General features: G+C 38.0%; 52 protein-coding genes, 1 tRNA gene and 2 pseudogenes (1 of these 55 running past the window's edge). 37 read left to right on the top strand and 18 right to left on the bottom strand.

The window, feature by feature from the left end:
- Positions 1–394: 394 nt before the first annotated feature.
- A complete protein-coding gene (locus PVK62_RS02800; RefSeq protein WP_274444928.1) occupies positions 395–1,102 on the bottom strand; it encodes a DUF3581 domain-containing protein in 708 nt (235 codons plus the stop codon).
- 222 nt (positions 1,103–1,324) lie between these two features.
- On the opposite strand from PVK62_RS02800, the gene PVK62_RS02795 reads away from it, so the two are divergent.
- From PVK62_RS02795 to rplT, 9 genes are all read left to right on the top strand, one after another.
- Positions 1,325–1,873 carry a phosphatase PAP2 family protein gene (locus PVK62_RS02795; RefSeq protein WP_274444929.1) on the top strand — a complete coding sequence of 183 codons (549 nt, stop codon included), beginning with the start codon at positions 1,325–1,327 and terminating at the stop codon, positions 1,871–1,873.
- 61 nt (positions 1,874–1,934) lie between these two features.
- Positions 1,935–3,287, top strand: coding sequence for a molecular chaperone (gene yegD / locus PVK62_RS02790; protein ID WP_274444930.1), 1,353 nt, complete (start codon positions 1,935–1,937; stop codon positions 3,285–3,287).
- A 72-nt stretch (positions 3,288–3,359) separates the two neighbouring features.
- The gene (gene yqfB, locus PVK62_RS02785) at positions 3,360–3,677 is read left to right on the top strand and encodes a N(4)-acetylcytidine aminohydrolase (protein ID WP_274444931.1); all 318 of its coding nucleotides are present in this window, start codon (positions 3,360–3,362) and stop codon (positions 3,675–3,677) included.
- A 17-nt stretch (positions 3,678–3,694) separates the two neighbouring features.
- Positions 3,695–4,777, top strand: a complete 1,083-nt coding sequence (locus tag PVK62_RS02780; protein WP_274444933.1) for a site-2 protease family protein — start codon at positions 3,695–3,697, stop codon at positions 4,775–4,777.
- Between the two features lie 25 nt (positions 4,778–4,802).
- A complete protein-coding gene (locus tag PVK62_RS02775) occupies positions 4,803–5,549 on the top strand; it encodes a sporulation protein (RefSeq protein WP_274444936.1) in 747 nt (248 codons plus the stop codon).
- Between the two features lie 224 nt (positions 5,550–5,773).
- Positions 5,774–7,702, top strand: a complete 1,929-nt coding sequence (gene thrS / locus PVK62_RS02770; RefSeq protein ID WP_274444937.1) for a threonine--tRNA ligase — start codon at positions 5,774–5,776, stop codon at positions 7,700–7,702.
- A 3-nt stretch (positions 7,703–7,705) separates the two neighbouring features.
- Positions 7,706–8,257, top strand: a complete 552-nt coding sequence (gene infC / locus PVK62_RS02765) for a translation initiation factor IF-3 (RefSeq protein ID WP_274444962.1) — start codon at positions 7,706–7,708, stop codon at positions 8,255–8,257.
- Positions 8,258–8,364: 107 nt separating this feature from the next.
- Positions 8,365–8,559: a 50S ribosomal protein L35 gene (gene rpmI / locus PVK62_RS02760; protein ID WP_005419080.1), complete on the top strand. Its 195-nt coding sequence runs from the start codon at positions 8,365–8,367 to the stop codon at positions 8,557–8,559.
- A 39-nt stretch (positions 8,560–8,598) separates the two neighbouring features.
- A complete protein-coding gene (gene rplT / locus PVK62_RS02755; RefSeq protein WP_122034940.1) occupies positions 8,599–8,952 on the top strand; it encodes a 50S ribosomal protein L20 in 354 nt (117 codons plus the stop codon).
- Between the two features lie 86 nt (positions 8,953–9,038).
- Here the strand turns inward: rplT and PVK62_RS02750 are convergent, their stop codons facing one another.
- From PVK62_RS02750 to PVK62_RS02725, 6 genes are read right to left on the bottom strand one after another with little or no spacing between them, the layout of a single operon-like run.
- Positions 9,039–9,818 (bottom strand): heme ABC transporter ATP-binding protein, encoded by a 780-nt coding sequence (locus PVK62_RS02750; protein ID WP_274444940.1) that lies wholly within the window; start codon positions 9,816–9,818, stop codon positions 9,039–9,041.
- Positions 9,818–10,855, bottom strand: coding sequence for a FecCD family ABC transporter permease (locus PVK62_RS02745; protein ID WP_274444942.1), 1,038 nt, complete (start codon positions 10,853–10,855; stop codon positions 9,818–9,820). Before PVK62_RS02745 ends, PVK62_RS02750 begins: the two co-directional genes overlap by 1 nt.
- A 9-nt stretch (positions 10,856–10,864) precedes the next feature.
- Entirely contained in the window at positions 10,865–11,713 is an 849-nt protein-coding gene (locus PVK62_RS02740) for a heme/hemin ABC transporter substrate-binding protein (protein ID WP_274444943.1), read from the bottom strand.
- Positions 11,710–12,129 carry an ExbD/TolR family protein gene (locus PVK62_RS02735; RefSeq protein WP_274444944.1) on the bottom strand — a complete coding sequence of 140 codons (420 nt, stop codon included), beginning with the start codon at positions 12,127–12,129 and terminating at the stop codon, positions 11,710–11,712. Before PVK62_RS02735 ends, PVK62_RS02740 begins: the two co-directional genes overlap by 4 nt.
- Entirely contained in the window at positions 12,126–12,809 is a 684-nt protein-coding gene (locus PVK62_RS02730; RefSeq protein ID WP_274444945.1) for a MotA/TolQ/ExbB proton channel family protein, read from the bottom strand. The genes PVK62_RS02735 and PVK62_RS02730 overlap by 4 nt, the downstream gene beginning before the upstream one ends.
- A 21-nt stretch (positions 12,810–12,830) precedes the next feature.
- The gene (locus PVK62_RS02725) at positions 12,831–13,544 is read right to left on the bottom strand and encodes an energy transducer TonB (protein WP_274444946.1); all 714 of its coding nucleotides are present in this window, start codon (positions 13,542–13,544) and stop codon (positions 12,831–12,833) included.
- 155 nt (positions 13,545–13,699) lie between these two features.
- Between PVK62_RS02725 and hutW the strand changes: the two genes are divergently transcribed.
- From hutW to hutZ, 3 genes are read left to right on the top strand one after another with little or no spacing between them, the layout of a single operon-like run.
- The gene (hutW, locus tag PVK62_RS02720; protein WP_274444947.1) at positions 13,700–15,058 is read left to right on the top strand and encodes a heme anaerobic degradation radical SAM methyltransferase ChuW/HutW; all 1,359 of its coding nucleotides are present in this window, start codon (positions 13,700–13,702) and stop codon (positions 15,056–15,058) included.
- A 34-nt stretch (positions 15,059–15,092) separates the two neighbouring features.
- Positions 15,093–15,584 carry a heme utilization cystosolic carrier protein HutX gene (hutX, locus tag PVK62_RS02715; RefSeq protein WP_274444949.1) on the top strand — a complete coding sequence of 164 codons (492 nt, stop codon included), beginning with the start codon at positions 15,093–15,095 and terminating at the stop codon, positions 15,582–15,584.
- 33 nt (positions 15,585–15,617) lie between these two features.
- Positions 15,618–16,145, top strand: coding sequence for a heme utilization protein HutZ (gene hutZ / locus PVK62_RS02710; RefSeq protein ID WP_274444950.1), 528 nt, complete (start codon positions 15,618–15,620; stop codon positions 16,143–16,145).
- Between the two features lie 183 nt (positions 16,146–16,328).
- On the opposite strand, the gene PVK62_RS02705 is transcribed toward hutZ, so the two are convergent.
- Positions 16,329–18,491, bottom strand: coding sequence for a TonB-dependent hemoglobin/transferrin/lactoferrin family receptor (locus PVK62_RS02705; RefSeq protein ID WP_274444951.1), 2,163 nt, complete (start codon positions 18,489–18,491; stop codon positions 16,329–16,331).
- 317 nt (positions 18,492–18,808) lie between these two features.
- Here PVK62_RS02705 and pheS point away from each other — a divergent pair, with 317 nt between their 5' ends.
- The 5 genes from pheS (at position 18,809) to PVK62_RS02680 (ending at position 26,094) form a co-directional block, all read left to right on the top strand.
- On the top strand, positions 18,809–19,792 hold the full coding sequence (pheS, locus tag PVK62_RS02700; protein WP_045102137.1) for a phenylalanine--tRNA ligase subunit alpha: 984 nt from the start codon (positions 18,809–18,811) through the stop codon (positions 19,790–19,792).
- A 17-nt stretch (positions 19,793–19,809) separates the two neighbouring features.
- A complete protein-coding gene (gene pheT / locus PVK62_RS02695) occupies positions 19,810–22,197 on the top strand; it encodes a phenylalanine--tRNA ligase subunit beta (RefSeq protein ID WP_274444952.1) in 2,388 nt (795 codons plus the stop codon).
- A gap of 524 nt (positions 22,198–22,721) precedes the next feature.
- Positions 22,722–23,018, top strand: a complete 297-nt coding sequence (locus tag PVK62_RS02690) for an integration host factor subunit alpha (RefSeq protein WP_060990903.1) — start codon at positions 22,722–22,724, stop codon at positions 23,016–23,018.
- A 194-nt stretch (positions 23,019–23,212) separates the two neighbouring features.
- On the top strand, positions 23,213–24,226 hold the full coding sequence (locus PVK62_RS02685; RefSeq protein WP_274444953.1) for a succinylglutamate desuccinylase: 1,014 nt from the start codon (positions 23,213–23,215) through the stop codon (positions 24,224–24,226).
- 86 nt (positions 24,227–24,312) lie between these two features.
- The gene (locus PVK62_RS02680; RefSeq protein WP_274444954.1) at positions 24,313–26,094 is read left to right on the top strand and encodes a M3 family oligoendopeptidase; all 1,782 of its coding nucleotides are present in this window, start codon (positions 24,313–24,315) and stop codon (positions 26,092–26,094) included.
- Positions 26,095–26,219: 125 nt separating this feature from the next.
- Here PVK62_RS02680 and PVK62_RS02675 read toward each other — a convergent pair whose 3' ends face one another.
- Both PVK62_RS02675 and PVK62_RS02670 read right to left on the bottom strand, forming a co-directional pair.
- Positions 26,220–26,702, bottom strand: a complete 483-nt coding sequence (locus tag PVK62_RS02675) for a YajQ family cyclic di-GMP-binding protein (protein WP_045102132.1) — start codon at positions 26,700–26,702, stop codon at positions 26,220–26,222.
- A gap of 16 nt (positions 26,703–26,718) precedes the next feature.
- Entirely contained in the window at positions 26,719–27,771 is a 1,053-nt protein-coding gene (locus PVK62_RS02670) for a 3-deoxy-7-phosphoheptulonate synthase (RefSeq protein WP_274444956.1), read from the bottom strand.
- Between the two features lie 209 nt (positions 27,772–27,980).
- Between PVK62_RS02670 and PVK62_RS02665 the strand changes: the two genes are divergently transcribed.
- The gene (locus PVK62_RS02665; RefSeq protein ID WP_274444957.1) at positions 27,981–28,865 is read left to right on the top strand and encodes a putative PEP-binding protein; all 885 of its coding nucleotides are present in this window, start codon (positions 27,981–27,983) and stop codon (positions 28,863–28,865) included.
- 68 nt (positions 28,866–28,933) lie between these two features.
- On the opposite strand, the gene PVK62_RS02660 is transcribed toward PVK62_RS02665, so the two are convergent.
- Positions 28,934–30,286, bottom strand: coding sequence for a hypothetical protein (locus PVK62_RS02660; protein ID WP_274444958.1), 1,353 nt, complete (start codon positions 30,284–30,286; stop codon positions 28,934–28,936).
- 89 nt (positions 30,287–30,375) lie between these two features.
- On the opposite strand from PVK62_RS02660, the gene PVK62_RS02655 reads away from it, so the two are divergent.
- Positions 30,376–31,224: a CvfB family protein gene (locus PVK62_RS02655; protein WP_274444959.1), complete on the top strand. Its 849-nt coding sequence runs from the start codon at positions 30,376–30,378 to the stop codon at positions 31,222–31,224.
- A gap of 161 nt (positions 31,225–31,385) precedes the next feature.
- Here the strand turns inward: PVK62_RS02655 and PVK62_RS02650 are convergent, their stop codons facing one another.
- Positions 31,386–32,939 (bottom strand): diguanylate cyclase, encoded by a 1,554-nt coding sequence (locus tag PVK62_RS02650; RefSeq protein WP_274449332.1) that lies wholly within the window; start codon positions 32,937–32,939, stop codon positions 31,386–31,388.
- A gap of 197 nt (positions 32,940–33,136) precedes the next feature.
- Here PVK62_RS02650 and PVK62_RS02645 point away from each other — a divergent pair.
- From PVK62_RS02645 to PVK62_RS02615, 7 genes are all read left to right on the top strand, one after another.
- Positions 33,137–33,213 (top strand) — tRNA-Val (locus tag PVK62_RS02645).
- A gap of 298 nt (positions 33,214–33,511) precedes the next feature.
- Positions 33,512–34,840: a sensor domain-containing diguanylate cyclase gene (locus tag PVK62_RS02640; protein WP_274443090.1), complete on the top strand. Its 1,329-nt coding sequence runs from the start codon at positions 33,512–33,514 to the stop codon at positions 34,838–34,840.
- A 336-nt stretch (positions 34,841–35,176) separates the two neighbouring features.
- A complete protein-coding gene (locus PVK62_RS02635) occupies positions 35,177–35,608 on the top strand; it encodes a LysM peptidoglycan-binding domain-containing protein (RefSeq protein WP_274443091.1) in 432 nt (143 codons plus the stop codon).
- A 249-nt stretch (positions 35,609–35,857) separates the two neighbouring features.
- Complete coding sequence (locus PVK62_RS02630) at positions 35,858–36,709, top strand: MurR/RpiR family transcriptional regulator (protein WP_274443262.1); 852 nt, start codon at positions 35,858–35,860, stop codon at positions 36,707–36,709.
- A 130-nt stretch (positions 36,710–36,839) separates the two neighbouring features.
- Positions 36,840–38,201 carry a C4-dicarboxylate transporter DcuC gene (gene dcuC, locus PVK62_RS02625; protein WP_274443092.1) on the top strand — a complete coding sequence of 454 codons (1,362 nt, stop codon included), beginning with the start codon at positions 36,840–36,842 and terminating at the stop codon, positions 38,199–38,201.
- 63 nt (positions 38,202–38,264) lie between these two features.
- Positions 38,265–39,518, top strand: coding sequence for a peptidase T (gene pepT / locus PVK62_RS02620; protein WP_274443093.1), 1,254 nt, complete (start codon positions 38,265–38,267; stop codon positions 39,516–39,518).
- A 183-nt stretch (positions 39,519–39,701) separates the two neighbouring features.
- On the top strand, positions 39,702–40,574 hold the full coding sequence (locus PVK62_RS02615) for a DMT family transporter (protein WP_274443094.1): 873 nt from the start codon (positions 39,702–39,704) through the stop codon (positions 40,572–40,574).
- 81 nt (positions 40,575–40,655) lie between these two features.
- On the opposite strand, the gene PVK62_RS02610 is transcribed toward PVK62_RS02615, so the two are convergent.
- A complete protein-coding gene (locus PVK62_RS02610) occupies positions 40,656–40,919 on the bottom strand; it encodes a substrate-binding domain-containing protein (RefSeq protein WP_274443095.1) in 264 nt (87 codons plus the stop codon).
- A gap of 18 nt (positions 40,920–40,937) precedes the next feature.
- Between PVK62_RS02610 and PVK62_RS02605 the strand changes: the two are divergent.
- Positions 40,938–41,135 (top strand): annotated as a pseudogene (locus PVK62_RS02605) (helix-turn-helix domain-containing protein); the annotation flags it as partial.
- An 81-nt stretch (positions 41,136–41,216) separates the two neighbouring features.
- Here PVK62_RS02605 and PVK62_RS02600 read toward each other — a convergent pair.
- Positions 41,217–41,486, bottom strand: a pseudogene (locus PVK62_RS02600) (hypothetical protein); the annotation flags it as partial.
- 104 nt (positions 41,487–41,590) lie between these two features.
- Here PVK62_RS02600 and PVK62_RS02595 point away from each other — a divergent pair.
- Positions 41,591–42,583, top strand: coding sequence for an MBL fold metallo-hydrolase (locus PVK62_RS02595; protein WP_274443097.1), 993 nt, complete (start codon positions 41,591–41,593; stop codon positions 42,581–42,583).
- Between the two features lie 66 nt (positions 42,584–42,649).
- Here the strand turns inward: PVK62_RS02595 and PVK62_RS02590 are convergent, their stop codons facing one another.
- Positions 42,650–44,572: a hypothetical protein gene (locus PVK62_RS02590; protein ID WP_274443098.1), complete on the bottom strand. Its 1,923-nt coding sequence runs from the start codon at positions 44,570–44,572 to the stop codon at positions 42,650–42,652.
- A gap of 346 nt (positions 44,573–44,918) precedes the next feature.
- On the opposite strand from PVK62_RS02590, the gene yciA reads away from it, so the two are divergent.
- Complete coding sequence (gene yciA, locus PVK62_RS02585) at positions 44,919–45,329, top strand: acyl-CoA thioester hydrolase YciA (RefSeq protein WP_274443099.1); 411 nt, start codon at positions 44,919–44,921, stop codon at positions 45,327–45,329.
- Between the two features lie 116 nt (positions 45,330–45,445).
- Here yciA and PVK62_RS02580 read toward each other — a convergent pair whose 3' ends face one another.
- A complete protein-coding gene (locus PVK62_RS02580) occupies positions 45,446–45,898 on the bottom strand; it encodes a DUF417 family protein (RefSeq protein WP_274443100.1) in 453 nt (150 codons plus the stop codon).
- A 125-nt stretch (positions 45,899–46,023) separates the two neighbouring features.
- On the opposite strand from PVK62_RS02580, the gene PVK62_RS02575 reads away from it, so the two are divergent.
- The 8 genes from PVK62_RS02575 (at position 46,024) to efpL (ending at position 52,444) form a co-directional block, all read left to right on the top strand.
- On the top strand, positions 46,024–46,584 hold the full coding sequence (locus PVK62_RS02575) for a TetR/AcrR family transcriptional regulator (RefSeq protein ID WP_274443101.1): 561 nt from the start codon (positions 46,024–46,026) through the stop codon (positions 46,582–46,584).
- Positions 46,585–46,616: 32 nt separating this feature from the next.
- Positions 46,617–46,997 (top strand): VOC family protein, encoded by a 381-nt coding sequence (locus PVK62_RS02570; RefSeq protein WP_274443102.1) that lies wholly within the window; start codon positions 46,617–46,619, stop codon positions 46,995–46,997.
- A gap of 170 nt (positions 46,998–47,167) precedes the next feature.
- On the top strand, positions 47,168–47,752 hold the full coding sequence (locus PVK62_RS02565) for a glutaredoxin domain-containing protein (protein ID WP_274443103.1): 585 nt from the start codon (positions 47,168–47,170) through the stop codon (positions 47,750–47,752).
- A complete protein-coding gene (locus tag PVK62_RS02560; protein ID WP_274443104.1) occupies positions 47,745–48,434 on the top strand; it encodes a TVP38/TMEM64 family protein in 690 nt (229 codons plus the stop codon). The genes PVK62_RS02565 and PVK62_RS02560 overlap by 8 nt, the downstream gene beginning before the upstream one ends.
- Before the next feature lie 145 nt (positions 48,435–48,579).
- Positions 48,580–50,016: an amidohydrolase gene (locus PVK62_RS02555; protein ID WP_274443105.1), complete on the top strand. Its 1,437-nt coding sequence runs from the start codon at positions 48,580–48,582 to the stop codon at positions 50,014–50,016.
- Between the two features lie 138 nt (positions 50,017–50,154).
- Positions 50,155–50,475 (top strand): SPOR domain-containing protein, encoded by a 321-nt coding sequence (locus PVK62_RS02550; RefSeq protein WP_274443106.1) that lies wholly within the window; start codon positions 50,155–50,157, stop codon positions 50,473–50,475.
- Between the two features lie 435 nt (positions 50,476–50,910).
- A complete protein-coding gene (locus tag PVK62_RS02545) occupies positions 50,911–51,792 on the top strand; it encodes a sulfite exporter TauE/SafE family protein (protein ID WP_274443107.1) in 882 nt (293 codons plus the stop codon).
- A gap of 85 nt (positions 51,793–51,877) precedes the next feature.
- Positions 51,878–52,444: an elongation factor P-like protein EfpL gene (gene efpL / locus PVK62_RS02540; protein ID WP_274443108.1), complete on the top strand. Its 567-nt coding sequence runs from the start codon at positions 51,878–51,880 to the stop codon at positions 52,442–52,444.
- 87 nt (positions 52,445–52,531) lie between these two features.
- On the opposite strand, the gene PVK62_RS02535 is transcribed toward efpL, so the two are convergent.
- Entirely contained in the window at positions 52,532–53,710 is a 1,179-nt protein-coding gene (locus PVK62_RS02535; protein WP_274443109.1) for a threonine/serine exporter family protein, read from the bottom strand.
- A 123-nt stretch (positions 53,711–53,833) separates the two neighbouring features.
- On the bottom strand, positions 53,834–53,990 hold the end of the coding sequence (rsmF, locus tag PVK62_RS02530; protein WP_274443110.1) for a 16S rRNA (cytosine(1407)-C(5))-methyltransferase RsmF. Its footprint extends 1,265 nt past the window's final position; the window shows 157 of its 1,422 coding nt (coding positions 1,266–1,422); its start codon lies off the right edge, out of view; the stop codon is at positions 53,834–53,836.

Below are 53,990 nucleotides of genomic sequence, written 5' to 3'. Positions count from 1 at the left end.
AAGCTTGCCGTGACTACAAACTTTTGTTTTCCACATGAAATACAACGAGCAGATCCATACCAAGCGGCAAAACACTCACAGCATGTATAGTGGTTATCTTGATGATGGGATGTACCTTCTGTTTTTGAAAAAGAGTTTTCCACTGGGGGGAGGTAACTGGATGTTATTTGATTAGTAGAAATTTTCATTATAGCCAACTTAGTTGTGTTATTAAGGTCATAGCCTTAATAATCGTGATGTTTACAAAATAGTATCCAATAAGCTGGTCTTAATTACAAGCTATCATGCAGTAAAATTGTGATGTGGTGAGTAATAAAATATAAATTTTTTATATAAAAAAGCACCAAATTAAAAATAATTTAGTGCTAAGTATCAAAGAATTTAATTATATAGCTTAGGCGGAATAGTTTTCTTTCAATGCAGTAAAACGGTCAACAAGATCATCAATGGCTGCTTGTTCGTAAGCCTTCAAACCTGTAGCGATCATACGTTTAGTGCCGTGACCCACTTCTTCACCATTTTCAGTGAATTTAAAGTTTAATTTAACAAGGCCACGCTTTCCTTCGATGTCCATCGTCGCGCCAGTGAATTCAACCTTAGGTGCGATAATATCTAAGCGAGTGAATTCAAGAACCATGCTTTGATAAATAACTAAAGGACGTTGGCAGTTGATCATTAACTGCTTTTCTTCCATCAATGGCACCATAATGTGAGGAAAGTTCATCGCTGAGAACTGAACATATTGCTTCACTACCTGTTCAATAAATCCAGGTTCTAAATTCTTTTCGCCACTACGTTTAACATGAAGATATTGTTTATCATTATCGTCAGATAAAGAATACTCCCCTTCGGCTGTATGGTTTATGTGCAAAGCGGTATCGCCAGCAACCATACCAGCAAAATCAAAATGCATTTTGTTACTAATGCCTGTTTTAGACAGTAAAACAGCAAACAATAAATCACCTGGAACACAAAAACGTTTTGAATCTACATCATGTATAGGGTTGAAATCACCAGCCACTTTTTTTGCAAAGTCACTTGCTTGTTGACGGGTAAATTCAAATGAATTATCTGTTTGTGAAAAATAGTGATTTAACTGCATAATATATTTGGTAAAAACCTAGATAATGAAATAACAGGCTCAGTATAACCAATCTCTCATCGTTAAATGGTCTATCCAGTCATAATAAACGTAAAAACAGCGATTTAAACGGTTTGAAATGGTGAAAAATTGACAATAACTTCACGATTTCCTCGATATAATTACATGTAAAATATTTATATACATTGAGATTACATCTGTGATTAATAATTAAGGTAAAGAATGAGAACGTTAATATCTGTAGGGGTTACTTGTTCATTGTTAGCATCAAGTTATTGTGTGCAAGCAGAGGAGAGGCAATCTGGTGATCTTGCAGCAGACATTGGTGCGTTTGGGATCCCAATTGTTGCAGGGTCAATAGCACTATATAAAGAAGACTATGATGGTTTTTGGATGTTTGCTAAAGGGGCAACTTATACGCTCGCTGCAACACAAGTATTAAAGTATACAGTAAGAGAAGAGCGACCAAATGGGGAGAATGATTTAAGTTTTCCCTCAGGGCATTCGTCTTCTGCGTTTCAAGGGGCTTCTTATTTGCAATTCCGCTACGGTTGGGAATATGGTCTTCCTGCTTATATTGGCGCAGGGTTAGTTGGTTATTCACGAGTAGAGAATGAACATCACTATTGGCGAGATGTTATTGCTGGAGCTGTATTGGCAACCACGATTCAATATTTAGTGACTGACAAGTATATAGACTCAAATCAAGTAATGATTGCCCCTGTAATCAATCAAGATCAGGTAGGAATTGCAGCATCTTTCTCATTTTGATTGGCAAAGGCGTAACAAGCGAGTAGAATCAGCTCCCTTTTATCGAAGCTAGGTGTACAACATGTTTATTGGATTTGACTACGGAACCGCTAACTGCTCAGTGGCGACTATTCTGGATAATCAAGCGAAGCTATTAAAGCTAGAAGGGGATAGTACCTTTATTCCTTCTGCATTATGTGCGCCTACAAGAGAAGCCGTTTCTGAATATCTTTACCGCATTTGGGGTGTTCAACCAAGTACAGATATCAATGAGCGTTTGTTGCATACTGCAATTTCTTTTAACCGCGAAGAAGATATCGATGTCGATGCTGAATCAATGACATTTGGTCAAGCTGCATTAAATACCTATATTGAAGATCCTGAAGATGTTTATTATGTAAAGTCACCAAAGTCTTTCTTAGGCGTTTCAGGTCTACGTGATGTTCAGGTAAGCTTATTTGAAGATCTTGTTACTGCAATGATGAAAAACATCAAAAATAATGCAGAGCAAGAGCTACAACAAGATATTACATCGACCGTGATTGGCCGTCCTGTTAACTTTCAAGGTGCAGCAAGTGATGACGCCAATACACAGGCGATTTCAATCTTAACTCGCGCAGCTATCCGTGTCGGTTTTAAAAATATTGAGTTTCAATTTGAACCTGTTGCGGCAGGTCTAGATTACGAACAAACACTGAACGAAGATAAAACGGTATTAATCGTTGATATCGGTGGTGGTACAACAGACTGTTCAATGATCCAAATGGGACCATCATGGCGTGATTATCATGACCGCACCAAAGGGATCTTATCTCACAGTGGTTCACGAATTGGTGGTAATGACTTAGATATTCATTTAGCGCATCGTCAATTAATGCCATTATTAGGATCTCAAAGCCGCACGCATAAAGGCCTTGAGTTACCAATGACACAATTTTGGAATCCAATAGCAGTTAATAACATTGTAGCTCAATTGGAGTTCTTTGGTTTTGGTAACCGTAAGCATCTTTTACAAATGATGAACGACACTCAAGAGCCTGAAAAGCTAGCTCGTTTAATTAAATTGTACGATGAGAAGTTAAGTTATAAATTACTGCGTGATGCTGAACAAACAAAAATCGCACTGTCAGAGCATTTAGAGCATGCGGTAGACTTAAGTTATTTAGATGAAGGTTTATCGCTATCAATCACTCAGTCAGATTTGGTAGAGGCGATAGCCAAACCACAAGAAAACATTAACAAGCTAGTAAAAGAAGCCATTCAGCAAGCAGGTAAAACACCAGATATTATTTATGTTACTGGTGGTTCTGCTCGTTCACCAATTTTACAAGCTGCATTGAAACAACAATTACCAGACATTGAAATTGTAGGTGGTAATTACTTTGGATCAGTAACTGCCGGTTTAGCTCATTGGGCTAATTACTGCTTTGGTTAATGAACCGTATTATTATCAATAATTAATTTTCGAGCTGCATTGTCGCAGCTCGAATTACATTAGGAAAACACAATGAAAGCAGCACCAACAACGATGACATTCTTTGAACGTTTTGAATCAGATATTTTATCAAGCAAAAAAGTCATTACTATCCGTGACGAATCTGAAAAAGATTACGTGGTAGGAACAGAAGTTGAAGTGAGCACTTATGAAGATAACCGTCGTTTTTGTCGCTTAGCAATTGATGCTGTTGATCCAATTAGTTTTGATGATCTTAACCAATATCATGCTGAGCAAGAAAACATGACGCTAGAAGAGCTTAAAAATATCATAGAAGAGATCTACCCAAATAAAGGCCAACTGTACGTTATTTCGTACCATTTAGTATAAGAGAGTAAAGGTAAGTAATGGAATTATTATCTATCGACTTTTTAGGGCAACCATTGCGTTTAGAAGGCTCAATGGCTGGTTGGCAACAAGTATACTGGAGTAATACCTTAGTTGCTCAACAAGCGGCTTCTGCTGATCATCAAGATAACTACTTGCATGAGTTTCAGCTTAATCAAGGCGAAACAGTACTAACTTGCCGCTTAGAAGCAAAAGTGACATGGCAGCCATTCTTAATCGAATATCGCGCGACTGTTGATGGTGAATTAATTACTGAAGGCTCTCGTAATACTAAAGATATTGAACAGCAAGTCCCGCATACCCCAATTAAAGCAGAGCGAAAATTTAGTTTAATTGGTCTTGTCTCGTTAGGCATGAAAGCGCTAAAAAGTGCAAAGTTAATTAAAGTCGCCTTAGCTTCCGCCAGTATTGCTGCCTATTCATGGCTTTTTTCTATTGAGTTTGCATTATCACTTATTGCTTGTCTTGTCTTTCATGAGTACGGGCATATTCGCGCAATGAAGTACTTTGGCATGAAAACTAAAGGTATTTACTTAATTCCGTTCCTTGGTGGTTTAGCGCTTAGTGATGAGAAAATAAATACCCGTTGGCAAGATGTTGTTATCTCGATCATGGGCCCATTCTTTGGCTTAATCCTCTCATTAATATTAATGGTTGTTTATTGGGTTACCGGCGAGATGTTCTTTGCAGGTCTTGCGGTATTTAATGCTTTCTTAAACCTATTTAACTTACTGCCAATACTCCCTTTAGATGGCGGTCATGTTTTGAAGAGTATTAGCTTTTCAATGAACAGTAAGTTAGGTATTACTTTGTGTGCGTTGGCTGCCATCGCTGGTGTCATATTGAGTTACCAATTAGGACTCGCACTTTTTGGTTTCTTACTTATTATGGGAAGTCTTGAAATCGTATTTGAGTGGCGCGCTCGTCATCATAGTCATTTATTACCATTAGATAAGTATGGACAGATTGTATCAGCAGCATGGTATGTAGGATTAGTAAGTTCACTTATCGCGATTATTTGGTATTTCGCAAGTAGTGGTGATGCATTGTTACAACTACCAATGCAGATTTTAGGAACGTAGTCTAAAAATTTACAAGGACAAAGGTATGTTTAAAAAATTAAAAGCCTCATTAGGTATAGGTGCCGCAAAGGTAGATACCATTTTAGAAAATCCAGAGTTATTTCAAGGTGACACCCTAATAGGGACGGTTCATATTCAAGGTGGAGATGTTGAACAGAAGATTGATGCCATCCACCTAAAACTCAATACAGAAGTTAAAGTAGAAAATGATAACGGTACTAGTTATCAAACATTGACCCTGTTTCATACTCAAGCGGTGAACCCTTTTGTGATCCAAGCAGGGGAGAAGCAGAAGATGCGATTCACAATTAAGTTGCCTGATGAAACGCCGATCACAGCATTGAATGTACGTAATAATCACTGTGATGTTTGGGTTGAGACCGTATTAGATATTGATTTTGCAATTGACCCAACGGATCGTGATTTACTGATTGTTAAACCAATGACGGTTGCTGCAACTATCATTCATCAAATAGAGCAAGCAGGCTTTAGCATGGTGAAAGCGGATGTAGAGCAGGGCTACCTTAACGGTGGTCACTTTAAATCTCATTCAGGTGGTTACCAAGAGATTGAATTTAGAAGTAATGGATTCATGAATAAAAAAGAGATAGAACTGTCGTTTATTCTTGATGGGCAAGTACTTCATTGTTTAGCTGAAGTCGATCGTTCTATGGGCTTTAATCGTGGTGACCAATATGTGTCTTTTTCACTAAATACAAATGCGTCAAGTGCAGAGATTCATAATGCAGTGCAAAAGATATTACGTGTATAGCTAACGTTTTTATTTTAAATATCTTAAAAGAATCGACATCATTTTTGTGATCTCGATTCTTTTTTGCATTAGCTGATTAAGAGTCGTACAATGACCGACTTGTAAGTGTTCCCGACCTTTGTGTGGTTGATTGATCCTTACATTATATAAACAATCTATTATTTAGACTTATTAATTTTTAGCATGTGTTGCTTCGTATGCAACACCACTGTAAAGGATAAAACATGCCTGTAATTACTCTTCCAGACGGTTCTCAACGTCAATTCGATAATGCTGTTTCTACTATGGATGTTGCTGCTGACATCGGTCCAGGTCTTGCGAAAGCTTGTATCGCTGGTCGTGTTGATGGTGTTCGTGTTGATGCGTGTGATTTAATTGAAAATGACGCACAACTTGAAATCATCACAGCAAAAGATGAAGACGGTTTAGAAATCATTCGTCACTCTTGTGCGCACCTTTTAGGTCACGCAGTTAAGCAGCTTTTCCCTGAAGCTAAAATGGCGATTGGTCCTACTATCGATAACGGTTTCTACTACGATATCGATATGGAGCATTCTTTAACGCAAGAAGATCTTGATAAGATTGAAAAGCGTATGAAAGACCTTGCTAAAACCAAATATCAAGTAATCAAGAAGAACGTAAGCTGGCAAGAAGCTCGCGATGCATTTGATGCTCGTGGCGAAACTTACAAAATTGAAATCCTTGATGAAAACGTTTCTAAAGACGATCGTCCAGGTTTATACCACCATGAAGAATACATCGACATGTGTCGTGGTCCTCACGTTCCAAACATGAGCTTCTGCCAGAATTTTAAAATTCTGAGCGTTGCTGGTGCGTACTGGCGTGGTAATAGCGACAACAAAATGCTTCAACGTATCTACGGCACTGCATTCCAAGATAAGAAACTGCTTAAAGCACACCTAATCCGCCTAGAAGAAGCAGCAAAGCGTGACCACCGTAAAATTGGTAAGCACCTTGATCTGTTCCATATGCAACAAGAAGCGCCAGGTATGGTTTTCTGGCATCATAACGGTTGGACTATCTTCCGTGAGCTAGAAGTATTTGTACGTGAAAAACTAACAGAATACGATTACCAAGAAGTTAAAGGCCCATTAATGATGGACCGTGTACTTTGGGAGCGTTCTGGCCACTGGGATAAATACGCAGAGGCGATGTTCACAACAAGCTCAGAGAACCGTGAATACGCTATCAAGCCTATGAACTGTCCTGGTCATGTTCAAATCTTTAACCAAGGTCTGAAATCATACCGTGATCTGCCATTACGTATGGCTGAGTTTGGTTCATGTCACCGTAATGAGCCATCAGGTGCTCTACACGGCATCATGCGTGTTCGTGGCTTTACTCAGGATGATGCACACGTATTCTGTACAGAAGCTCAAGTACAAGCTGAAGTTAAGTCTTGTATCGAAATGGTTTATGATACATACACGACATTCGGTTTTGAAAACATCGTAGTTAAACTATCTACACGTCCTGAACAACGTGTGGGTTCTGATGAAATGTGGGATAAAGCAGAAGCCGATTTAATCCTTGCTCTAGAGTCGATGAATATCGCTTATGAGATTCAAGAGGGTGAGGGCGCATTCTACGGACCGAAAATTGAATTTACTTTACATGATTGTCTGGACCGTGCGTGGCAATGTGGTACAGTACAGCTCGATTTTGCATTACCAGAGCGTTTAGGGGCAACTTACGTAGGTGAAGATAACGAACGTCACACACCAGTGATGATTCACCGCGCGATTTTAGGTTCTCTTGAGCGTTTCATCGGTATCTTAATTGAAGACTACGCAGGCTTTTTCCCAACATGGTTGGCGCCAGAACAAGCAATTGTAATGGGCATTACAGACAAACAAGCTGATTATGTACAAGAAATTGCAAAAAAACTGCAAAAAAATGGATTTAGAGTCAAAGCGGACTTGAGAAATGAGAAGATTGGCTTTAAAATCAGGGAACATACTTTGAAACGAGTTCCGTATATGCTTGTTTGTGGTGACCAAGAAATGGAAGCCGGAGAAATTGCAGTACGTACTCGTAAAGGTAAAGATTTGGGTAAATTTAAAATTGATGATTTTGTTGCATTCCTGCAGCAAGAAGTTAGTGCCCGAACGCTCAATACTGTGGAGGAATAAGGTATTAAAGGCGGAAAAAGAGCCCAACAGCCGGCTAAACAAAATGCTCATCGTCTAAACGGTGAAATTATTGGCGTTAAAGAAGTGCGCCTTACAGGTCTAGATGGCGAGTCAGTTGGTGTCGTTTCACTAAATGAAGCGTTAGACGTTGCACTTGCAGCAGGTGTCGATCTAGTTGAAATCAGCCCGAATGCCGAGCCACCAGTTTGTCGTGTGATGGACTATGGCAAATTCCTCTTCGAAAAGGCTAAGGCTGCTAAAGAACAGAAGAAAAAACAAAAACAGGTTCAGACTAAAGAAATTAAATTTAGACCTGGAACAGATATTGGAGACTATCAGGTAAAACTACGCAACCTGACTGGTTTCCTTGAAGACGGCAACAAAGTGAAGGTAACAATTCGCTTCCGTGGCCGCGAAATGGCTCACCAAAACATCGGTGTTGACGTTCTTAATCGTTTGAAAGCGGATACTGAAGAGTTTGCTCTAGTTGAATCTTTCCCAACGAGAATTGAAGGTCGCCAGATGATTATGGTGTTGGCCCCTAAGAAGAAGTAATTTAGTGCATTCAAGTAATAAAGTGGGGTAGCTGCTCGCAGTTATCCTGTTTTATTCGCCTAATTACTATATGTTTAATCACGCAACAATGCGGAGTTATATTCATCATGCCTAAGATGAAATCAAACAAAGGTGCTTCTAAGCGTTTTAAGAAAACTGCTGGTGGTATCAAATTTAAGCACGCTACGAAACGTCACATCCTGACTAAACGTACTACTAAAAACAAGCGTCAGCTTCGTCCAAACTCTCTACTTCCAAAATGTGAAGTAGCAGCAGTTGCACGTATGCTTCCATACGCATAATTTTTAGTATTTATTTAATTTTAGTTTAGGAGAGACATAATGCCTCGCGTAAAACGTGGTGTACAAGCTCGTGCACGTCATAAGAAAGTTCTAAAACAAGCTAAAGGTTACTACGGAGCACGTTCACGTGTTTACCGTGTAGCTTTCCAGGCAGTTACTAAAGCAGGTCAATATGCTTACCGTGACCGTCGCAACAAAAAGCGTGTTTTCCGTCAACTTTGGATCGCTCGTATCAATGCTGCAGCTCGTCAAAACGAGATGTCTTACAGCCGTTTCATTAACGGTCTTAAGAAAGCATCTATTGAAATCGATCGTAAGATCCTAGCTGACATCGCTGTATTCGACAAAGCGGCATTCGCTGCTCTTGTTGCTAAAGCGAAAGCTGCTCTTTAATTAGAACAGTTTCAAAGGCTTTAAGACTAAATAAGGAGAGCACTAGCTCTCCTTTTTTTATGTCTGTAATTTGAAGAATAGATATTCTAAGCCGCATGCACCACAGGAAAGTCATACATTGGGTGTATTTGTATTAACGTTTTATGTCCATAAACATCTTCAATCATTTTTGCAGTTATCGCCTGCCAAGGCTTCCCATCTACTTGCAGTTTTCCATCTTTCAACACGATCACTCTGTCTGAATATTGAGCCGCTAAATTTAAATCATGTAATACCACTATAACAGCAGCTCCTTCCGCAGCTAATTCTCGAGCTAAACGTAAGGTATTATGCTGATGGGAAAGATCCAATGCAGAGGTCGGTTCATCAAGCATGACAATTTTTTGTTTATACTGACTTACTTGCGTTAGTACGCGAGCCAAATGTACACGCTGTTTTTCACCACCAGAGAGAGAAGGGTATAATCTTTCAGCTAGATGGTTGATCCCTGTTTTTTGCATCATAGATTGCGTAAGCGGTGCTAATGTTTTATTTGGAAGATCTAAAGGTAAACCGCCAAGCTCTACCACTTCACTCACACTAAAGGCAAAAGAGAGACTACTTTGCTGAGGCAGAATACCTAATTGTTGCGCTAATAATGATTTATTCCATTCTTCTTTTCTCTTATTGAAATAGCGGATCTCATTGTTAGATTCAATTTCATCACACAATATCTTAAGTAGGGTACTTTTTCCCGCACCATTAGGGCCAAGTAGTGTTGTCACCTCCCCACAATGAAGATCTAAATTTATATCGTCTAAAATGATTTTATTATTTAATTGATAAGAGATATTTTTTGCTGAAATAGCTACAGAATTACGGCGCATCAGATCTTTCCTCTTTGAGTAAAAAGTAGATATAAAAAGAAAGGCGCACCAATAATGGCAGTCACAATACCAACGGGAAGTTCTGCCGGGCTAACAGCAACACGGGCAAACATATCTGCACAAGTTAGTAATAGACCACCTAGAAGCGCCGAGAGAGGCAGTAACGTTTTATGATTAGGACCAGCGATCATGCGTCCAAGGTGAGGGATAATCAGGCCAATAAAGCCAATCATGCCAGATAAGCTGACAGTTATTCCCACGCCGACCGCACTTAAAATGATCATACGCTTTTTCAATGATTGAACATTTATCCCTAAGTGCTTAGCTTCTGCTTCACCTAATAACAGGGCGTTTAATCCGGGTGCATTTTTCATAAATAGAGACAGAAGTACAACAAGTCCAATAACCGCCAACAATAAGTCTGACCATTTTGCGCCCGCTAATGATCCCATTGACCATAAAGAAAGATCACGCAACATTTGATCATCTGCAATGAAATTTAAATAACCAATACCAGCCCCCGATAATGCACTAATGGCTACACCTGCTAACAACATAACCGTAATAGAGGTGCCGAACTTACTTGTGCCTAATCGGTAGACAATCAAAGTTGTAATTGCCCCCCCAAAAAAGGCAAAGATAGGTATGGCTGCAAAACTCATAATAATAGGAAATTGCTGAGCAACGGATGAAAATAATACGATAGCCATTGCTGCACCAAGAGCGGCCCCCGCAGATACCCCAATAATTCCAGGTTCAGCAAGAGGGTTTCGAAATAAACCCTGCATGACAACACCTGAAATTGCCAAGATGGCACCAACAAGCATACTAAGGATGGTTCTTGGTAAGCGAACTTGGTGAATGATTAAGTTAATGTGCGCCGGAATTTCAGCGCTTGACCAAGGCATAAGGCTATGAAAACTATCACTTAGCGTAATGTTCATTGGCCCTGTCGCAATGGAGCTGATGGCGATAATAAATAGAGAAAAGACACTTAACCACAGTAATTTTGAATAAGAGAGATATTTTAATAACATAATAATCACTTAAGGATAAAGAAGGGCATTTAAACGAGCGGCTTCATCAAGTGTCGCCAGTCCAAGACCACCAACTAACGCAGAACCATCAATCCCAATAATTTGTTTATTAGTACCTGCAGGAGTAGAGGCTAAGGTTGGAATGGATTCGATAATATTATCAATACCTTTTAACGTCTTGATACTACGGTTACTGACTAAAACAACGTCAGGTTGCATTGAGATCATGGCTTCCATTGACATGGGTTTAAATGATGATATAGATGAACTCGCGGGATTACTTGCCCCTGCTAAATGGATTAATTCATCCATTGTCGTACCACTACCTGCCACATAAGGTGCTCTGCCTTCATGCAATAAAAGGTAAATGACTTTTTTCTGTTTCGCTTTATCTGGAATATTACTATTTAGCAAGGCGACTTTCTTATTTACTTGATCCTTGATGTTTTCTGCTTGCGGTTGATGTTGCGTAAGAAAGGCTATTTCATCAATGCGATCTAATAATCCTTGAACCGTCGGCGTAGTGTTCACTATATTCACTTTTACATTCGATTGAGAAAGTAAATCTAATGTACTTTGTGGTCCCATTTCATCGGAACCAATGATTTGTGTTGGTTGTAAAGCCAGTAAGCCTTCTGTTGATAACTGACGGTGATACCCAATTTTAGGTAAGGACTGTGTTTGCGGCATTTTGCTCGTGACATCAACGGCAATAAGAGCATCTTCTGCACCTAGTGCGTAAATTAGCTCCGTTACGGCACTTCCTGCACTAATAATACGATCTTGTGCCGTACTAATGGATGAGAATGAAAGTAATGCAATAGCAAGAAAAGAAGAGGTAAGTTTTGAATTAATCATGATTTATTTTCGTCCATTAAAATTTGAGTTGCTTTAATATTGTTATCTTGTAAAAAGGCTAATAATTTAACCATGTGTTGAATTTCAGCGGTTTTATCAGAGGCAATAACCACTTGAAACTCTGGCTTGCTTTTTACTTTTTGTAATAATGCGTGTGTAAAAGAAGGCCAGCTTGAATAAGAGTGGCCATCCAACCCCCAATAGGGTGGTTGTTCTAATATATTGATGGTAAAAGACTTACTGTCTACTTCACTTATCGATTCGGTATCCGCTGTCGGTAAGCTCACTTCTAAAGATTGAAGTTTTACCGTAGCGGTTAGTAATAAAAAGACCATTACGATGAAAATAATATCGAGTAAAGGGGTCAGATCAGGCTGAATGGATTCTTCCGTATTTTGGGTGGGTGATCTAATCATGCATTCACCTTGATGATTTTAGGTTGGATGTTCTCACTCATTGAATCACTTGAGCTAAATACCCCCTCAATCCATAAATTAGTGTAATTTAATGAATGCTCTAAGCGTGACAATATACGATCTGCCCATAAGCCTAGAAGCTGTGAGCTTGCAATTGCAGGCAAAGCAATGATTAAACCAATCGCTGTCGTTCGCATCGCAAGCCCCAGCCCATCAGCCAGAATATTGGGTGTAATAGACCCCGTTGTTGCGGCGACATCTTTAAACATATCAATTAGACCAAGAACGGTACCTAATAATCCTAATAATGGGCTTATCATGCCAATAAGAGCTAAAAGGCGGAGTCCAGAGCGTAATTGATGGCGCTTTTCTTGAAGCCATAATCCTGCCACATCTTCGCGTAACCCTTTTTCAAAATCACGATGAGCAAGTAGCATGGCATTGCCTTTTGCTGACAGGGCTCGACGTTTTTTTAACTCTTTAATCAATGATTGAATTCCTTGAGCATCGTCTTTTTCTAATTCACTTAATGTCGACTGTATTTTTTTATGAGAGCAGCCAGAAAAAAGTAAAAGTTGAATGGTTCGCTCTAGCAATAATGCCAGAGTGAGTAATGAACAAGCTATTAGGGGGAAAGCCATAATGCCAAGTTGTGAATATAAGTGTGAAAAATTAAGCATAGTTAGATCCGGTATAACTGATTAATTAAGTGAAAATCGGACAGGGATCTGCACACGGTGTGCAATCGCTTGACCATTGATCATTTGAGGTGAAAATTGCCAATCACGAATTGCACTAAGGGCTGCTTCATCAAGGACTTGCGCACCTGATGAGGTGATTAACTCTTGTTTAATTTGTTTGCCACTTTCATTTAGCCAGATCTCATATAATGCAGTACCCTCAATACCTTTACGCTGCGCCATGCGAGGGTAACGTGGTGCATTAGGACGTGTTAAAAAACTCGGTTTTTGGACCAATTGTGGCTTTTCTGTTGCACCTGATTTAGAGGCGACAGGTTTTGCGGTTGACTCTTTTTTTACAGGCTTGTCTTTTTTCTTAATCGCATTCGTAATCGTTTTGGTTTCTGCTTTTTCTTTAAGAATATTTTTTGGGGGGGCAATTGGTTCTGAAACGGTTGGTTTTTTTACCATTTTCTTTTTCACCACTGGTTTTTGAACTGTCTTTTCAACTGTGGCTTGCTGTTTTGGTTGTTCTTTAGGTTTTGTTACCTCATTTTTTTTCTTTTGTACTGATTGAGGAGTAGGAGCACTTGGTGTGACAAACTGGATGTTGACTTGTGATGAAGTACTACCTGTTGGCATAGCAAAGGCTTTTTTTTCAGGAACAGACCAGATAAGCGCGGTATGAATAGCTAATGAAATACCAGCTGCCGCGAGGTAACGAAAGTTCAGCACGAATGTCTCCATTTAATTCAGTACTTTTAAGATGACAACAGTATAAACAAAATAAGAATGAGATCAATTATCAATTGCATTCTCATTTAAAAATACTTTATGATATAAAAAGAAGCAAAACTCTTTGAAGTAACGAGTTAAAAAGAATTGAAATCATGAGAACAGAAATTGACTTAAATCAGCTGCCTATTTCACTTGTTGGTGAAAGCACACCAGAACCATTGCTGTATGCTTTTCAAAGAAAAGCGTCAGCTCATGCAGGGGGAGGCGCAATGCCTATCTCGTCGGATTTATTTAATGAGTGCTTTACTTCCGTATCTACTGAAACAACCGAGATCAATAAGCATCGTTGTTTATATGTCCATATTCCTTTTTGTCGTGTGCGATGTACTTATTGCAATTTCTTTCAACACGCTTCAAGTAAACAGTTAGTTCAAGATTATTTTGATGCTTTATTAGTTGAGCTGAAATGGAAAGCGCAATTGCCTTGGACACAGGTTGCTCCATTTCACGCGGTATATATTGGTGGTGGAACGCCAACGGATCTTACTGCAGATCAAATTGAACAATTGGGCAAAGCTATTCGCTCTCAATTTCCCTTAACACCAGATTGTGAAATTACCTTAGAAGGGCGAATTAACCGTTTTGATGAAGAGATGTTTGATAAGTCATTAGAAGGTGGCTTTAACCGTTTCTCATTTGGAGTACAAAGCTTTAATACAAAAGTAAGACGCTCAGCCAAGAGGCTGGATGATAAAGAGTATGTATTACGCCGTATACAAGAGTTAAGCGACTCAGAGCAAGCGCCTATTGTGGTTGATTTACTTTATGGCCTTCCTTATCAAACAGCAGAGATTTGGCAGCAAGACCTTAATGATTTTTTAGAGACAAATGCACATGGTGTTGATCTTTATCAGTTGATTGAAATGGGAGGAACACCCATGAAAGGCATGATTGATAAAGGAAAACTGCCACAACCTGCTTCAACCGAAGAAAAAGCGTATATGTATAAATATGGTGTGGAGTTTATGAACAAACATCATCTTAATCGTTTGAGCGTTAATCACTGGGCACGCAGTAATCGTGAAAGAAGTATCTACAACAGTTTGGCTAAAACCACCGCTGAAGTCTTGCCTGTAGGTTGTGGTGCAGGCGGTAATCTTGGTGGGGTGGGTATTATGCAACATCGAACATTAACGTCATATATTGAATCGATTAAAGCTAATCAAATGCCAATAGCAATGATGACGCAATCGACAGATTCAGCAGGCTTATTTTCTATGATAAAAGCAGGCTTTGATCGTGGAGTGTTATCTCGTCGTCAATTATTACAACATACCTCTCACGATATATTTGATTACCTTATGCCACTATTTAAACATTGGCAAAAGAATGGCTTAGTAACAGTAGATGATCATTATTTAAGTTTGACATTAGCTGGGGAGTTTTGGGCAGTAACATTAGCTCAGGGGGTAATTTCTGTATTATCTCAAGCGAATAAAAAAGCAGCATAATTATAAAAATCATCATCAAAATAGAGTATTAATCATGAATAAAGACGTTATTAAGTTACTAGAAAATGCCCCAGAGCTATTACCAAAAGACATAGCGGAAGAATTGAATCTATCAGAAGCAGAGGTCGTGAAATCATTACCACGAGACATGGTTACTTTGGTTGCTGGAAATAAAGCACAGGATATTCTAGAGGGGCTGGTTGACTTTGGTGATGTCACAACGATAGTGCATTCTTTTGGCTCTATCTTTGAAGTAAAAGCACCATTCCCAAAAGGTAAGCTTGCTCATGGTTATTATAATTTAATGGGGCGAAATGGTGAGTTACACGGACACTTAAAATTAGATTTAATTACAGATATAGCATTAGTCAGTAAACCATTTAGAGGATCTGAAAGTCACTATTTTGGATTCTTTGATCAAGATGGACATTCTGTATTTAAGATCTATTTAGGGCGAGATAAAAAACGTCAATTAATCCCAGAACAAGTCAGTGCTTTTAATATGTTAAAACAAGAATATAAATAGAAAAATTAGTTCAAAATTTAAAAGGAAAGAAAAATGAATTCAAATGTTAAACAGGAAAGATTACAACATCGCTTAGGCCCAGAAATCCAAGAGTTTCGTGATTCACGTAAAACGCTTCAATTAGCAACCGTGGATTGTGAGGGGAAACCAAACGTAAGCTATGCGCCCTTTGTTTTATTAGAAGATGGTTACTATATATTGATCTCAGAAATTGCACGCCATGCAAGAAATCTTCTGCAAAATCCTGACGTATCATTAATGCTCGTAGAAGATGAAGATTCATCAAAGCAACTATTTGCGCGTAAAAGACTGACGTTCGATGCAACCGCTATTCTAATTGATAGAGAAGAAGAAAATTGGCAATTAGCCGTTGATGAAATGAAACACCGTTTTGGCGATATTATCGATGGCTTGAGCTCATTAGAAGATTTTAAAATGTTCCGATTAAAACCAATTCAAGGATTATTCGTAAAAGGGTTTGGTCAAGCGTTTCAAGTGAGTGGCGATGATCTTGTCGATTTTGTTCATTTAGAACAAGGGCATAAGAAAAGAACAGCATAATTAATTACTTGCTACACATCATCAATAAATTTAAAGCTCAAGTAATTGAGCTTTTTTTATGCCAATCTGTTGCAGGATAGAATAAGGTAATTTAACCATTTAGCATCGAGACTGACTTTAATCAGTGTAGAACATAAGGTTCAGCAATAAAAAAGCGGCGCTATTGCCGCTTTTTTAATTTAACTAAAATTCATATTTTGCTGAGACTGAATAATTTCTTTCTGCCTGGGAACTATCTTTATAAAGTGCGTCTTCTCCACGGACATCATTCCAACGATAATATTCTTTATTGGCAACATTAAAAATACCAGCGCGAAGAGTTAATGCTTTAATTGGTTTATAATAAGCGGTTAAATCTATAATGGTTGCACTAGGCAACTCTACTTGTGAAGCATCACCACCATTTGAACTATCTGTATTAATATCATTATAAGATTTCTTAGCAGTATAATTGACTTTTAAGCTGGTTCCCCAAACCTCATTTGGGTCATCAAAGTTTAATGATAGTACTGCGTTCCATGGATTAATGCTATTAAGTGCATAGCCGTTACTATCTTCCCCTTCAGTGTAAGAAGCCACAGCTCGAGTCGATAAGCCATCTGGAGCATTAACTAATTCATTCCACAAAAGTCTATTTGATAATTCGATCCCTTTTATTGTGGCAGAACTTTTATTTATATATGAATAATGGGTTGTACGACCTACTTTTTTAGTTATGACCTGTTCAATGAAGTTATCATAATCGCTGTAATATAAAGCGATCTCAGAAGAGCTTGAAGCGATATTATGTCGATAACCAATTTCATATGAAATGCTGGTTTCTGATTTTAAGTCGGGATTTGGGTCGTTTACATAACCATGACCAGGGTTATCATAAGTATAATAAAGTTCATCAAAAGAAGGGGCTCTAAAGCCTTGGCTGATCTGTCCAAAAATAATATTAGAGTCTGTAATAGAATATGTAGTACCTAGGCGGCCAGTGATTGCTGAATCAGAAAATGGCTCTAAATTTTCTCCGGTATTATCGCCAGGATCTGTTGAAAAATGATCAAAGCGAATGCCGGGTGTAAGGAGTAGTCTATCATTAGCAAGTGAAATTTCATCTTGCAAAAAGATTCCAAATTTTTGCTCTTTAGCATCTGGAGTGTAAACATATACTTTATTAGGTGTGGCAGGATCTGAATTAAATTCCAGATTGGTATTGCTGATATCACTAGTGGCGTAGGTGATACCATAAACCAAATAATGATTATTCAGTTCTTTATCTAATTGCGTTTCAAATTCAACTTTATTTTCGCTATAGACGTAATCTTTCGTTTGATGATTATCATTGTTTGCAGGAACCCACGGTGGCATCCCTGGGCCAGCAGGCTTAAAGCGTTTAGTTACGCCATTCTCATCTTTTTTAATGTATGATATTTTGCTAGTGATTGAATCAGCAATCGCCGATTCTGTAAACCAAATATGTTTAATTGCAAATCGATTTTGTTTTGTTTCATCTTCACCAGTGAACGTTGGGTATGAAGAGTGGTGTATTTTTGAATCTGTTGTATCTTGGATTAGTTCTGCTAACAACTCGATACGATGGTCGTCATTGATCTGATATTGTAGTTTTACTAATAAATTATCGGCAGTTGTATCTTGGTTTTCAATAGCATAGTTTCTAGGGTTATTAATGTCTGAAAAGTTTTGTAACTCTTCACCATCACGGCGAGTATAAGCGACTAATGTTTCTAAATTACCAAAGCGATTAGCTAGAGCTACATTTTCACTAAATGAGTTATCTTCAGAAGAGTAGGTTAATTTTACTTGCCCGCCAATATCAGCCCCATCTTTTAAGAAATCTTTAGGGTCTTTTGTTTCGAAGGCAACAACGCCTCCGATAGCATCACTTCCATGTAAACTTGATGCCGCGCCTTTTATGATTTCAACGCTCTTAATCATATCAGGATCGATTGTAATACCACTTGAATTAATGAAACTGTATGGTCCACCATCAAATGAACCAGGTTGAGATGAACCATCGACTAAAATCTTTACTCGCTTTCCTTCCATTCCCCGAATATTTATGGTTTGAGCTCCTTGTCGGGTACTCGAATTCATTGTTACTCCAGGTGTATAATTGAAGATATCATCAATATCTTTTGCCATGTTTTTTTCAATTTGTTTATCTGATATTACAGTGACAGATGAAGCTGTTTTTTCTACTGTTTGTTCTGTTCGGGTTGCCGATACAACAACCTCATCGAACATTGTCGCATTCTCATTAGAAGAGGTTTTTGCATGAAGGATAGGCGAGATAGCAACTAAAATAGACGCAGCTAAAAGCGTTTTTTTATTAGACATGTTAATTCCTTGAAAGTGTGTAGTCTCATAATCCGGAAAGATAATACATACTGCGAATGATAATTACTATCATTTTCATTTGATCTTTTGTTTTTTTGTTCTATGACGTGAACAATTGAATAAAATAAAAATGATAGCCATGTAAAAAGAGGGGAATTGATAGGCGTTCTATAGGCATTTGGCTAAGAAAAGTACTTTTTTCTATTAGATCAGCTATTTTATCCAATTCAGTTTGGATTTAGCGCTGTGATTTATTACTATGTGCTGATATGTATTTTACTCGCAACGGATACCACCTATAAGTGGATGAGGAAACGATGCAACATCTAGACGAGATCATTGCCAATGCAACGGCAGAAATTGAACAAGCAGGCTCTTTAGTCGCTCTGGACGAAGTCCGTGTTCAATACTTAGGTAAAAAAGGGCATTTGACACTTCAGCTTCAAGGACTAGGTAAACTAGATCCTTCAGAGCGTCGTGAAGCAGGTCAACTGATCAATAAAGCAAAGCAAGCGGTTCAAACGCTATTAGTTGAACGAAAAGATTCACTTCAAACTGCAGAGCTTGAAGCGAAACTTGCTGCTGAAACTATCGATGTAAGCCTTCCAGGCCGTCGTATCGAGAACGGTGGTTTACACCCAGTTACTCGTACCGTTGAGCGTATTGAGCAATTCTTTGGTGAATTAGGTTTCAGCACTGAATCTGGTCCTGAAATCGAAGATGCATTCCATAACTTCGATGCGCTAAACATTGCAGACGATCACCCAGCGCGTACTGACCACGATACGTTCTTCTTTAACCCTGATCTAATGCTACGTACGCATACATCAGGTGTTCAGATCCGTACAATGGAAAATGGCAAACCACCATTCCGTTTCATCGCTCCGGGCCGTGTTTACCGTAACGATTACGATCAAACTCACACACCAATGTTCCACCAAGTGGAAGGTATGTTAGTTGATGAGAACGTTAACTTTGCACAACTTAAAGGTATTCTTCACGATTTCCTTTGTAATTTCTTTGAAGAAGAAGTTGAAGTGCGTTTCCGTCCTTCATTCTTCCCATTCACAGAACCTTCAGCTGAAGTTGATGTGAAGCGTAAAGATGGCAAATGGTTAGAAGTATTAGGTTGTGGCATGGTTCACCCTAATGTACTTCGCTCTGTTGGCATCGACCCTGAAAAATACTCAGGCTTTGCGTTTGGTATGGGTGTTGAGCGTCTAACTATGCTTCGTTACGGCGTAAATGACCTTCGTGCGTTCTTCGAGAACGACCTTCGTTTCCTTAAACAATTCAAGTAATTCGGGGCTAGAAATTTATGAAATTCAGTGAATCTTGGCTACGCGAGTGGGTTAAACCTGCTATTAACAGCGAAGAGCTAGCTCACCAAATCACAATGGCTGGTTTGGAAGTTGATGAAGTTGCACCTGTTGCTGGTGAGTTCACCGGCGTTAAAGTAGGTAAAGTGGTTGAGTGTGGTCAACACCCAGACGCAGACAAACTTCGTGTAACTAAAATTGATATCGGCGAAGAAGAGCTTTTAGACATCGTTTGTGGCGCATCTAACTGTCGTCTTGGCCTAACGGTTGCTGTTGCAACGGTTGGTGCTGTACTTCCTGGTGACTTCAAAATTAAGAAAGCAAAACTACGTGGTGTTCCATCACACGGTATGCTTTGTTCTTTCTCTGAGCTGGGTATTGATGTTGAATCTGACGGTATTTTAGAACTACCAGAAGGCTCTACATTAGGTATGGACGTTCGTGAGCTTCTTGAGCTTAACGATGTTGCTATCGATGTTGACCTAACAGCAAACCGTGCTGACTGTTTTAGCATTCGTGGTTTAGCTCGTGAAGTAGGTGTTCTTAACCGCGCAGACGTAGTTGAACCAACTATTGAAGCTGTAGCTACAAGCATTGAAGATACGGTTTCTATTGACGTTAAAGCAACTGAAGCGTGTCCACGTTACCTTGGTCGTGTAATCAAGAACGTAAATGCAAAAGCTGAAACGCCAATCTGGATGCAAGAGAAACTGCGTCGTTGTGGTATCCGTTCAATCGATGCGATTGTTGATATTACAAACTACGTAATGCTTGAGCAAGGCCAACCAATGCACGCGTTTGATCTTGCTAAGATCGACGGCGGCATTGTGGTTCGTATGGCTGAACAAGATGAGAAACTGACTCTTCTTGATGGCAACGAAGCGAAGCTAAACAACAATACATTAGTGATTGCAGACCAAAACAAAGCACTAGCAATCGCTGGTATCTTTGGTGGTCAAGAGTCTGGTGTTACGTCTGAAACAACTGACATCATGCTTGAGTGTGCATTCTTCGCCCCTGATCACATTCGTGGTCGTGCGCGTGCATACGGTCTACACACTGATTCTTCTCTACGTTTTGAGCGTGGTGTTGACTCTACATTACAAGCAACAGCGATGGAGCGTGCAACTCAGCTTCTTGTTGAACTTTGTGGTGGCGAAGTCGCTCCTATCTCTGCAGCAGAATCTGACGCTGATCTTCCAACGGCAAACACGGTTGAATTACGTCGCAGCAAGTTAGATGGTCTATTAGGTCATCACATCCCATCAACAGATGTGGTTGAGATCTTAACGCGTCTAGGTTGTTCTGTTGAAACGACAGACACAGGTTGGACAGCAACATCTCCATCATGGCGTTTTGATATTGCAATCGAGCAAGACCTAATTGAAGAAGTTGGTCGTATCTACGGTTACGATAACATTCCAAACCAAGCACCTGTTGCAGCACTTAACATGAACGATCACAAAGAAGCAAATCAACCGCTTAAGCGTGTTCGAGACCTTCTTGTTGATCGTGGTTACCATGAAGCAATTACTTATAGCTTCGTAGAGCCTGAGCAACAAAAACTGATCGTGCCTGAGATTGAGCCGTTAATTCTGCCATTCCCAATTTCAGCTGACATGTCAGCAATGCGCCTAAGCCTATGGACTGGTTTGATCAACACTGTTGTTCATAACCAAAAACGTCAGCAACCACGCGTTCGTTTATTCGAATCTGGTCTGCGTTTTATTCCTGAAGAATCAGCAGAAAACGGCATGCGTCAAGAAATGATGCTTGCTGGTATCATCGCTGGTACTCGTGGTGAAGAACACTGGGATATCGCAACTAACACCGTTGATTTCTTTGACCTTAAAGGCGATTTAGAAGCGGTTCTTGAACTAACTGCTAACGAATTAGCGTACGAGTTTAAAGCGGCTAAACACCCAGCACTTCACCCAGGTCAAACAGCAGCTATCGTTGTTGATGGTAAAGAAGTTGGTTTCATCGGTACAGTACACCCAGAGCTAGAGCGTAAGTTTGGCTTGAACGGTCGTACCATCATGTTTGAAATCGAGTGGGACGCAATCAACACTCGCGTTATCCCTGAAGCGGCAGCAGTATCTAAGTTCCCTGCAAACCGTCGTGATATCGCGATCGTTGCAGACGAAGCAATTGCTTCTGGTGACATCGTTGCTGAATGTTTAGCATCAGGTGGCGAGCTATTAACTAGCGCTAAACTGTTCGATGTGTACCGTGGACAAGGTGTTGAAGACGGTAAGAAGAGTCTTGCAATTGCACTGACACTTCAATCAGTTGAACGTACATTAGAAGAGGCTGATATCACTTCAGCTGTTGACGCTATCGTTGCAGCCATTGGTGAGAAGTTCTCAGCAACATTGCGTGACTAATTAGCAGCGAACACTGCATAAATAAAGTAAACCCAGCGTTGAGCGATCAATACTGGGTTTTTTATTATTGGTCAGAATTAAAGAGTATAATTCAATCTCAGTATTTAATTCTGAAACGAAAGACAATTTTTGTATTTAGTTATTATCGCTCTAACATTTGCCTAAAACTAACTTGTTCACAATCAAATAGATGCCTTATTTTTAATTCTATTAATAATTATCTGCTTGGTATCACAATTTCACATACAGACAAATAATCTGATAAATCCGTAATAACTAGTGTTAAATACCAAATCAACAACTTAGCTTAGGTATATGTGAGATATCTTAGCGTAAATAGCTTATAAATTTGATCGTTATCTCATAAATAGTGCATGATTCTTAAGAAAAAAGTTGGCGAAAATCAGATGGTTGGCATACACTGTCTATTAGTTGATGCAATGTTAAGTCGTTGTTCTAACAATTCAGTTTCCGGTTGCAGTAAATACTGTAACTATCTCTAACGTAACCTGAGGGTAGTTTTTATGGCACTCACTAAAGCTGATTTGGCTGAGACCTTATTTGAAAAAGTTGGATTAAGTAAACGCGACGCCAAGGAAACGGTAGAAGTATTTTTCGAAGAGATTAAGCAAGCTCTAGAGAGTGGTGAGCAAGTAAAATTATCTGGTTTTGGTAATTTTGACTTACGCGAAAAGAGTGAGCGACCTGGACGCAACCCAAAAACTGGGGAAGATATTCCAATTTCTGCACGCCGAGTTGTTACATTTAAACCGGGTCAGAAACTGAAAGCTCGTGTTGAGAGTCTACCAGTAGAAAAATAATCTTGCCAACTTGAGCTAAGAAAAATGAAAGCTGTATAACTTAATCTGTTGTGCAGCTTTTTTATTATCTATATATCCTAAATCCGATATAAGCGATGTTTGAACTCACACAAATGTTGTTATCTTGTTATTTTGTTGTGTTACTAGTGGTACAGTTTTTTGGTTGAATATATTACCAAGGAAGAGAAGTACCAATGGAACATATTTCATTTATTCAAAATACATTAGATTTATCTATCCCAGTAAAAGAAAAGACTTGGCAACTTGCAAACGGGACTCATGTCATTTTACACAGTCGTGGCGTGGTGGAGTTTGTTCCTGAATTAGATTTTGAATCTCATCGAGCCATCGTGCTTTCATCAGGTATTCATGGTAACGAAACCTCACCAATAGAACTGCTTGATCAGATCATTGCAGATATACAAAGTGGGAGATTATCACTTTCTCAGCCTTGTTTATTTATCTATGGCCATCCCGCAGCAACTCATCAACACACTCGCTTTATTGATACCAACCTAAACCGACTTTTTAGCCACCATCAAGATGAAAATAAAGATATTGTTGAAATCGACGTAGCCAATCGTTTAATGAGAAGCGTGGATGGCTTTTTTACCAAGCATAATGCAGAAGAGAAGTGGCATTTAGACTTACACTGCGCCATCCGCTCATCTCAACACTATACCTTTGCGATACATCCATATAATCAACACTATAAGCGCTCAGAATTATTATTAGATTTCCTATCACGCAGTAAAATAGAAGCCTGTTTATACGCAGAAGCCCCAGCATCCACATTTAGTTGGTACAGTGCAGAGCATCATGGCGCTCATGCCGCAACGGTTGAGCTTGGTAAAGTATCAAAAATGGGGGAGAACGACTTAACCTTGCTTTCTGAGTTTAACGAAGCATTAAGAAATATGATCAGTCACGCTGATTATTTTGAGCAGGCGTCATCTGATGCGACATTGGTAGAATACCAAGTAACGCGTAGCATTATGAAACACAGCAATCAATTTACGTTTCATTTCACTAGCGATCTCGCTAACTTCACGTCATTTACTGAAAATGACTTACTTGCTACCGATAGCGATGTGAAATATACCGCTCAAGCCGGGGGAGAAAGCGTAGTCTTTCCTAATGCCAATGTAGAAAATGGTCATCGAGCGTGCTTATTAGTTCAAAAAATTGAGAAAAGTAAGACGAATTAACTCAAAAGATGAGATCAATTCAGAGGCGCTGTTATCAATCTAAATCAATTGCTATGATGATCAAAACAAAATAAAAGGACACAATCATGACTGCACCAAGTTGGGATCTCTCTATTGCCTTTCAATCCCTTGATGATCCAAAGTTGATAGACACGATAGCGTCTATTGAACAACGCATTACCGTTTTCACTAATGGTGACGTTAATTTAGACGTTAATGACTTACAACAAGCGATCATTGAAAAAGAGTCGATTTCAGTGCAATTGGCAACCGTAGCGAGTTATGGAAACTGCATTGCTTCTGTTGATGCTGCAAACGAACAAGCCAAAGCCTTAGTGAACCAAATGACTAAGTTATCTTCGGATCTTTCACAAGCCTTTAGTCCATATTTAGATGCGATTGTGAATGCACCAACGGAGTTGTTTGAATCAGTATTGTCGATGAGTGAAGAGCTAGAAGCACAACGATTCTTACTAGAAGAAGAGAGAAAGCTAGTCGCAACACGATTAAGTGTGAAAGAAGAGCAGTTATTGTCAGCCATGAGTGTTGATGGTAAAAATGCCTGGGGCCGTTTATACGATAATATTACTGGCTCAATGAAAGTGACACTGCAACTTCCTAATGGTACTGATGAAACGATGGGCTTATCACAAGCTGCTAGTATTCTATATGGCAGTGATACGCTTCGTAGAGAGCCTGCCTGGCGTGCAATACAGCTAGCAATGGCACAGAACAAAGAAAGTTTTTCGGCTATCTTAAATGCGCTAGCAGGCTGGAGATTAACAGAATATAAAAAACGTAGCGCTGTAAATAGCGTGCATTTTCTTGAGCCGAGTTTACATGGCAGCCGTATTGAGCAAGCCACACTTGATAGTATGATGTCGGTAGCGAAAAAGAATCGTGAAGTCGGCCAAAAAGCAGGGCGCTTAATGGCGAAGATGTTTGGGACTGAGCAGTTAACCCCTTGGGACCAACTTGCCTCTATGCCTCCGCTCATTGGAGAAGCCTCTCAGTACAGCTTTGATGAAGCGATTGATATCATTAAGGATGCATTTGCCGGTGTTTCTCAAGAGATGGCCGATTTTGTTGATTTGATGGTAAAAAATGGTTGGATAGATGCTGCGCCACAAGAAACAAAACGTCTTGGCGCTTACTGTACTAAATTTGCGGACTCTCGAACGCCATTGGTCTTTATGACATGGGGCAATAGCATGTCAGATGTATTAACGCTCGCGCATGAGCTAGGCCATGCCTTCCATAATTGGGTGATGCGAGATATGCCATTGTGTAAAACTAAATACCCAATGACATTGGCAGAAACCGCATCGATCTTTGCTGAAAATGTAGTACGTGATGCGCTGCTTGCTAAGGCAAAAACCAAAGAAGACAAAATTGAAATGCTATGGGAAGAGTTATCGTCTGCACTAGCACTTACGATTAATATTCCTGTTCGTTATGAGTTTGAAAAAGCATTTTATGAGCAACGATCAAATAAAGAACTAGGACCCGATCAATTATCTCGTTTAATGGGGGACACTTGGACAGAATGGTATGGAGACTCGATGTCTGAGCCTGATCCTCTATTTTGGGCAAGTAAATTGCACTTTAGTATTCCAGAAGTGAGTTTTTATAACTACCCATATTTATTTGGCTACTTATTCAGTATTGGGGTGTACGCACAACGAGAAGCGAAGGGTGAGCACTTCTACACTGATTATGTAAGTTTACTGCGTGATACAGGCTCTATGAGAGCTGAAGAGGTGGTTCAAAAGCATTTGCAGATGGATTTAACCCAAGAAACGTTTTGGCAGCAGAGCTTAGATAGAGTAAGCCAACAAATTGATGAGTTTGAACGATTAGTCAGCTAATTTTAAACTAGAACCCAGCTAACAATATAATCGAAAATAATAAAAAAGCGCCTCACTGATAAACAGCAGAGGCGCTTTTTTTATATCTTTCAAACAACACGGTTTGTTAGATAATTAGAACTGGGTTAGTCACGGAAGTTTGTGAACTGGAAAGGCTGACCAAAGTCACCTTCACGAACCAGTGCCATCGCTGCTTGAAGATCATCACGGTTCTTACCAGTAATGCGAAGTTGTTCGCCTTGGATTGCCGCTTGCACTTTAATTTTTGATGCTTTGATCTCTTTGACTAATTTCTTAGCGATAAGCGTATCAACACCTTGTTTAAAGTCGATGTCTTGGTAAAAGTTTTTACCTGAGTGAACAGCGTCTTTAATGTCCATAGAACGAGCATCAACGCCACGCTTAGCAAGGTTACCACGTAGGATATCTACTAATTGAGACAGTTGGAAATCATCTTCGGCTTTAATCTTGATGTTTTCGCCTTTAAGTTCAAAGCTTGCGTCAACGCCACGAAAATCGAAACGAGTAGCTAATTCACGAGTAGCGTTATCTACCGCATTTTTTAGTTCAACATTATCAACTTCAGAAACGATATCAAAAGCAGGCATAGTTTAAATCCTTAAATTAACGAGATGTTTTAATAGTATTTGATAACATGTCTAACATAGTCACGGTATCTTCCCAGCTTAGGCATGGATCAGTAATCGATTGGCCATAAGTTAGGTTGTTCAAATCAATCATTGGTTGGTTGCCTTCAATAATGAAGCTTTCAGCCATAATACCAACGACTTTATTGCTGCCAGACTCGATTTGAGCACAAATATCTTTGGCTACATCAAGTTGACGGCGATGTTGTTTCTGACAGTTTGCGTGGCTAAAGTCAACAATAAGATGAGGTGGTAAATCAACCCCTTCTAAACGTTGGCAAGCATCGGTCACTGAATCTATATTAAAGTTTGGTTTGTTGCTACCACCACGTAAGATCACATGACCAAATGGGTTACCCGCAGTGCGGTATACCGTCATACGACCTTGTTTATCTGGAGAGTAGAAGAAATGAGAAGCCTTAGCTGCACGAATCGCATCCATCGCAATTTGTGTGTTGCCATCAGTTCCATTCTTAAAACCAACTGGACAAGATAGGGCAGACGCCATTTCACGGTGAATTTGAGATTCAGTGGTACGTGCGCCAATAGCGCCCCACGTAATAAGATCTGAAATATATTGTCCCGTGATCATATCTAAAAACTCAGTCGCCGTAGCTAAACCCAGTTTATTAATATCAAGCAGCAGTTTACGTGCTTTATGCAACCCAGTTTCAAGTGCATAACTGCCATCTAGATTAGGGTCGGTAATCAAGCCTTTCCAACCCACAATGGTACGTGGTTTTTCAAAGTAAGTACGCATAACGATGAATAGTTCATCTTTATACTGATCTTGAATGTTGGTTAAGCGTTGTGCGTAATCCAGAGCTGCTTCTGTATCATGAATAGAGCATGGCCCCACAATAACTAAAAGACGTTTATCTTTGCCAGTTAAAATTGCTTCAACCTGTGCGCGAGATTGCTCAATATGTTCTGCAACATCGTCGGTAACAGGGTGAGCAGTCGTTAGCTCAGCAGGTGTTGGCATTGGCCCTAAAGGCTGAGTACGAAGTTCATCTGTTTGAAATGGCATAGTTTCGCCTGTTAATTCTTTAATACACCCGAGTAAGATAACGGAAAATTAAAAGGGATGAAACCCAAAATTTTTATAGGGAGGCAGAACAGTTAAGAAAAGTTAACGCATTGTATCGTTTAGACTTGAGTTGTTGCTCATGTATCGGTATGTTCAACATAAATAACATTAAATAATGAAAACGAATTACTGATTTTATTGGAGCAAGCATGACGGATACTATTTTACCAACGCTAACACGCATGGCGAGTTTGCCTTCTTATCAACCACAAAACGATTCAGAAGCATCACTTTATGTTTCAATTGCTGGATTAATTCAAGAGCATTTATTTTATCACCCAAAAGCGGTGATTAAAGCACCAGTAATGAGTGATATTGATGCTCAGAGTCTAGCTGCTATCATTGAAGGCGCAGCAGATGGTAAAGCCCACTTTGTTGATACATTAGCTGATGTGATTCTAGCGGCAACCAATGAATCAACGAAAGAGATCAAAATATTGTTTTCTGATGCCGACAGCGCAGCATTTGCAGGCTTACTTGCAGGTCAACTAGAAGCATCAGAGGCAAATCCAATCATGGGCGTTCGTGGTGTAACTCGTTTTGCCTCTGATGCAAGCTCTGAGCAATTTGCTTTAGAGTGTGCAGTGATTAAGAAAGTGATGGCGGCAACCACAGCAAGTGTGCAAATTGTCGTTCCATTCGTACGTAACTTAAGTGACGCTGCAACTATTATTGACCGCTTAGCTGTTTATGGTTTACCACGTGGCTTAAATGGTCTTAAAGTACATTTCGTGTGTGATGTACCAGCCGCAGCATTAATGGCCGATAAATTACTGCAATACTTTGATGGATTGGTTGTCAATGTAGATACACTAACTCAATTTACTTTAGGTGTAGATAAGCAAAATGAAGCGTTAGAGCATCACTTTGATCCACAAAACGATGCAGTACTTCACCTTGTTGGGCATGCAATTCAAGCCGCTAAAAAAGCAAAAAAACCAGTAGTTACTACGATTGATGAGCTTGCTCAAAACCCAAGAGTTCAAGAATTACTTGATCAGTTAAATGCAACAGACGTTGTCGTCACTGCATAATTTAGAACATAAAAAACGCCTTTAGTGTAAAGCTAAAGGCGTTTTTTTAGATTATTAAAAAGAGGTAATTAGTTTATATCAATCTTTTCAATATCTATGATTTTAGAGCGGTTAACTACAATTTTCCAACGGTGTAGCCGAGTACTGTAATCATCCATGGTTTCACGCACAATTAAATTAATTAAGTGTCGCTTCTCAACCGACTCCTTCGTCACTTGCCCTTCGTTTAAGTGATAGATCTTTTGAGACCCTTTTTCCATTAAACGTGCAATAGGGCGTAGATCAATCAGCATTGTTTCACGAGTTTGTTCATACCCACTCATAAACTTAGTAATTGCCATTTTAGTTTGGCTTTTATAAGAGAGAACGACCTCTTCACGCTGAACTACACGGTTTTTACGCAATTTCTGAATGTCACGGTCTAGCTCTGAGAATGTCATGTAATCAAGCCACTCTAGCTTTCTTCCCACATAAGTATTGGTGGTAGGGTCAAGATAGCGTTTACGCCATTTAGGCTGCCCTTTACGGATCCAACGCCACATTACATCACGCAAGTCATCTTTAAAGACCTCACGCATGGCATAGATAAATGAAACTGCAAAGATGAAAGAGGCGGTAATTTCACCCAAAAACCCACGTGCTTGGATCACCATTAGTGATACAAAGATCATCACAACCGCCGTTGCTCCGCCTTTAACCATTCGCTTGATGTGTTTGCCAAGCGCTAAGTTCTTTTCTTTAAGTACGATAGGGAACTCGATTAAACGACGTAACAGACGCATCTTATTTGACATCCGCGTCATGTCTTCTCGAGCTTTACTTGAGTTATAACTCTTATCTAGACGGTGCAGTGCTTCTTGCTCACAGATATCAACAAGGCGTTCTTTAACCAGCTTATAATCTTCATTTCTTGGCATATGAGCAAGTAAAGAAAGAAAACGCTGTTCAGTGTACCAAGACAAATAGTTATCGATATTGGCGTAGTAGCGTTTTAACGTGTCATCATAAGGTACGTTACGGCGTAACTTCCTAAGTATATCAATAGCCAGTTCGATTGCATCATTTACTTCTTGGTGAGTGATATCGTCCCGAGAGGTATCATTAAGTTGCAGTACGGCTTTTTCTAACGCAAGGGCGTATTGATAAGCGTATAAACTCAAACTTAAACGATATTGTTCAGTAGACAGGCGGCCACGTTGCGCGAGACGAGAGTGCACAAGGGGGAGGTGATTTTTATCACTGAAATACGTACGCTGGCTCTGAATTGAGTTGTAGTAAAACTCTGATTCAGAAACCATGTCTTTGTTTAAACCAAGCTCGCCGGGAATGAAAAGATACATTTCCAGTTCATGTTGCTTAGATTCTTCAACAATATGTGAGATTTTTAGTGATAAGCCATCTTTCTTACCAACTGTAATCACAGGAAATTCCTATAAAAATGGTAATTCATACAGCAAGCATATCAGAGTTCAGGTATAATCGCCGAGTATTTTATTTAGGAATTGAAGTAATGATTAAAATTGGTCAAATCAACAAATTAGAAGTAACAAAAACTGTAGATTTTGGTGTCTTTTTAGATGGCGATGATTATGGTTCTATTCTTCTTCCAAGTCGTTTTGTTCCAGAAGGCACAGAAGTAGGCGAAGCGCTTGATGTGTTTATTTATCTTGATTCAGAAAATGAAGTGGTTGCTTCAACAGAAACACCAAAAGCACAAGTAGGTCAATTCGGTTTAATGAACGTAATTGGCACAAACAGCATTGGTGCTTTCGTTGATTGGGGTATCGCTAAAAAAGACTTATTGGTTCCATTTAGTGAGCAACGTGGCCGCTTAAACGAAGGTCAATCTATCCTTGTATATGTATACATTGATAAAGCATCTAGCCGTATTGTTGGTACAACTCGTTTTAACAAGTGGTTGGATAATACACCTGCGAATTACGAGAAAGGTCAGCAAGTAGATATCTTAATCGCGGAACGTACTGATCTTGGCTACAAAGCCGTTATCAATGGCGAGCATTGGGGGTTAATCTTCCACTCAGATGTATTTGGTAAGCTTTTCATTGGTAAGCAACTTAAAGCGTTCATCGCAGAAATGCGTGAAGATGGTAAAATTTCACTTTCTCTACAGCGTCCAGGCGTAGCTCGTATGGATGATTTAAGTGAAAAAGTTATCGCAACGTTAGAGAAAAAAGAAGGCTTCTTACCGTTAACAGATAAATCATCTCCAGATGCGATCTTTACTGAATTTAGAACAAGTAAAGGTACGTTTAAAAAGACAATTGGTGGTTTATATAAAGCGGGTAAAATTACTATTGAAAAAGATGGTATCTATCTAGTAGCCGCTAAATCTGAATAAAAACAGATCATTGCCCTAAAAAATAGCCCGTAACGCTTCTTGATTACGGGCTTAGGGAAATGGCTCGATGAGCCTTGCGCTAATATAAATGGAGAACATACTTTATTTAGCGTAGTACAGCATCAATACTTGTCCAGTCTCCCTTTAGCTTTATGTCTCATTTATAACTCTTGGTAATGAACAACCTTATTGCGGCCCGTATTTTTTGCGTGGTATAGCGCTTTATCTGCTTGTTCAATCACATCATCTAACAACACGTTTGGCTTATTTATTGTTGTTATACCTGCGCTTAATGTGATGTTCTCATGTAACACATTATATTTATCTATATTTTTACGTATTTTCTCAGTAAATAGAATCGCTTGTTTTGGTTCACTTACGGTTGTAAATAATACAAACTCTTCACCACCATAGCGTGCCGCTAAAATATGCGGGTACTGTGAAATAGCCTTACCTACAATCGCAATGACTTTATCACCAACAATATGGCCATAGGTGTCATTAATGCGCTTAAAGAAATCAATGTCTAATAAGATAATAGAGTAAGGAGCAAACGTTGTGGGGTGATATTTATCACTGATCAGCTTTGATGCTGACTCATGAAAGGCTCTGCGATTTAGCAATCCTGTTAAATAGTCACAATTAAGAACGTTAACTAGTTTTCTATGGCGATGATTGAGCAACAGTAGCAGAACGATAATGATTGCGGTTAAACTTAGAATCAGTGCGAATAAACTATACAGTAGTGTACTTGTTGGACGATTAAGCTCATCACGAGAGATCCCAGAGACAATTGCCCAATCTAGATATGGATAATAGATATAAAGAACATCTTTTTGATAGGTGTTATTATCCATTGTTATCATATAAGTGTAATCTTCAACATTAGCCGTATGAAACGTTGCCTCTGATGAGCCATTAATTAAATTCATCTGCAAGCTATGGCGATTAGCAGATTGTCGGATTTTTTCAAGTAAACCATCCGCGTTTTCACCAATCAAGCTGCGTATGTTTTTTCCCTCATAACTAGGGTGAAGAATAAGCTCACCGGTTAAGTTAATAACGTAAACATACCCTGTTTTACCATATTGATATTTGCTTAACTTATTTTTTAAGATGGTTTTATCGATAAAATGTAGAAACTCATCTTTATAAGCACTTGCCGAGATCACATAATCAAGCTCTTCGATATAGATAGAATAAGCCAATTTTCTGCGCGGTTTTTCTTCCCCAGGGTTAGTCCATAAATACTCAACAAAATGATCATCATTATCGATTTGCTCTTGAACATGACGATACTCACTGACATTACGGCCCTGAAAAATAGGGTGGAACACGAGTTGGCCTTTAGAATTTAATATATAAGGGTAGCCAGTATCCCCAATTTTATTGGCGTTTATGTATGTTTGAATTAGTGCTGTTTTCTGTTCTTGTGTCAGCGAGGGAGATTTTTGAATTTGAGTAATAAACTTGGCAGAAGTGAGTACAATCCCTCTCAAATAGCGTTTTATTGATTCATTAAGGGCGGTATCAACAATATCGTAACTGGCTTCAATAGAGTTGTTGAATGCTTTAAATGAAGAGGTTCGGATCGTTTTCTCGACAGATTGAAAACTTTGAATGCTAAAAGTTAGCGAGATAATCGCAATGCCAATAAGTAATAGAACTAGAATAGGCTGTAAGAATTTTAGGTGATGGAAGCGAGATTGTGGCATGAGATAAATCCTTTTAACGGTAAACTAATTCTATTTTAAAAGGAGGCAACTAGCAAGTTGGGTCGTTTTTGAACGGTTTGGGCAATAAATAGCCAAACGATTGATAATCATAAAAAAAGGCTTGCAGAGATAAAAAGAAATCGATATTATCTATCTCGTTCTCAAGGAGAAGTTAATTACTTCCCGGTTAACGATTTGCCCGCTTAGCTCAGTTGGTTAGAGTACTTGCATGACATGCAAGGTGTCACTGGTTCGAGTCCAGTAGCGGGCACCACATTATACGAAAGAGCCCACCCAGTGTGGGCTTTTTTGTACCTGTAATTCCTTGTTTTATCAATCATTTAGCTATTTTTGTGTCCGCAGGCGTCCAGTTTTTATTCTGTATATATTTGAATTAAAGTATTGCCATAGATATATCAAAGAGGTTTTATACTATAAATTATTACCTATGAACTAATGTGAATATATTTATATATTGTAATTAAGAGTTATTGATTTTGTTATTTGATTAAAGCAGCTTGGTGGTTTTTTGTTATTGCGAGCTGTGGCTTAGTGTATTTATTGGATTGTTAATGTTAAATAAAGTAATTATCGTAGTTTCGTTTTTTTTCTCATTACTTGTAACTGAGTCTTTAGTTATTAGGTTGGTTGATGCAGATAATGAAAAACATTTTAATAAGGTTATTTTTGAATTAAATAAATCTATAGGATTAATATTTAATGATGCCGTAGTTTCTTCTGAAGTATTAAAAGAGGTAGTTAATTTATCTAAAGGGGGTGACTTATTATTAAGTGAGTTTAATCGTGTAAGTAAAGCTCTGTTGGATGATTATAATAATGTTAATTCAATACTATTACTTCCAAATGGAATCGTTTCCTATGTATACCCTTACGAAGAAAATAAAAATGCGATAGGGCATGATGTTTTAAATGATGAAAATCGTAAATTAGGAAGCTTAGAGTCTATTTTAAAAAAAGAAGTAGTTATAATTGGCCCTGTTAAACTAGTACAAAATGGTAAGCAAGCTTTTATTATTAGAAAAACCATTCTAAATGAAAATAACTTCTGGGGGTTTGTATCATCGATTGTATACTTAGATTCAATTATTGATAGTATTGATAATGTCCTTTTAGAACATGGGGTTGTTGATTATTCAATTGTTGGGTACAACCCAGATAACCTAAATGTTAATGAAAGAATGATTAGGTCTAAAGGGGATTTAAGTAATGAACCAATGAAGAGTAAAGTCCATGTATTTAATACTACGTGGGAAATATATATATCTCAAAACTCACCAAAATATAGCCTTGTATTTGCAGTGTTTATTTTCGTATCAATTGTATTTTTGATGGCGGCATTGCTTTTTAAATACATTAATAAGAATAAAAATAGTGAGAAAGAAAAACGGTTATTAGAAAATGAAGCTCATGCTGATTTTTTAACGGGGCTATTAAATAGACGTGGATTTGAAAATCGAATAAATATCCTTCAGAGTGGGAAGCTAATTTATGGTTCAATTGCTATTTTTGATATAGATTTTTTTAAAAAAATTAATGATACATATGGACATGATGTAGGTGATGAAGTTTTGGTTAAATTTACCAATATTTGCATGATGCTCTTACCTAGTGAATATATTCTTTCAAGGAGTGGTGGCGATGAGTTTATACTATTAATGCCAGAGTTAGATATAATAAGAGCAGAAGAGGTATGCGAGTGTTTGAGGCTTGAGATATATAAAGAAAAGTTCACGGTTAGTACTGCAGAATTAGAATTAACGACCAGTATTGGAGTGGCTTCCTATTCAAATATAGTAAATATTAGAAGTGCATTAAATATAGCAGATAAAGCGCTATATCTTGCTAAGAACAATGGTCGAAATCGAGTATTTACTTTTTAGAATTAAAAGAGGGTAGTATATCTCATTCAAAATCTGCCAGTGTTAACTCCTTCTGAAGTCATTGTGCTGTTGTTTTTTGTCCTTGTGTTACTCGTCTGTAAGGCTCGAGTATCAACAAGGGATGCGCTTGAGTATTTTTTAATAAGTAAAGTATGCTCTCCTATAGATTTTGAGTGACATCAAGTAAAATTACTGGGTTTCTTAATTATTTCAATGTTCAAATAGGCGAAAACAAGCAAAAATCATCAATAAAGCTATTTATTACTTGTACATACATTCTATTTTTATGACAATAGTAAAAGTTATTTATCAACTAGATGAAGTTGTGAGAAAAATATGAAACAGAAAAAAAATATAATTCTGCTAGCGTCGCTAATGTCTTCATTAGTTCTTACTGGTTGTGCTTCAAATGATGAGCTTATTGCCCAGCAAAAGAATCAGACAGAAAAAATGGGTACATTAGAATCAAAAGTTAGCACGTTAGAATCTCAGGTTGGTACATTAGAAGCTGAGCTACAAAAGCAAAAAGAAACGGACAGTGACATTTACCAAGCTGTACGTAAGTTAGATGTAGCGCAAGGCGAGCTAAAAGTACAAGCACAGCAACAAGCTGATGAAGCGGTGATGTACTACACGATCAAACAAGATGATACGTTATATAGCATTGCAAGAGAGCATGGGATCGCATTAGAAGATTTACTTCAACTAAATCCTAAAATTTCGGACCCTAAGCGTTTGCTTATTGGTGATGTGATTAATATTAAATAATTATATTTGCTTAGTTAATACTAAATCATGATAAAGGCCACTAAATGTAGTGGCCTTTTTTTTGCGATAAAATCAGGCATCTTCACTATTCACTTGCGTTTTATTAGCGTTATTTTAACAATATGTTAAATCCTTACTTTTTATATGCGTTTGTCACAATTTAAGTATGGGAAAATTTAATTCCCTTGAAAGTATCATGCCATTGGTGGAAATATGTCCCATAGATTACATATTTGGGAAATAATCCCCGTGGATAAAAAAGACTTCATTAATGCAGTAAATGGATTGGGGGCGCTAACCGAGGCAGAAAAGCGTATTACTCAGTATTTTATGAAGCATTACACCATGTTGCCATTTGCTAAAATTGATGAGCTATGCAAGCAAATAGGCGTAGGGAAGGCGACATTAGGACGTTTTCTACAGCATTTAGGTTTTAGCGGTTTTTTAGAGTTTAAAAAGCACGTTGCTGATGATTTAGCATTAACACTGACTACACCAGTAGAGCGCTATGAAACGCTTCAACCTACTGATAATAAAAATAATGTACTAAAAAATCATTATGATGAAGTCATGTCTAATATGACGAGAACCTTCGAGATGCTCTCTGAGGCTGACTTTGATCGTGCTATTGAATATATGCAAGATCCGAAAGGGAAGTTATACGTTATTGGTAGTGCGTCATCAGAGGCGTTAGCAAATTATTTTTACTTGTTAGCAAGATACTTACGTAAAGATGTGGTGTGGCTAAAAGCCGATATTTCAACATTACCGCATCAACTGGTAGATGTGAGTAAAGACGATATTTTATTTGCTATTTCTTATCATCGATTTTCAACCATAACGATACGTTTAGTTAAATGGTTCCATCAATTTGGTGGACGAATTATTTTAGTGACTGATCAGCCTGTAAACCCTTTTGTGGCTTATTGTGATATCCAGTTTGCTGTCGAGAGTGCAAGTGATGGCTTCTTTAATAATAGAGCCTCAGGGTTTGCATTAATTGAGGCTTTTATTAAAGGCTTATCGAAACAAAAAGAAAAAAACGATCGATTTCAGCGTATCGAAGGGTTATTTGACGAGTTTAGTATTTTTACTAAATAAAGATTTAATGAAATAAAATGAAAATATAACTGCTGTTATTTACTGGCAGGGAATTGTTGCACTTTTAATTTATGCTTATTTTATTTAATGAGCATCTCTATTCTATATTTATAATATAATGAGGTTTGTTATGATTACTTTTCTAGCGTTACCAATAATATGTGGTGTCGGGTATTTTATTATAAAAAAATACAATACTCAGGCGGTATTATTTCTGTCTGGTTTATTAATGATAGGTTTGGGTGTTCTTAATGGAACGACCGATTTTTTACCTAAAGGTGGCACACCAACAGGGTCGATCATTGTTGATTTTTTTGAAGTCATAAAAGTTATTTCATCATCAACCCTTGCGAAGCTAGGTCTTATCATCATGGCGGTTGGTGGTTTCTCTAAATACATGGGTCACATTGGTGCGGCAAATGCGATGGTGCAAATTGCGACTAAACCGCTTTCTTATATTAAAAACCCATATTTAGTGTTGGCATTTGCTTACATTATTGGTCAGTTGATCAATATCTTTATTCCAAGTGCTACAGGGCTAGCGTTGTTATTACTTATCGCTATGTATCCAGTGCTTGTTGGTGTTGGTTGTAACCCTGCAGCAGCGGCTGCGGTGGTCGCTACGACTGGTTGTTTAGATTTAGGTCCTGCGTCTTCTGCAGCAAACAAAGCGGCTGAAGTGTCTGGTATTGATGTAGCGACGTATTTTGCAAGTTACCAACTTCCAGTTGCTATGGCAGCAATGGCAGTGATTGCTGCTCTGCATTATGTTTGTCAGCGTTACTTTGATAAAAAAGACGAAGAGAAAGGCGTGACTCATGAGTTCAATCTTGATGCTAAAGAGCAACGTAAAGCGCCTAAGTGGTTCGCAATTTTACCTGTATTGCCATTATTGCTTCTATTAACCTTCAGTAAATTTGCGGTGACATCGGTTCGTATGGATGTAGTGACAGCTATGTTTATCTCTTTGTTTATCGCAATGGTGTGTGATTATCTTTATACCCGTGATGGCAAAGAAGTCGCGGCTTCTTTAAAGGTGTATTTAGAAGGCATGGGTAACGTATTTACTGGCGTGGTCAGTTTAATTATCTCGGCACAAGTATTCGTTACCGGTTTAACAACGATTGGTTTTATTGCTTTATTACTCGACTCTGCATCAAATATGGGATTAGGGTATTTAGCCATGGTTCTTGTTCTTGTGATTATCATTGTTCTTGTCACCATGCTGTCTGGTTCTGGTAACGCCTCATTCTTTAGCTTCTCAAACTTAGCACCAGATGTGGCTGCTCAAGTTGGTACGGCGGCAGCTCATGTTGCGCTTCCTATGCAACTAGCAGCAGGTTTAATGCGTTCAGCTTCTCCAGTTGCAGGTGTGGTTATTGCGTGTGCGGGTGTGGCAAACGTATCACCAATTGAGTTAGCTAAACGAACCATTATCCCAATGACGGGTGGTTTGATTACCGTACTAATTTGTTCACAGATTTTAGTGTGATGGTTGAACACATCGTATGTTATCGAATATTTATTGAGAATGAATAAAGCATTGGAGTTACCCATGGATATTATTGAACGTTTTTTAAGTTACACACGCATTAATACAACAACGAGCAGAGAGAAAGGCGCGGCGGGCATTATGCCTTCTTCTGATGGTCAAATGGTTCTTGCTCAATTATTAGCAAAAGAGCTGACTGCTTTAGGGATGGAAGACGTTGTTCTACGTGATACTGCAATATTGACGGCGACATTACCTGCAAATATAGAAACAAGCGAAGAGTCAAAACCTATTCCTACGGTTTCTTTCTTTGCGCATTTAGATACGAGTGCAGAGCAAAGCAATGATACAAAAGCACACATTGTGAATTATCAAGGCGGTGATATCTGTTTGAATGCAGGAGAAAATATCTTCTTAAAAGAGACTGAGTTTCCTGAATTAGTGGATTACATTGGCGATGATATTATTGTAACGGATGGAACAAGTTTATTAGGTGCTGATGATAAAGCCGCGATTGCTGCAATCATGAATGCACTGCAAGTGTTAAAGGCGAATCCTGATATTCCTCATGGAACGGTCAAAGTCGCTTTTGTTCCTGATGAAGAGCAAGGCTTACGAGGGGCTAAAGCGTTTAATGTAGAAAGCTTCGGTGCTGATTTTGGTTACACGCTTGATTGTTGTGGCATTGGTGAGTTTGTTCATGAAAATTGGAATGCCGGTGATGCAATCATTACGTTTACTGGGCAATCTGCACACCCAATGTCTGCAAAAGGGAAGCTAAAGAACTCGTTATTAATGGCTCATCAATTCATTAGTATGCTGCCAGGTGGTGAAGCGCCTCAATATACTGAAGGTCGTGAAGGCTATTATTGGGTGAAAGAGTTATCTGGCAACAGTGCTAAAACGATACTTAAAATGGATGTGCGCGATTTTTATAAAGATGGATATCGTGATCGCATGACATTTTTACAAAATCTGTCAGACAGCTGTGCGAAGTTATGGGGTGAGTCAAGTATCTCTATCAACCTAAGTGATCGCTATGAGAATGTAGCAAACAGTTTGGAAGGGGATGCTAGCTTTCCTATTACTATCGCCAAAGAATCGTATGAGAGAAATGGCATTACGATGAAGGCGGTGCCTATGCGTGGTGGCTATGATGGTGCGGTATTGTCACAGAAAGGATTACCATGTCCGAACATATTTACTGGGGCACATAACTTCCATTCTATTTATGAATATTTGCCAGTGAACTCATTAAAAGCAGCAAGTAATGTGGTGGTAGAGGTTATAAAGATCACGGCAGAAGGGCATAAATAATAAGGCTTTAGTGACAGCGTAACGCTTGTGGGCTAATAATATATTAAAGAGCACGTTGATAATTTCAATATGCTCTTTTTTTATTACGACTAAATGATAAATTAGTTTATAAATCTGTATGTCTCGCTTGATGCGTATTAAAATACCCACCATTTTCTGTCTTCATCACTATTAAGTGTCTTTATGCTAACTAAACTTCGTGCTGAGCCTGTTTTAATTATCACCACTCTTTTGGCTGGGGCTGGATGGGTTTTCTCAAAAGAGGCAATCCAAGAGCTACCTCCGTTTGCTTTTATTGGCATTCGTTTTGTTATGGCCTCACTGTGTTTATTGCCATTTTGTTTTAGTGCCTTGAAAAAAGCATTATGGCAAGATTGTCTTCGTTCTATGGGGGTTGGCGTATTACTTTCTTCAGCCTTATTTTGTTGGATACATGCAATATCAATCAGCGACACTTTAGGTAAAGGGGCATTTATTATGAGCCTCTCTATGCTATTTGTTCCTTTACTTGCTTGGCCACTGTTTGGTAATAGGCCTCCAAGAGCATTTTGGTTTGCGTTGCCAATTGCTATTTCTGGCCTGTTCTTATTAGCATGGAATGATGGGTGGAATGTATCGGCAAGTCAAATATGGTTTATCTGTGCAGCAATAGGTCTTGCGACACATTTTAATTTTAACAGTAAGTATTCGGCCAGTTTACCGACGATTTTATTAACGACATTACAACTATTTACGGTTGGTTGCTTGGGTGTCGTGTTATCACTTTTATTAGAAACATGGCCACAAGAGGTGAGCCTAATTACGTGGAAGTGGGTCGTATTAAGTGTGTTGCTTGCAACGAGTCTGCGCTATTTATTGCAAACGATAGGGCAGAAATGGGTAACACCGACTAATGCGGCCATCCTAATGTTACTTGAACCTATCTGGACAATGCTACTTAGTGTTTGGATATATGATGAATCGATGCCGTTAAATAAACTGGTTGGTTGTGGTTTATTGCTTCTGTCTTTGATTTTCTATCGCTTTAGTCAAGTGAGGCATAAGTTGCGTGGATAGTGCATATTTGGGCTTGTAATTACATATTACTAACCCAAATATTTCTCTTTTATATGTGATTTTTATTTATAAAACAGATGACTAAGCTGAATCACGAGCAATTAATTCTGGGTTTAAAATTAAACTTTGAGGTGCGCTGTCTTTATTGTTGATTTGATGAATTAATCGATGTCCTGCTTGTCGACCAATGTCTCGAATAGGGGATGATACAAAGGTGAGTGATGGTTGAATTAATTCAGCTTCAGGCACATCATCAAATCCTATGATAGCGATTTTAGCCGCTTGCATATTATCTGGCCCAACAAAGTCAATTTGTTGTCCTACTTTGGCTCGAGCTACACACACTATCGGTAAATTTAAATCTTTAATGATTGGCGGCAGAGAGCAAAATTAGTTAAAGCAATGACACTATTGAAAGAATCCATAAGTATTAATGAAATAGCGTATCAGCTTGGTTATAGCCAAGGGTCTTCTTTTATTAAAATGTTTCGAAAGCATACTGGAGTAACTCCGGAACAATTTAGAAAGCAAAATGAAACGCTAACAGTGGGAGATAATTAGGATATTCACTCAGTTGCTTGGCCTATTATTGGGGGCCGTTCATTAAGCGGCTTTTTTGTTTTAGAGATTATGGTAATTCACTTAACTACTCAACGCTACTTTAATTCGCTGAATCACTTGAACGAGTACTTCATGAGGGCAACCTAAGTTTAAGCGAATAAAGCCAGAACCTTGAGCATCTAAATGTGCTTTTAACTCTTGATTTGGGAGCATTAAATTAGAAATACGCACTGAAGACAAACCAAATGTTTTACTCGCCTCGGTAGCTACAATCAGTTTTTGTTGCAGTGCATCTGGTAATGACAATGCTGAATGGTAAATGTTATCTCCCATTGATAAATTACCCCAGATAATTACTTTCTTATCAATAGTATTAAATATTTAATACACCATTTAATTATCTCATTGTATTATCTGACTGAGCACAAGGGTGTGCAATAGTATTAAGGTTAGCTATGTTTAAAAATAAATTGGCAGTGTTATTTACGTGTTTGTCTGTATTTTCTTTTTCGGCTCAATCAGCGAGTTTTGATACCGTTACGTTAGGGAGTAAAGGAGGGATCCAAGACGGTAATTTAACAGCTTTTTTAATTAAAAGTGAGGCTGATTCTCATTTTGTCATGCTTGATGCAGGCTCTGTTGTTAATGGGTTAATTGTTTCAGAGCAGAAAGGTGCGTTTAAAGATATTACCGTACCAGATGACTCTCCCTATACAAAAGTAGGTTACTTATTAAAGGATAAGATTAAGGGCTACTTTATTAGTCATGCGCATTTAGACCATGTTGCGGGTTTAATTATCTCTTCTCCTGATGACAGTAAAAAACCGATCTATGGATTAGAAGCGACAAATAAAGATCTTATGAAGAATTACTTTAATTGGTCAGCATGGCCTAATTTTGGTAATAAAGGCGATGGTTTTAAATTGAATAAATACAATTATGTGGATCTTCAACCAGGTGTTTGGAGTCCGATAGCTGAAACAACAATGAGTGTGATGTCATTGCCTTTGTCTCATTCTGGTGGGCAATCTACGGTATTTATTCTAAAAGATAGTGAAGGGGATGTATTTGCTTATTTTGGTGATACAGGGCCTGATGAAGTAGAGAAAAGTTCGGCAATGAAAACGACGTGGTCTGCTTTAGCTCCTTTTGTAAAACAAGAGAAGTTAAAGGGGATTATTATTGAAGTTTCTTTTACCAACGAAACTCCAGATAAATCTTTATTTGGACATTTAACGCCAAACTGGTTAGTTAAAGAATTAAGTGTGCTTGAAGGAATTAATGGTAAAGGCTCTTTAAAAGATCTAAACGTAGTCATAAGTCACATCAAATACAGCTTAAAGAATAGTGAAGATCCTAAAGTGATTATCAAAAAGCAGTTAGCAGAAGCAAATAATTTAGGTGTAAACTTTATTTTTCCTGAGCAAGGTGATTCATTGCAGTTTTAAAAAAGTCATTGTAAAAGTGGATATGGTCAATACAAAGACCATATCCACGCATTTGTTTTTTATCTCTTAAATCGTCGTTTCTATTTTTTTAAGCACGGCGATCTCATTGGGTACATCAATGTTATAAATATGTCCTTGGTCAGTATAAATAGTAAACCCCGTTTTATGTGGGAATACTTTATCAACTTTCCCAGGTAATTTTATATTTGTTAAACCAGCACCAAGCTCTTTAAATCCCCAGGAGTTAAGGATAAAGTGAGGAGAGGATTCTCGCTTTGCTTCTTCTGTTAATAAATAAGCGCCTTCATTTGATGTGAAAGAGGTAACATTATCTGGAGATGCTTTTATAAATGCATCAGAGAACCCTACATGACTCGGTCTATTTTGGTCATAATAATAATATTTAATATATTTACCAAATTGTATCTCGGCTGTAATATCCCATACTCCTTGCCATGAAGTAATATCACCATCTTGTCGTATGGTTGAATACCCGTTTGTGTTTGTTTTTATATCTACGATATTGGTTAATTCATTTGCATGGTTAACTTTATCTGAGTAAATATTACCTCCACTGAAGATAGTTCCCCATGTAATAACATCACCATCAAGAGTTAACGCCGCGAAAGAACCAGACGCGCCAACGATTTTTTTAACATTGGTCAGCTCAGTATCTAATTTATGCTCAGAGTGTTTTTTTTCTGGTGAATAATACGCAGGAATAGACACTTGCTCATAACCTCGGCCACATATCGGATCATAAGCTGGTTCATAATCAGGATCATATATATCGCTTGAGTCATAGTCAGGTACATCATTTTTTACAGGTACGCATTTCTTACTGGTTTTAAAGTAAGTTTGCTCAAAACTATAATAATCATAGATGAATTCACCACCTTGAGTTCTGCTTCCCCAAGCACCAACGGTTCCATCTAGTCTAAGAAAAGCAAAAGCACTATCATTTGCAATAATAGTCTCTACATTTTGGCTAACTAATTCACCTTGTGCTTTTGCTAGTTTTCCCCATCGATATAGATTGCCTTGATCAGTTAAAAGCGCGTAGTTACCTTTATAATCGTATTTTAGCTCTACAAGATTATTTATATCGCCTTGTATATCACTGCATGATATTTTTCCGCTATCTTCAATTAAGCAAGCTTTATCTTCTTCAGTTTGAATAATAGTACTGCTTTCACTCGTTAACATATCAATACAATTATCGATAGTTAACTTTTTAGTTGTGCCTTTAGAACTACCAATAATATAAACATTGCCTGTATTGGTTAATATTGAAAAATAGTTATTTGCAGAAGTGACTTTTTTAACTCCTTCAGCGTTGATAGCATCAATTAAATCAACATTATCTTTTATTTTTGGACCCCAAAGGTAGAAGTCACCATTATTTTTTATACCAGAGAAGGCATTAGCATGTGCATAGATGGCGATAAACTGATGATTATCTATAGATGGAATTTTTTCAAAGCGTCTTTCTGCTTGATAAGCGTATTCTCCATCGAGGATATGATTCCATTCTATAACTTGACCAGTATTAAGAAGAGTCACTTTACTATAACTATTTTCAACTTGTTGAATAGGAAATACCTTAGTAAATGTTTTAATGAATGGCTCGGTTACTTGTTCTTTATAATTAAGTTGAGCTGATACAACAATAGGCAAAAGGTGTTCATTTTCTTTCAACAGATATTCACAATCATTTGAAACAGTAATGTTATCTATCATCCAATTGCAAGATATGGTTTCTGAACCATCTGTAATATTATCTGTAGAAAAGACTATTTTTAAATGATCTTGGTTAGAGTAATCATTTATTTTGTCTGGATAAATAATTGACTTTAAACTGATGCCATCAAGATTTACTATTTTTTCTGGCGTTGTTACATGATTAACTACGGTTTTATTGTCGGTGGAGCTGTCACCACCACACCCAAATAAAGATAAAGCAAGCAAAGCAGTCAAGGTATATTTCATAATATGTAATTCTATTCTAATTTATATAATTATATGTTCAGATTATGAACAAGCAGCGTTATTATCGACATGCTACATTAAGGCTATTATTTATAAGTGCCTTTTGGTGAATAGTATTTTATAAGTGAGGTAAATACTAGATATAAATCACTTCACTTGGTGAATGTAAAAGTAATTGAAAATGATAATACAAAACCTTTTGTATATTTAATTATTGTAGGCTTAAGGGTAAGGTGGCTACTATTGAATTCATTGTGAGGATAAATTCTTTATTAGAGTGAATACCTCTGACGATAGTTTAAAAATGTGATATCTTTCACGAAATTACTTTGTATGGATAATCGTTTTGAGTACTGAGTTAAACACTAACCAAACACCTAAAGGGCAGCTTCTTCTTCGAACTCTTTCTATGCCTGCAGATACTAATGCTAATGGTGATATTTTTGGTGGCTGGATTATGTCTCAGCTTGATTTAGCTGGTGCAATTTTAGCACAAGAAATATCAGGTGGGCGTATTGTGACGGTTTCAGTGTCTAGCATTACATTTAAAAAGCCAGTAAGTGTTGGTGATGTGGTTTGTTGCTATGGTGAATGTATCAAAATTGGACGAACGTCTATGTCGATTGATTTAGAAGTGTGGGTTAAACCAATTAAAGAAGACGAAGTTAGTCATCGTTTTCAAGTCTGTGAAGCAACATTTAACTATGTAGCAATAGATTCAAGCGGTAAACCAAGATCAATTCCTAAGCATTTATAAATATATGTGATTGGATTGGTCTTAAGTAGAGCTTACACATGCAAGGGTGATCTCTGCTTAACATCAAAAAATATAACAGCCCGCTTAATAAGGATAGAGCAGGCTGTTTTTATTTATTATAGGTATTTTTTATTATGCTCAATCACCAATAGTGATACAGAGATAAACACAATATCTTTAAGTAAAAAGAAGCTGGTTGTTAGCACACCATCAACAACTTTCCATGTGTTAGGTGTCGTTGCTAAGAAGCTAAGCGTCGCAATAAAAGTAAGTAGGGCAAGAATGCCGGAATAGTAACCAACCTTAGGCTTAACAAAGCCAGCAATAAGTCCTATAGCTATCACGATTTCAGTTAATCCAATGATATTTGATACCATTTGTACTGACATAAACCCATATATCCAACCCATTAAAGGGTGATTTGCTACCAAGGGTTCGATAGCTGCCGCTTCTGTTGGGGTAAATTTAAAAATACCTATCCAAAGTAGGGTAAGTACGACACCAAAGACCCCAATTTTATAACCTAACGAGGTTTCTGCTGAGATTGCTTTACAAGTTTTAGTATTCATTTTCATCTCCTGATTAATAAACTAAACCGTTTAGTTTAATTTAACGTTTATTTTGACCCTGTCAATCAATTTTTGAACTAAACAGTTTATTTTGCTAAAATCACAGCATTAATGGAGGGTGGTGTATGAAAGAAGAAAAAAGAGTAAACGCACTAAAAAAGACGATAGAACTGTGCGCAATACATGGTTTTCATGGTACAAGTATGGATAAAATTACCGCAGCGACGGGGTTATCTAAAGCGACCATTTATAAGTATTTTCAATCTAAAGAGAATTTAATTGCCAACGCATTGGATTTGTTTGGCCAGCAGTCTCTTTCTTACGTTCAAGCTTTGTATGAAAATACAGATCTAACATTAGAAGAAAAAATAGCGCTGCGTTTTGAAGGTCTTGCAGGGTATATTGATATTGAATCATTTAATGGCTGCTATTTTCAACTGGCATACAGTGAATACAGCAGTGAAGATCAAGGTATTACTGAGGTAAGTGCGCAGTATAAACAACGGACTCAAGAACTATTGATTGAGTTGTTTAAAAGACACAATATTGTAGATGCAGAGTTAAAGGCTAAAAAAGTAGGATTAGTTTATAACGGATTATTGGCTTCGTTACAGCTAACAAAAGATGTAAAGCTTATTAAATTAGCCCATCAAATGTTTTTAGATATTATCTTTACCTCTGAATAATGTTTACGCTTTTGTTTCATAGGGAATGAATCATGAAAGTTGCACGTTTAGATCATCTAGTATTAACCGTTAAAGATATTGAAGTGACGAGTCGGTTTTATTCAAACGTGCTTGGAATGGATATGACCACCTTTGGTGAGGGCAGGGTTGCCCTTACTTTTGGTGAGCAAAAGATAAACCTCCATCAACTAGGAAATGAGTTTGAACCCAAGGCGGAACAGGTTCAAAGTGGCAGTGCTGATCTGTGTTTTATCACTCATATGTCAATTTGTGAGGTTCAAAGCCATATTGCGTCACAAGGCGTAACTATTATTGATGGCCCAATCCAACGAACAGGTGCGATAGGTAAGATAATATCAGTTTATTTGCGAGATCCTGATGGTAATTTAATTGAACTCTCTAACTATTTATAACTCCTATTAAATAGACGTGTTACTACATCTCAAAACTATTTTTCTTAGCATATACTTATATCCTGCAATATAAATGGATCATAAAGGTTGACTTAAGTTGAAATTCAACTAAATTAAACTAAACGGTTCAGTTTAATTTTAATAATCAGTTTGCTGATAGGGGAGTCACAATGAAACCAATAAAAATCACATTATATCGCTGGGCAGGCAGTTGGGGTCCATTCAAAGTAAACATCCCTTGTGGGGAATGCACTTTAACTAAAGATATTCTTCAAGATACTTTTGAGACAGAGCTTGCAGGCATTCCTATTGAGCTTGAGGTTAAAGATTGGTTATCCCATTGGTGGGAGCCTTTAAAACTTAAAGCATGGCACGCACCAATTATTATTGTTGAAGACAAAGTGATTAGCCAAGGTGAAGCATTAAATCGTGGTGTTTTAGTTCAATCAGTGATCGCTCAAGTTGCTAAGCGTGATGATATCAAAGGCAATGTAGTGTTTGGTAAGGCGACGTGTCCATATTGCATTAAAGCGAAAGCCGCATTAGATGAGGCGGGAGTTGACTATATTTATCACGATGTGGTGAAAGACAGTGCTTCTTTATATCGTATGATCCCAGAGGTTAAAGCCATTATTGGTGAGAAAACGCCAGTGACGGTACCTCAAATTTGGTTGGATGGTAAATACGTAGGTGGTTTTGATGAGCTAAGTAAAATCATGAATACCAATGTAACAACAGGAGAGCACTATGAATAAGAAAGTGATATTACTTGTCGCTCTTTTGATCTCGTTTTCTGTGGTTTATTTTAATTTTGGACACTTGTTAACGTTAGATCAGGTAAAAGCCTTTCATCAAAACGTACAAAGTGACATACAAGCTAATTTGTTGATCTACAGTGCCATTTATTTTATCTCTTATGTGGTAGTTACGGCACTTTCTATTCCTGGTGCGGCTGTTGTTACCTTGCTTGGTGCTGCCCTGTTTGGTTTTTGGTGGAGTTTATTGCTCGTATCGTTTGCGAGTAGTATTGGGGCAACGATTGCATTTCTAAGTAGCCGCTACTTATTAAGAGAGTGGGTAGACAGTAAGTTTAAAGATAAGTTGGTAGCGATTAATGAAGGTGTGGAAAAAGACGGGGCGTTTTATTTGCTGACATTACGCTTGATCCCTGTGTTTCCGTTCTTCTTAATCAATCTATTAATGGGATTAACTAAAATATCGGTAGGTCGTTTTTATCTATTTAGTCAGTTAGGTATGCTGCCTGGGACAATGGTATATTTAAATGCGGGTACGCAATTATCAGAAATAACCTCGCTGTCTGGGCTAATATCACCGCAGATATTAGGTTCACTAGCCTTGCTTGGTTTATTCCCAATAATGATTAAGTTTGTTATGGCACAAATTCAAAAGCGCCGCTCTCAAGTAAAAGAGAAGTAAATAGAGAGACCTATCCCACACTATTATGGTTTGATAGGAAGAGTTATCTCGTAATTATTTAAGTTATCAATTAAATTAACCAAAGAAGAAGCATTTTCCCCAATGCTTCTTTTTTTATTTGTGGGGGCATGATTAAGGTTTAGGAATGAAGCTTAAAAGCTTGGTATTAAGTATTAGCGCCATCTTGTTATCGGGTTGTGGAGCGACAGCAAAACAACAAGAATATAATGCAGATTTGATCATCAATAACGGACAAGTGTTAACCGTAAACGCCGATATGCAAGTGATTGATGATGGTGTCGTGGTGGTTAAAAACGATAAAATTATTGCAGTAGGTGATGCGACATTACTAGAACAATATTATGCGCCAAAAAATATAGATGCGAATGACGGCATTGTAATGCCGGGAATGATTAATGCTCATAACCACCTTCCGATGATTGCATTTCGTGGTTTAGGTGAAGAAGGCATTTCTAATCGATTATTTGCCTACTTCTTCCCATTAGAAGCGCAAAAGTTAAGTCGTGAATTAATTTATAATGCCACTAAGCTCGGTGCTATCGATTTAGCGCAAAGCGGCGTTACCACTTATGCCGATATGTATTACCACATGGATGAAATGGCCAAGGCGACCAAAGAAGTTGGATTAAGAGCCGTACTGGGCGAAACCGTTATTAAATTCCCAGTAGTGGATGCTAAACAACCGTATGGTGGTATTCAATATGCTCAGTCATTTATTGAAGAATATCAAAATGATCCGTTAATTACGCCAGCTTATGCACCTCATGCCGTGTACACAGTAAGTAAAGAAAAGCTTCAAGAGATCAATCAGCTTTCTCAAGATTATGATGTGCCTGTTTTAATTCATGTGGCTGAATTTCCAAATGAAGAAACAAGAATTAAAGATCCAACCAAAGCGAGCTCTCCAGTTGAATATCTTGAAGAGATTGGTGTACTGGACGAACGAATGGTGATTGCTCATGGCATTCATTTATCTCAACATGATCAAGCGTTATTAAAGCAAGCTGATGTTGGTGTGGTTTATAATCCAATGGCGAATGCGAAAGGCGCAACAGGTATTGCTCCTGCTTGGGATATGTTCCGTGAAGATATGCGAATTGGTTTAGGGACAGATGGACCGATGAGCTCAAACCAAGTGGATTTATGGCGTACCTTAAGTTATGCCGCCAATATGCAGCGTTTAAAACACTCAGATAGAACCATCATGATCCCAGAACAAGTGATCGAGATGGCAACCATGGGGGGTGCAAAAGCGTTACACATGGAAGATGAAATTGGGTCTTTAGAAGTTGGAAAGAAAGCGGATATCATTATTGTTGAAACTCAATCCGCGAATATGATGCCAAGTTATGATCCATACGCAACATTGGTTTATCAAGCCAATCCAAGTAATGTAGAAACAACGATCGTAAATGGCAAAGTGGTCATGGAACAGCGTCAGATGCAGACCATTCAACTGGATGATATTCGACAAAGTGTTGAAGCGTTTGAATCCGATATTGCTGATTTTGCCAAAGAACTGTCTAAAAAAGCGATAAAATCAAAAAGTTTAATGGATTAGAGTTATATAAAAGCTTGATTTTTATATGCTTAGTTAGGCTCTAAAAGATTCTTATTTTATGGATAGAATAAGATGATTGTTTCCCTTATTATTCAACTTTAAATAGGTTATCGGATAAATAGGGTGTTTAAGTATTTATTGCTAGTAGGTGTACTTTTTAGTGGGACTTCTTTTAGTCGTGAATTGTTTGAAAAAGAAGCTGAAAACAACAAAGATGTGATATATCGAGTTCAGGCTTATGCTTTTTCATCCATGCCAGAACTAAATTATAAAGAGTGTAGTAGTAATATATTGACGCTATATAAAATAGAAGATACGTATTATTTAGTGACTGACTTTACGACCTATGAAAATGCAAAAGACATAGTAAGTTTTTTAAGAGTAGAGTGCGGATTAAAATCATGGATCCGACCTCAAGCGATGGATTTGTCATTTACTCAGGATAACCGAGCTTACTAATAAAATGGGCAAAGGTATTTATTTACTTTTGCCCATTTTTATTTAAGTCAAGACGTTTAGAACGTCATTGGCGAGTCATAATGATCCCACGAACCCATTTATCTTAGTTCATACATGATGACAATAGGATTTGCAGATAAAAGGAAAATAACTTTTTGTTTGTCAAATTAACCAACAAAATAGCCATTGTTTTGCAAAGAAATAAATCAAATTACGTTAAAAGTAACGCTAAAAAAACATAAGTAAGACGTATTTAAAGCGGGTGTTTATAATTACAGATCACGGAAATCTATTTTATAGCAATTAAATGTAAAATAGGTGAAATTATTGTTGTTTGTTTAATGAGCTAACCCTTTAGCGTATAAGGGATTTTCTGGTTTTTATCATTAATCTGAATTACTATTCTTGGTATTATTTCAGCGATGTGATGTATTAATGACGGTTTTATTACTTTTACAAATAGGCCTTGTGATTGGCGGTCTAACATTTCTTTTTATGCTTGTGTCGTTATGGCTAAAGAAGAAAGCTTCAGAAAAAGACACTAATATATGGGCAGTCGGCCTTATAGGTGGTTTTGCAAACTTTTGTGACACTCTTGGTGTAGGAAGCTTTGCGATTAAAACCGCTGGATATAAGCAGTTTAATTTAATTGATGACAAGGTATTACCGGGAACCTTGAACGCTCAAGCAACCATGGCGACCGTGTTTCAAGCATTGATTTTCCTTACCGCAGTTAATGTGGACTTAACGACACTGCTTAGTTTAATTATAGCGGCGTGTGTTGGTGCAACGGTTGGTGCTCGATTAGTATCAAATTTTGACCGTCAGTTGATCCGTTTGATCATGGCGGGTGCTTTGCTGATTGTCGCACTGCTTATGCTTGCTGGTCGTTTAGATTTATTTCCTTTAGGAGGTGAAGCGCTAGGATTAAGTGGCGAGAAGTTGGTTATCGGTATTATTGGTAACTTTATTTTTGGCGCATTAATGACTGTAGGGATTGGTTTATACGCACCGTGTATGACAATGATTTACTTATTAGGCATGAATCCATTAGCGGCATTTCCCATTATGATGTGCTCATGTGCTTTTTTATGTTTCTTCTCTGCCGGTGGTTTTATCAAGCAGAGAGCTGTAAATTCAAGAGCCTCTTTAGTGGTGGCTATTACCGGACCTATTGGTGTGTTAATTGCGGCATTTATTGTTAAATCGCTTGATGTGGATATGCTTGCTTGGTTAGTCGCCTTTGTGGTTCTTTATACGTCAATTATGATGTTGCGTTCATGGCAGCAAGGGCGAGCGACAAATAAAGCACTATAAAATGCGAGTTTCTATCACATAATTATTGGAGATATAAAAAGTTCATGGTATTTTTCACTCACCAATTATTTATGGATTTTTTATCATGCCAAAGGCAAGTGACATCAAAAAAGGTTCAGCAATTGAACACAACGGTAAAGTATTTTTCGTTAAAGAAATCAGCAAACTAACTCCAAGTGGCCGTGCTGGCGCAACGTTATTCCGCATGCGTATGTATGATGTTGCAACTGGTTCAAAAGCAGATGAGAGCTTTAAAGCTGATGATATTATCACTTTAGCTGACTTTAGCCGTCGTAGTGCAACGTTCTCTTATGTTGATGGTAATGAGTATGTATTCATGGATGCAGAAGATTACACACCATACAACTTCAACAAAGAAGCAATTGAAGAAGAGTTACTTTTCATCACTGAAGAAACGCAAGGTCTTCAAATTCTTATCGTTGATGGTGCGCCAGTTGCGATTGAATTACCGTCAGCTGTTGATTTAGTTATTGTTGATACAGCGCCTTCAATTAAAGGTGCTTCTGCAAGTGCTCGTACAAAACCAGCGACTATGTCTACAGGTTTAACTGTACAAGTTCCTGAGTACATTGCTAACGGTGAGAAAGTGAAAGTTAACACGACTGAACATAAGTTTATGAGCCGTGCTTAATCGCTTTTAGATAGTATTTTTATACTGTTAAAAACATAAAGAAAAGGCCAGTTATTATTTAATAGCTGGCCTTTTTTATGTCTTTTATTACAAGTCTCGCTCGATTTTGGGAGAGTAAATTGAATAAGCGGTAATTTGACCTGCAACGATGGCTGAAAACATAAATAGCGCAGATAAGCCAATACTAGGAATAGGAAGTATGGATTGCTCAAACACGCTTTGGCTTGCACTCACTAAAACTCGACTTCCCGGAACAAGAATAATGATCCCTTGTACGATGAATATGATCCCTGTTAGGTTTAAACGTCTAGCAATCCAAGTACCATAGAGGGTGATTAATACGGTTGTAACCCATGTACCAACAACCCAACCGCCATCAAAGCCAAGATAAAATGGCCCCCACATACCTAATACTGCTACAGGTAAGCTATAAACTATATCAATAGGGCGGGCTTTAAACATAACACCTAATGAGAATGAAATAATCGGTAAACCTAGTACTTGTAGCCATATTGGAAATTCGTTTTGATAATCAATAGATTCGGCTTTACCAAAAATAGCTTCGCCAATGTGCAAACCAATAATGATCCCAATAAGAAGTTTTATTAAAGTGAGAAAACACTGGCCAAGCAAGCTGGTACCAGAAACGAGGTCATTAAAAGCTAAACATTCTAGAGCGTTTGATATGGAGAGGCCGGGAACAAAAAGAACCACAGCGGCAATACAAAGTCCAAGAATCGGGATAGGAATGCCAAGACTAGCAATAAACGCAACAGTAAAGGCAACGATTAAGGCGCCAAAAAACTCAACAGCGATACTACGACGTTTACAACAAAAGACTTGAGATAACCAAACTAAAAAACCAAGTAAAAAACTGACATATAAAGCTTCGTAGGTTGAGCCAACCAACATCAAAAAGGCTGGGGGAATACAAGTATTAGCTAAAGCAATTGCCCATGAAGGGTAAGAGATCCCTTCGGCTGGAGCGAGTGGGACAGGGGTTAATGGTTGCTGTAATTGAATAATAGTATTTGCGAGTAAGCCCAAATCAATACTTGCGGGTTTATGACGTTTCATGATGACGGCGTTATTGTCATCAGGAAATTGATAGTTAATGGACGTTGGTGTTGCTTGGATCATACAATTAACGCCATATTTATTGGCATAAAAAGTAGTGTAACGTTCAACTTTATAGGGAGCACAACCGCAACGGTGCAGCGTATCTCCAATCTCTACAATTCGATTGATACGATATTGTGAAGGCATATCCTTATTCCTACAGCTAGATGTATGATACCAATCTAAACATTTGATTATTTCAAGTACTTAGATTGGCATTAAATTAAAAACTTATTGTTATATTAATTCCAGTAATTACGTTGGGGTTATTTAAAATAAGTTTCCATCACGAACAAGTTCACGAGGTAATCCATTTTTTATTCGATTACCCACCCATTTTCCTAAGCCGATAACCGCGCCTTTATAAGTTACTATTGTTTCGCCTTTTCCTGAAAAATCAGGACGAACATCTCTGCCCATATACCAT

Source organism: Aliivibrio sp. S3MY1, assembly GCF_028765575.1.
Taxonomy (GTDB): domain Bacteria; phylum Pseudomonadota; class Gammaproteobacteria; order Enterobacterales; family Vibrionaceae; genus Aliivibrio.
Note: the sequence above shows the minus strand (reverse complement) of the source record. Positions and strands in the feature narration are given on the sequence as shown.

What these genes read in the sequence shown, in the direction of transcription:
- PVK62_RS02570 (WP_274443102.1), top strand. Translation starts at nt 46,617, where the DNA reads ATGAAAGTTGCACGTTTAGATCATCTAGTATTAACCGTTAAAGATATT.
- PVK62_RS02590 (WP_274443098.1), bottom strand. Translation starts at nt 44,572, where the DNA reads ATGAAATATACCTTGACTGCTTTGCTTGCTTTATCTTTATTTGGGTGT.
- PVK62_RS02615 (WP_274443094.1), top strand. Translation starts at nt 39,702, where the DNA reads ATGCTAACTAAACTTCGTGCTGAGCCTGTTTTAATTATCACCACTCTT.
- PVK62_RS02545 (WP_274443107.1), top strand. Translation starts at nt 50,911, where the DNA reads ATGACGGTTTTATTACTTTTACAAATAGGCCTTGTGATTGGCGGTCTA.
- hutW (WP_274444947.1), top strand. Translation starts at nt 13,700, where the DNA reads ATGAGAACAGAAATTGACTTAAATCAGCTGCCTATTTCACTTGTTGGT.
- PVK62_RS02535 (WP_274443109.1), bottom strand. Translation starts at nt 53,710, where the DNA reads ATGCCTTCACAATATCGTATCAATCGAATTGTAGAGATTGGAGATACG.
- PVK62_RS02650 (WP_274449332.1), bottom strand. Translation starts at nt 32,939, where the DNA reads ATGCCACAATCTCGCTTCCATCACCTAAAATTCTTACAGCCTATTCTA.
- PVK62_RS02690 (WP_060990903.1), top strand. Translation starts at nt 22,722, where the DNA reads ATGGCACTCACTAAAGCTGATTTGGCTGAGACCTTATTTGAAAAAGTT.
- dcuC (WP_274443092.1), top strand. Translation starts at nt 36,840, where the DNA reads ATGATTACTTTTCTAGCGTTACCAATAATATGTGGTGTCGGGTATTTT.
- PVK62_RS02595 (WP_274443097.1), top strand. Translation starts at nt 41,591, where the DNA reads ATGTTTAAAAATAAATTGGCAGTGTTATTTACGTGTTTGTCTGTATTT.
- rplT (WP_122034940.1), top strand. Translation starts at nt 8,599, where the DNA reads ATGCCTCGCGTAAAACGTGGTGTACAAGCTCGTGCACGTCATAAGAAA.
- efpL (WP_274443108.1), top strand. Translation starts at nt 51,878, where the DNA reads ATGCCAAAGGCAAGTGACATCAAAAAAGGTTCAGCAATTGAACACAAC.
- PVK62_RS02730 (WP_274444945.1), bottom strand. Translation starts at nt 12,809, where the DNA reads ATGCTTAATTTTTCACACTTATATTCACAACTTGGCATTATGGCTTTC.
- PVK62_RS02750 (WP_274444940.1), bottom strand. Translation starts at nt 9,818, where the DNA reads ATGCGCCGTAATTCTGTAGCTATTTCAGCAAAAAATATCTCTTATCAA.
- rpmI (WP_005419080.1), top strand. Translation starts at nt 8,365, where the DNA reads ATGCCTAAGATGAAATCAAACAAAGGTGCTTCTAAGCGTTTTAAGAAA.
- PVK62_RS02580 (WP_274443100.1), bottom strand. Translation starts at nt 45,898, where the DNA reads ATGAATACTAAAACTTGTAAAGCAATCTCAGCAGAAACCTCGTTAGGT.
- PVK62_RS02640 (WP_274443090.1), top strand. Translation starts at nt 33,512, where the DNA reads ATGTTAAATAAAGTAATTATCGTAGTTTCGTTTTTTTTCTCATTACTT.
- PVK62_RS02705 (WP_274444951.1), bottom strand. Translation starts at nt 18,491, where the DNA reads ATGTCTAATAAAAAAACGCTTTTAGCTGCGTCTATTTTAGTTGCTATC.
- PVK62_RS02675 (WP_045102132.1), bottom strand. Translation starts at nt 26,702, where the DNA reads ATGCCTGCTTTTGATATCGTTTCTGAAGTTGATAATGTTGAACTAAAA.
- PVK62_RS02665 (WP_274444957.1), top strand. Translation starts at nt 27,981, where the DNA reads ATGACGGATACTATTTTACCAACGCTAACACGCATGGCGAGTTTGCCT.
- pepT (WP_274443093.1), top strand. Translation starts at nt 38,265, where the DNA reads ATGGATATTATTGAACGTTTTTTAAGTTACACACGCATTAATACAACA.
- PVK62_RS02575 (WP_274443101.1), top strand. Translation starts at nt 46,024, where the DNA reads ATGAAAGAAGAAAAAAGAGTAAACGCACTAAAAAAGACGATAGAACTG.
- thrS (WP_274444937.1), top strand. Translation starts at nt 5,774, where the DNA reads ATGCCTGTAATTACTCTTCCAGACGGTTCTCAACGTCAATTCGATAAT.
- PVK62_RS02800 (WP_274444928.1), bottom strand. Translation starts at nt 1,102, where the DNA reads ATGCAGTTAAATCACTATTTTTCACAAACAGATAATTCATTTGAATTT.
- pheT (WP_274444952.1), top strand. Translation starts at nt 19,810, where the DNA reads ATGAAATTCAGTGAATCTTGGCTACGCGAGTGGGTTAAACCTGCTATT.
- hutZ (WP_274444950.1), top strand. Translation starts at nt 15,618, where the DNA reads ATGAATTCAAATGTTAAACAGGAAAGATTACAACATCGCTTAGGCCCA.
- PVK62_RS02635 (WP_274443091.1), top strand. Translation starts at nt 35,177, where the DNA reads ATGAAACAGAAAAAAAATATAATTCTGCTAGCGTCGCTAATGTCTTCA.
- yqfB (WP_274444931.1), top strand. Translation starts at nt 3,360, where the DNA reads ATGAAAGCAGCACCAACAACGATGACATTCTTTGAACGTTTTGAATCA.
- PVK62_RS02795 (WP_274444929.1), top strand. Translation starts at nt 1,325, where the DNA reads ATGAGAACGTTAATATCTGTAGGGGTTACTTGTTCATTGTTAGCATCA.
- PVK62_RS02735 (WP_274444944.1), bottom strand. Translation starts at nt 12,129, where the DNA reads ATGATTAGATCACCCACCCAAAATACGGAAGAATCCATTCAGCCTGAT.
- PVK62_RS02685 (WP_274444953.1), top strand. Translation starts at nt 23,213, where the DNA reads ATGGAACATATTTCATTTATTCAAAATACATTAGATTTATCTATCCCA.
- PVK62_RS02560 (WP_274443104.1), top strand. Translation starts at nt 47,745, where the DNA reads ATGAATAAGAAAGTGATATTACTTGTCGCTCTTTTGATCTCGTTTTCT.
- PVK62_RS02670 (WP_274444956.1), bottom strand. Translation starts at nt 27,771, where the DNA reads ATGCCATTTCAAACAGATGAACTTCGTACTCAGCCTTTAGGGCCAATG.
- PVK62_RS02555 (WP_274443105.1), top strand. Translation starts at nt 48,580, where the DNA reads ATGAAGCTTAAAAGCTTGGTATTAAGTATTAGCGCCATCTTGTTATCG.
- PVK62_RS02655 (WP_274444959.1), top strand. Translation starts at nt 30,376, where the DNA reads ATGATTAAAATTGGTCAAATCAACAAATTAGAAGTAACAAAAACTGTA.
- pheS (WP_045102137.1), top strand. Translation starts at nt 18,809, where the DNA reads ATGCAACATCTAGACGAGATCATTGCCAATGCAACGGCAGAAATTGAA.
- hutX (WP_274444949.1), top strand. Translation starts at nt 15,093, where the DNA reads ATGAATAAAGACGTTATTAAGTTACTAGAAAATGCCCCAGAGCTATTA.
- PVK62_RS02740 (WP_274444943.1), bottom strand. Translation starts at nt 11,713, where the DNA reads ATGATTAATTCAAAACTTACCTCTTCTTTTCTTGCTATTGCATTACTT.
- PVK62_RS02565 (WP_274443103.1), top strand. Translation starts at nt 47,168, where the DNA reads ATGAAACCAATAAAAATCACATTATATCGCTGGGCAGGCAGTTGGGGT.
- yegD (WP_274444930.1), top strand. Translation starts at nt 1,935, where the DNA reads ATGTTTATTGGATTTGACTACGGAACCGCTAACTGCTCAGTGGCGACT.
- PVK62_RS02775 (WP_274444936.1), top strand. Translation starts at nt 4,803, where the DNA reads ATGTTTAAAAAATTAAAAGCCTCATTAGGTATAGGTGCCGCAAAGGTA.
- PVK62_RS02780 (WP_274444933.1), top strand. Translation starts at nt 3,695, where the DNA reads ATGGAATTATTATCTATCGACTTTTTAGGGCAACCATTGCGTTTAGAA.
- PVK62_RS02680 (WP_274444954.1), top strand. Translation starts at nt 24,313, where the DNA reads ATGACTGCACCAAGTTGGGATCTCTCTATTGCCTTTCAATCCCTTGAT.
- PVK62_RS02745 (WP_274444942.1), bottom strand. Translation starts at nt 10,855, where the DNA reads ATGTTATTAAAATATCTCTCTTATTCAAAATTACTGTGGTTAAGTGTC.